Consider the following 56,823-nt stretch of genomic DNA (forward strand, 5'->3'; position numbering starts at 1 on the left):
CGCTCGGCGGCGGTGCGGGCGGCGGGCGGCAGCAGGGTTCGGGCCCGCGCACCCAGGCCAAGGACCTGACGGTCGACGACGCCCGAGCGCTGGCCGACCCGTCGAGTGCGCCGTCGGTCAAGAGCGTGTCCCCGGTCGTGACGGCCCAGTCTCAGACGGCGACGTACGAGGGGGCGAGCCACACGATCCAGCAGCTCGTCGGCACGTATCCGAGCTACTTCGAGGCGTCGAACAAGCCCGTGGTCAAGGGCACGTACTTCTACAACGACGACGTGATCGCGGCCAGGAAGGTCGTGGTCATCGGGAACACCGTGGCCCAGGAACTGTTCGGCGCCGTCGACCCCGTGGGCAAGCAGATCGTGGTGTCCGGCGTGCCGTTCACGGTCGTGGGCGTGCTGAAGGAGGCCGGCTCGTCCGGCTTCCAGGACGCCGACGACGTGGCGATCGCGCCGCTGCCCGCGGTGCAGCAGAGCCTGACCGGGTTCGGGCCGCTCGGCCAGATCCTGGTGCAGGCCAAGAGCGCCGAGGCGGTGGACTCCGCGCAGGCCGAGGTCACCGACATCCTCAACCAGCGGCACGGCATCACCGGGACGGCGACGGCCGACTTCCGCATCCTCAACCAGGCGACGCTGCAGGAGACGGTCAGCGCCGCGACCGGCACGTTCACGGTGCTGCTCGGCGCCGTGGCCGCGATCAGCCTGCTCGTGGGCGGCATCGGCATCACGAACATCATGCTGGTCACGGTCACCGAGCGGACCAGGGAGATCGGCATCCGCAAGGCGATCGGCGCGCCCCGCGGGGCGATCCTCGGTCAGTTCCTCGTCGAGGCGACCGTGCTGAGCCTCGTCGGCGGCCTACTGGGCGTGCTGATCGCGGTGATCGGCGCCCAGTTCACGATCGCCGGGGTCAAACCCGTGCTGGTGCCGCTGTCGATCGTGCTGGCGCTCGCGGTCTCGGTCGCGATCGGCCTGTTCTTCGGCAGCTACCCCGCCAACCGCGCCGCCAAGCTGCGGCCGATCGAAGCCCTGCGCTTCGAGTGACAGCCAGGAGATGAATGTGAGCAGGCACAAGGCTGCGGATGTCCTGGAGATCTCGCCCTTCGACGACGATCTCCAGGCCGAACTGGCGGCTCAGCCCGCCCGGCGCGGGCCGTCGAAGCTGACCATGTTGCTCGGCGCGGGCGTCGTGCTCGTCGCCGGGTTCCTCGTGGGCGTCCAGGCGCAGAAGCACGCCGCCACCTCCTCAGGCTCCGTACCGTTCGGGGCCCTGCTGTCCGGCCAGGGCAACGCCGGCGGGCAGCGGGGGCAGGCCGGCGGTGGGGGAGGAGGACGCGGGGGTGGCGGCGGCGGTTTCGCGGGCGGCGGCTTCGGCGGTGGCGCCGCCGCGAACGCGACCTTCGGGACGGTCAAGCTCGTCGACGGCGACAAGATCTACGTCCAGACCGCGGACGGGGGCGTCGTCACCGTGAAGACCAGCACCTCGACCAAGATCCAGGTGTCCAAGGCGGGGAAGGCGAAGGATCTCAAGACGGGCAGCGTGGTCGTCGTCGCGGGAGACAAGGACGCGCAGGGGGTCGTCGACGCCACCTCGGTCACGCAGAGCGGCGCCCTCGGCGGCAGGGGGGCGGGCTCATGACGGCCCAGGCGAGGCTGCTCGTCGTCGACGACGAGCCGAACATCCGGGAACTGCTGTCGGTGAGCCTGCGCTACGCGGGATTCGACGTCGTGACGGCCTCGGACGGCCGGGAGGCCGTCCAGGTCGCGGAGCGCACGAGACCGGATCTGATCGTGCTCGACGTGATGCTCCCCGACATGGACGGCTTCGCCGTGGCGGCCCGGCTCAAGGCCACCGGCCGGCGCATCCCGGCGGTGTTCCTCACGGCCAGGGACGCGAGCGACGACAAGCTCGCCGGGCTGGCGCTCGGGGACGACTACGTCACCAAGCCGTTCAGCCTCGACGAGGTCCTGGCGCGGATCCGGGCGGTGCTGCGCCGCACCCGCGGCGAGGCCTCCGCGCCGCCCCGCCTCCAGGTCGCCGACCTGGAGCTGGACCAGGACGCGCACCAGGTCTGGCGTGGAGGCAGGCCCGTACGGCTGTCGCCGACCGAGTTCAAGCTCCTGCACTACTTCATGATCAACCAGGGCCGGGTGTTGTCGAAGGCGCAGATCCTCGATCACGTGTGGCACTACGACTTCGGCGGCGACCGCAACGTCGTGGAGTCGTACGTGTCCTATCTGCGGCGGAAGATCGACAACGCCGACCACAAGCTCATCCACACGCTTCGCGGCGTGGGCTATGTTCTCCGTGCGCCGCGCCAGTGAGCTGAGACGGCGTCTCCATGTGAGGGTGGCACGCACCCCACTCTGGCTGCGCCTCGTCGGGGGGACGCTGCTGCTCGTCACGCTCGCCGTCGCGCTGACGGGCGGCTTCGCCGTCCAGTTGCTGCGCGGTTATCTGGTGCAGCGGGTCGACACGCAGCTTCTGACGATGGGCAGGCGCCCGCCGGAGCTTCCGATCGAAGCCTTTCCGCGTCAGGCGGGCCTGCAGGGAGGGCCGCTGCGGTTGTTCGGCTCGTTCTACATCGTCCAACTCGACGGGACCGGCGCGGTCCTGCGTACCATCCAGGAGCCGCCGAACGCCGACCTGCCTCTGCTGCCCCGGCCGGACGGAGGCGGCCACGGGCTGTTCACGGTCGAGTCCCCGTCGGGATCGAAGTGGCGGGCGATAGTGGCGCGCGACGACGCGGGCGGGTTCCGCGCGGTCGCGATGAACCTGAACGAGATCGACGGCACGGTCTCCCGGCTGGTGGCCATCGTGTCCGGGGTCGGCTTCGCCGTGCTGGTCGCCCTGGGTGTCGCCTGCTACTGGCTTGTACGGCGAAGCCTGCGGCCGTTGGGCGAGATCGAGCGGACCGCGGAGGCGATCGCCTCCGGCGACCTGTCGCGCCGCGTGCCGCTCCGGCATCCAAGGACCGAGATGGGCCGGCTCGGCCGGTCGATCAACGGCATGTTGTCCCAGATCGAGGCGGCCTTCCGGGACCGGGAGGCATCGCAGGAGCGGATGCGCCGCTTCATGGCGGACGCCTCACACGAGCTGCGCACCCCGCTCACCTCGATCCGCGGGTTCGCCGAGCTCGCCCGGCAGCAGCGGTCGGCGGACCCCCTGCGTCTGGTGCGCAAGATCGAGGATGAGGCGGCCAGGATGGGCCTGCTGGTGGACGACCTGCTGCTGCTCGCCCGCCTCGACCAGGAGCGCCCCCTGGAGCGGCAACCGGTCGACCTGCTGAGCCTGGCGGCGGGCGCCGTCCTCGACGCCCAGACGCTCGCCCCGGACCGGGAGATCGACCTGGTCCGCCTGGACGGGTCCGACCAGCCTGTCTACGTGCTCGGCGACGAGACGCGGCTGCGCCAGGTGGTCGGCAACCTCATGCGCAACGCCCTGAAGCACACGCCCCCCGGCACGGCCTTCCGGGTCGGGGTGGGCGTGACGTCCGACGTCGAGCAGGCCGCCGTGCTCGAGGTGGCCGACGACGGCCCCGGACTGTCCCGGGAGGACGCCGAACGCGTCTTCGAACGGTTCTACCGGGCCGACCCCGCACGCAGCCGGTCCGCCTCGGGTGGGACCGGACTGGGCCTGTCCATCGCCGCGGCCCTCGTGCAGGCCCACGGCGGCACCATCACCGCGGAGAGCGAGCCGGGCCATGGGGCGACCTTCCGGGTTCGCCTCCCCTCCTGTTCGCCCGTCAAGAAAGGCTAGGTAGATCCCATGCGCTACGTACATGTCGCGGTGGCTGCGGCGCTTGCGGTCGCGGTCGCCGGATGCGGCGGGAGCGACGGAGGCGGGAGTACGACGGCGGCCGCAGCGCCGAGCGGCGACCAGCGAGCCGCCTACACCGCGTGTCTCCAGAAGAACGGCGTGACGCTGCCGAGCGGGCGTCCGACGGCGAGGCCCAGCGGCCGCCCGTCGGTGCGGCCGAGTGGCCGCCCCAGCGGACGTCCGAGCGGCGGGTTCGGCGGGTTCGGCGGCGGATTCCGGTCGATGTCGCCCGAGATGCAGAAGGCCTTCCAGGCCTGTGCATCCCTCATGCCCCAGGGCGGCGGCGGGTTCCGCCGCGGCGGCGGGAACGGAAACGGGACCGGGGCCGACGCGAGCGCGCTGCAGGCCTTCCGCACGTGCATGAAGGACAACGGCGCCGACCTTCCCGAGGGTGCGGGCATGCGCAACATCGACAGGAGCGACCCCAAGGTGGCCAAGGCGCTGGAGAAGTGCCGGCCCCTGCTGCCGACGCCCGCCGCGTCGCCGAGCGCCTGAGCCCGGTTCGGCCGTGGCGGGATGGGCCGTCCCCCGAGCCCCGCCCAGTGTCTCCCCTTCGCGGAAATTGTCACTGATCGCGGCGTTGGGGGGCCCGGGCACGGGGAAAGCCGGGGGTATGGAGGGAAACGTAGGGCTACTCGCGGCCCTCCAGAGCCTGCGTCACCACCTCGAGCCGGATCTGTTCCCCCTGGCGATCGGTGACGTCGCGGCGGACCGGCGTGCCCTGAAGGAGCTGCGGGGGCAGCTCGACGACTACCTGCTGCCCCGCCTCGCCGCCATCGACGCGCCGCTGCTCGCGGTGGTCGGAGGCTCGACAGGCGCGGGAAAGTCCACGCTGGTCAACTCGCTCGTGGGCGAGAGCGTCACGGAGCCCGGCGTGCTGCGCCCGACGACGCTGGCGCCGACCCTGGTGGCCAACCCGGCCGACTCGGCCTGGTTCACCTCGACGAACATCCTCCCCGGCCTGCCGCGGGTCACCGGAGACGGCCGCGGCGAGCCGGGCACCCTCAGGATCGCGACCGCAGACCTCCTCCCCCCCGGGCTGGCGCTGCTCGACGCCCCCGACATCGACTCGGTCGTCATCGCCAATCGTGAGCTGGCCGCCCAGTTGCTCGCCGCCGCCGACCTGTGGTTGTTCGTGACCACGGCCGCGCGGTACGCCGACGAGGTCCCGTGGAGCTTCCTGCGTACGGCCAGGGAGCGCAGCACGGCCCTCGCGGTCATCCTCCAGCGGGCGCCGTCGGAGGCCCGCGCGCCCGTCACCGCCGATCTCACCCGGCTCCTCAGGGAGAACGGCCTCGGCGGAACGCCGCTGTTCGTCGTCTCGGAGCTGGAGTTGCCGTCGGAGCACGCCCGGCTGCCCGCGCAGGCCGTGCAGCCGATCGCCACGTGGCTGGCCGGGCTGTCGGCCGACGCCAGGTCCCGCTCCGCCGTGGTGCGGCGGACGTTGACGGGCGCGCTCGACAGCCTGGGCACCCGGGTGCCCGCCCTCGCCGACCGGGTCGACCGCCAGCGGGCCGGGATAGCCGAGCTCCGCGCCGTGGCGGAGCGGGCCTACGACTCGGGGATGTCGGCGTTCGACGAGGGCATGCGCGACGGCCTGCTGCTCCGCGGCGAGGTGCTGGCCCGCTGGCAGGACTTCGTCGGCACCGGGGACCTCATGCGATCTCTGGAGTCGCGCATCGGATGGTTGCGCGACCGCCTCACCGCGGTGTTCACCGGGCGGCCCGCGCCGGCGAAGGAGCTGCGAACCGCGCTCGAGAGCGGGATCGAGTCGCTCGTACGCGCGAGCGCCGACGGCGCCGCGGAACGGGCAGTGGAGTCGTGGCTGGCCATGCCCGCGGGCCGTGACCTGCTCGAGCGTTCCGGCGTCCGGATCAGCGGGCGGCTCGGCCGCGCCTCCCCTGACCTGCAGTCGCGGGCGGCCACGGCCGTGCGGGCCTGGCAGGGCTACGTCCTCGACCTCGTCAGGTCGGAGGGCGCGGATCGGCGGACGACCGCACGCGCCGCGTCGTTCGGCGTCAACAGCCTGGGCCTGCTGCTCATGCTGGCGGTGTTCACGTCCACCGGCGGGATCACCGGCATCGAGATCGGCATCGCGGGCGGCACCACCGTGCTGAGCCAGAAGTTGCTGGAGGCCATCTTCGGCGACCAGGCCGTGCGGACCCTGACGCAGAACGCGCGGGAGGACCTCCGCCACCGGGTGCGCGAGATCTTCGATCTTGAGCAGGCCAGGTTCACCTCGCTGATCGACGGTCTCGGGCCCGCGGACGACACGGCCGCCCGCCTCAGGGAGGTAGTGAAGGCCGTACAGGAGAGAGGCGCCCTGTGAAGCTCCTGCGCGGCAAGACGGAGGCGTCCCTGGACGACCGGCTGGCGGCGCTCGCCGAGGCGGCGGACCTGGCCGAGGGACGGCTGGACCAGGCCGAGGTCGACCGCGCCCGTGCCGTGGTCGACCGTGCGGGTGTACGGCGCAGCCTGTCGGTGGATCACACGGCGGTCGCCCTGGCGGGTGCGACGGGCAGCGGGAAGTCGTCGATCTTCAACGCCCTGGCAGGCACGGACCTGGCCGAGGTGGGCGCCACCCGGCCCACGACCTCGCAGGCGCAGGCCGCCCTCTGGAGCCCCGAGGGCTCGGGGCCGTTGCTCGACTGGCTCGGCGTGCCCCTGCGTCACGTGGTGGGGGAGGGCTCCGGGCTGATCCTGCTCGACCTGCCCGACCACGACTCGATCGTGCTCTCCCACCGGCTGGAGGTCGACCGGCTCGTCGGCGTGGTCGACCTGCTCGTGTGGGTGCTCGACCCGCAGAAGTACGCCGACGCGGCCGTGCACGAGCGCTACCTCAAGGCGCTGGGCCGGCATCGCGACTCCATGCTCGTGGTGCTCAACCAGATCGACCGACTGCCCGAGCGGGCGGTCAGGCGCTGTCTCGACGACCTGCGCGGACTGCTGGCGGCCGACGGTCTCGAGGGGGTCCCGGTCCTCGGCGTCTCGGCCCGTACCGGTCAGGGGCTGCCCGACCTGCGGGCCGCGCTCGACCGGAAGGTGTCCCGCCGTACGGCGTGGGCGGCGAGGCTGGCCGCCGACGTGGGCGCGGCGGCCGACGTCCTGTCGGAGACGGCGGGCGGGACCGTTTCCGCGCCCGTGCCGCAGGCCGCGCTGGTCCGCCCGTTGTCGAGGGCCCTGTCGGAGGCGGCGGCGGTGCCGCTGGTGGTGCGGTCGGTCGCCAAGTCGCACCGCCACCGCGCGGTCGCGGCGACGGGGTGGCCGGTGACCCGGTGGGTGCGCGGGCTTCGTCCGGATCCGCTCCGCCGCCTCCATCTGGCGGGCAGGGGCCGTACGTCGTTGCCCGCGCCGACGGCCGTGCAGCTCACCATGGTCGACACGGCCGTGCGCGATGTGGGCGCCGCGGCGTCGGAGGGCCTGCCCGAACCCTGGGCCGCCGCCGTACGGCATTCGGCGCGGGCGCGGTCGGACGAGCTGGGAGACGCGCTCGACCGGGCGGTGGCCAGGGCCACGCTCGGCGCCTCGAAGAGACCGCGCTGGTGGCGGGTGATCGGGACGCTTCAGTGGCTGGTGACCGGGACGATGGCCGCCGGGGCGCTGTGGCTGCTCGTTCTGGCCGCCCTCGGCTACCTGCTGCTTCCGCGGCCGCCCACGCCCACGGTGGGACAGGCGTCCTGGCCCACCGTGCTGCTGCTCGGCGGCGCCGTGGCCGGGGTGCTCGTCGCCCTGCTCTCCCGGGTCGCCGCGTGGATCGGCGGACGGCGAAGGGCCCGCAAGGTGGCCAAGACCTTGCGGGCCGCCATCGACCGCGTGGGCGAGGAGCTCGTGGTCGTCCCCGCCTGTGAGGAGCAGAGCCGCTACGTGCGCTTCGTCGACCGGGTGGCGTCGGCCGGCTGAGCGTCGGGAAGCGCCGAGTCGGCAAGCGCGGACTCGGAGAGCGCGCCGAGGTCGGCGGAGCCTGGCCCGAGCTGGCGCGGACCGGTCGTCTCGCTGTCCTCGGCCGCGGCCTTGGCCTCGGCCGCGGCCTGCTCGGCCGCCGCGACGGCCTCGCTGCCGGCCCGGCTCGGCTCGCGCTCACGGGTGGCCGGGGACGCGGGCAACGCCTCGGTGAAGGCCTTGGAGATCCCCTGCAGGGCTCCCGTCACCTCACTCGGGATCACCCAGAACGTGTTGCCCTGCCCCTGGGCGAGCTGGGGAAGCACCTGGAGGTACTGGTAGGCGAGCAGCTTGGGGTCGGGGTCGTTGCGGTGGACGGCCTGGAACACCTCGTCGATCGCCTGGGACTGGCCCTCGGCCTTGAGGATCTGCGAGGTCCGCTCACCCTCGGCACGCAGGATCGCGCTCTGCTTCTCGCCCTCGGCGGTCAGGATGTTCGACTGCCGCTGGCCCTCGGCCGTGAGGATCGCGGCGCGCTTGTCCCGCTCGGCGCGCATCTGCTTCTCCATGGCCTCCTTGATCGACTTCGGCGGGTCGATCGCCTTGATCTCCACCCGGTTGACCCGGATGCCCCACTTCCCCGTCGCCTCGTCGAGCACGCCGCGCAGCTGGCTGTTGATGGTGTCGCGCGAGGTCAGCGTCGACTCCAGGTCCATGCCGCCGACGACGTTGCGGAGAGTGGTCACGGTGAGCTGCTCGACGCCCTGGATGAAGTTGGCGATCTCGTATTCGGCCGCTCTGGGATCGGTGACCTGGAAGTACAGGACCGTGTCGATGTCGACGACCAGGTTGTCCTCGGTGATCACTGGTTGCGGCTTGAACGACACGACCTGCTCGCGCAGGTCGATCAGCGGGCGGACCCGGTCGATGAAGGGCAGGACGAAGTTCAGCCCGGGGGCCAGCGTCCTGGAGTAGCGCCCCAGGCGCTCGACGTTGGCGGCTCTGGCCTGCGGCACGATGCGAACCGTCCGCAGCACCGTGAACACCGCGAGGACGGCGACGACGATGAAGGCGATCAGGGCTGCGTCCATGCTCACTCCCGTGGATATACGAGGGCCGTGGCGCCCTCGATCTCGATGACGTCCACCGTGGCCCCCGGTGGGATGACGAGCGTCTCGTCGTAGGCCCGCGCGGACCACTCCTCGCCGCCGATGCGGACCCGGCCGTCACGGCCGGTGACCTCCCTGGTCACGTACGCGGGCTTGCCGACCAGCGCGGACACCCCGAAGCGCTGAGCCGGCGGCTGCCGGATGTGCCGCATGGCGATCGGCCGCACGCCGATGAGGCCGGCCCCGGCGGCCAGGACGAAGACGATGATCTGGAGAGCGGGCGGGAGGCCGACGGCGGCCACCCCCGCGGTGAGGAGCGCCGCGACGGACAGGATCCCGAGCGCCGCGGTCAGCGTGAAGATCTCGGCGACGCCGAGCGCCGCGGCCAGGATGATCCAGATGATCCACGAGTCCATTGCCTCGCCTCCATAGCAATGAACGGATTCCGATCGGGCAGGGTTCCTCCCTTTTACATTAACTCTGTATGGGAAGTCAGCCGCCCTGAGCCGGTTGTTGTGGGCGAATTGCCGAAATTTTCAGCATTTGTCCGTAACCGGATTGTCGGCCAATTCGCCGTCCATGACGTGGACGTATTCAGCGCCGGGTTTCGAACCTGCCGTCGACCTGGGCGGCGACGCCGTCCTGCCCGGCGGCCACGGCGTTCACCACGTATTCGGTGCCGGGTGTGAGCGCCCGGGACGACCGCCACCTCGTGCGGGAGGCGTCGAAGGAGCCGGGGACGAGGTCACGCCCGGCGTAGGCCAGCACACTGGTCAGCCTCCCTCCGTCCGCCGTGACGGTGAGCCCGTGTTCCGTCGGGGCCGAGACCGTGTCCGGCGCCGGAGACATCGTGATCCGAGGAGCCGGAGGGACCACCCGCGCGCAGGCCGCCAGTAAGAGCAGGATCATGACCGCTGCCGTGTGCCGCATCGCCCCACAGTAGCGGCGGGTGACGACACGAACACACTAGGTGGCCGGAAGGATCCTCCCCGACACCTCGCCCAGGCTGAGACCGCCCGGCGTGACGGCGGAGATGGTGACGATGTCGCCGTCCTCGAGGAAGGTCCTCTTCTCCCCGTTCCTGAGCTTGAGCGGCTCGGCTCCGTTCCAGGTCAGCTCGATGAGGGAACCAGGCCGGCCGTCCGCGGACACGGTGCCGCTGGCGAACAGGTCGCCCGTCCGCAGCGACGCGCCGTTCACGGTCATGTGGGCGAGCATCTGGTCGGGCGTCCAGTACATGTGCCGGTACGGCGGCGCCGAGACCGGCTCCCCGTTGAGCTCGACGCCGAGCGTGAGGTCGAGGCCCCACGGGGCCGACCTCCTGAGGTAGGCGACCGGCTCCGGGTCCTGGGCCGGTCCCTCGACCCTGGCGTCCTCCAGCGCCTCGAGCGGAGTGATCCACGGCGAGATCGAGGTGGCGAACGACTTGCCGAGGAAGGGGCCGAGGGGGACGTACTCCCAGGACTGGATGTCCCGCGCGCTCCAGTCGTTGAGCGGGGTCACTCCGAAGACGTGGTCCTCGAAGGCGCCGGCCCGCTCGCCGAGCGCGGTGGGCACGCCGACGACGAACCCGAGTTCGGCCTCGATGTCGAGCTTCTCCGTCGGCCCGAACGACGGGCGCTGCCCGCACGGCCGCCTGATCGGCGTGCCGGAGACCACCACCGTGCCCGCCCGCCCGTGGTAGCCCACGGGGAGATGCCGCCAGTTCGGCTTCAGCGGCTCCTCGTCCGGCCGGAACATCCGGCCGAGATTCGAGGCGTGTTCGAGGGAGGCGTAGAAGTCGACGTAGTCGGCCACCTCGATCGGCAGGTGGAGCGTCACGTCGCCGAGGGGGACGAGGTGCCGGGGGTCCCCGGACTCCGCCACCCGCCTGATGCGGGCCCGCGCCCGCGCCCACGCCGTACGGCCCAGCGCCATGAAGGCGTTGAGGGACGGCGAGGCGAAGACCGGGTCACCCAGGGCGGGGGCGAGGTCGAGGACGTGGTCCCCGATCCGCACGCCCACCCGTGGGGCCTGTCCGGGGCGGGAGAACACGCCGTAGGGCAGGTTCTCCACGCCGAAGCTCACGTCCGCACCGCCCACGTCCAGGCGTAGCCGGGGTCCTCGCAGGCGAGGGCGGCCGGGCCGAGGTCGAGGGGGCGGAAGGTGTCGAGCATGACCGCCATCTCGCTGGTCGTGGACAGCCCCTTGCGCACGGCCTCGACGACGGCCTCGACCGCGCCGGGCTGGGGACCGTGGGTGAAGCCGGCCGGATGCAGCGACACCGAGCCGACGTCGATGCCCGAGCCCTTGCGTGCGGAGTAGTCGCCGCCCGCGTAGAACATGAACTCGTCGGAGTCGACGTTGTGGTGGTTGTAGGGGATCGGCACGGCCTCCGGGTGGAAGTCGAGCGGCCGGGGGCAGAACGAGCAGATCACGAAGCCCGGGCCTTCGAACGTCTGGTGGACCGGCGGCGGCGCGTGGGTGCGCTTCACGATGGGCTCGAAGTCACGGATGTTGAAGACGTACGGGTAGAGGCAGCCGTCCCAGCCCACCACGTCGAAGGGGTGGTTGGCGTAGGTCAGCCTGGTCAGCCCGCCGCGCGTGCGGACCAGGACGGCGACCTCCTCGCCGTCCACGAGCAGCGGCTCGGTCGGCGCGCGCAGGTCGCGCTCGGAGTAGGGGGCGTGCTCGAGGAACTGGCCGTACTGGGACAGGTAGCGCTTCGGCGGGCGGATGTGGCCCGCGGCCTCGATCACGAGCGCGGTCACCGGGCCGTCGGGCACCCAGCGGTGGATCGCCCCGGTCGGCACGACGATGTAGTCGCCTTCGCCGACCTCCATGGCACCGTAGGCGGACTCGAAGCGCGCCCGTCCGCTCGCGATGTACACGCACTCGTCCCCCATCGAGTCGCGGTACAGCTCGCTGGGCGCGCTGGTCGCGGCGTACGAGATGCGGACGTCGGAGTTGCCCGCGAGCAGCAGGCGACCGGACACAAGGTCGCCGTCAGGACGCAGGTCCTGCGTGCGGAAGTGGCGCGGAGACAGCGGGAGGTTCGGGTTGAGCCCCTGGGCGCCCTGGTCGACGGCCTCCGCCTTGACGATCGCCGTGGGCGCGTAGCGGTGGTAGAGCAGCGAGGAGTCGGACGAGAAGCCCTCCTCGCCCATCAGTTCCTCCTGATAGAGCCCTCCGTCGGGCCTGCGGAACTGCACATGACGCTTGTCCGGTACCTCGCCGACGACGCGGTAGTACGGCATGGCGACCCTCCATGTCCGAATATCGGACGCATGCGTCCTCTATACGTACGACGATCCGCCAATGTGCACCAGATGTCAAACCGCTGCCTATGGTGAAAAATCGGTCCGTTTCGGATGGGCGAGTGCGGCCGCGACGTCATCGGCGGCGGCGAGCACGAGAGGGCCGACCGCGTCCACGTCCAGGTCGCTGAAGGTCACCACGCCCACCGAGGCCTCCAGCCCGGCGAGCCCCCGGACGGGCGCGGCGAGGCCACGGGCGCCCTCCTGGAGCTGGTCTCTCGTCAGATGCAGCGGCGGCTCCAGGCTGCCCGACCGGAGCGCCAGGAGGGCCAGCCCGGCCGCGCCGCGCGTCAGCGGGTGCCGCGAGCCCTCGCGGTAGGCCACGTGGAAGTCCGTCCAGGACGGCTCCACCACGGCGACGGCCAGGCCGTCGTCGCCCTCTGCCACGGTCAGATGGGCCGTCGCGCCCGCCCGCTCGGCCAGTGTCCGCAACGCGGGCAGCGCGGCGGCGCGCAGCAGCGGCTGCACGGCCTGGGCGAGGGTGAGGACGCCGAACCCCAGATGCACCCGCCCCTCCGCGTCGCGGCGGGCGAAACCCTCCTCCTGGAGGGTGGTGAGCAGCCGGTACACGGCAGGCCGGCTGAGGCCGAGCTCGTGGGCGAGTTCGGTGGGCGTGTGGCCCCCGTGGCCGTCCGCGAGCAGCCGGAGCAGCCGTAACCCCCGTTCCAGCGTCTGTGCCGACTCGGCCGTCATCATGTTCCCGATCGTCGAGCGGGTGGATGGACCCAGGATTCAATGCTACCTACGCCCTACGTAGCCTACATGCGATGTAGGTTTACTCCGTGGGCTTCGTCAATCGTGTCCAGGAGCTCGCCGCTCTCGAAGAGTGGTGGGCTCAGCCGTATCCGCGCCCGGCCCTGATCTCGGGACGGAGGCGCGTGGGGAAGACGGCGCTGATCCGCCGGTTCGCCGAGGGCCGCAGGCTCGTCTTCTACACCGGAGCAGGCAGCGCGCCGACGTTCGAGCTGGCGCAGCTCTCCCGAGAGGTGGCGGCGGCGCTGCCGGGCGGGCTGCGGCAGCTCGAGGTGTCGCCGTACCGGGACTGGTATGACGCGTTCGAGCATCTCGCCTCCCAGGCGGAGCGGGATCCCCTGCTGCTGGTCCTGGACGAGTTCCCCGAGCTGACCGCGATGTCTCCGGATCTGCCGGGCATCATGCGCGCGGTCCTGGACCGGATCCAGGGACGGACGAAGCTGCGCATCCTGTTGAGCGGATCCTCGGTCCGGGCGATGTGGGAGATGCAGGAGTACCGGGCTCCGCTTTACGGCCGTTTCGACCTGGCGATGCAGCTCCACCCGTTCCGCCCGCATGAGGCGGCGCTGATGTTGCCGAAGCTGTCCCCGGAAGATCGGGCCATGGTCTACGGGATCGTCGGAGGGGTGCCGCTCTACCTCTCGCTCTGGGACCAGGACGGCTCGATCGAGGACAATCTGCGCCGTCTGGCGGTGCGCCCGTCGGCGCCTCTCTACAACGAAGGCCGGCTGATTCTGGCCACCGAGTTGGGGGCCGGTCATCAGCCGGCGGCGGTTCTGGACGCGATCGCGGCAGGCAGGACCCGTTTCCAGGAGATCGCCGATGCCGTGGGGACCGATCCAACGCGCACGCTGGAGCGGCTCATCGAGCTGCGGCTGGTCGAGCGTCTGATCCCCGTGACCGAGGATGAGAGGAAATCGAGGCGGAGGATCTACCGCATCGCCGACAACTTCCTCGGCTTCTATCTCGGCCCCCTGATGCGCAACAGATCGAAGATCGAGATCGGCCTGGGCGACACGGTGCTGCCCGTCATCGCCGAAGGGCTCGACGACCACATGGGAGCCGTCTATGAGGACGCGTTCCGAGACCATCTGCGCCGTCGCGCGCCGGAGATCGATCCGCAGGTCGTCGCAGTCGGCCCCTGGTGGGAGGCGGACGGTCAGAACCAGATCGACGCGGTCGTCCTGCGCGGCCGCGCCCGCGAACCGGTTCTGGCCGGCGAGTCGAAATGGGCCAGGTCGGTGTCCGCCCCGCGGATCATGGCGAAGCTGTCCGCCAAGGCCGCTCGTCTCGTGCCGGATCCCGAAGGAATTCGGTACGCGATCTGCGCGCGGACCGAGGTGACACACGCGGATCCGAGGCTCATGGCGGTGACGGCCGCGGACATTTTCGCTCCCGAAGGAGGCTGAGATGAAGTCGGTGATCGTGGTCGGGGCGGGCGTCTGGGGCCTGTCGTTGTCGTTACGGCTGGCCGAGACCGGTTGGCGGGTGACCCTGGTCGAGCAGTACGCGCCCGGCCACGTCCGTCAGGCGAGCGCGGGCCACACGCGACTGCTGCGCAGCTCGCACGGGTCGGACGAGTGGTACGCGCGGATGGCCTGGCGGGCCAGGGAGGCCTGGCTGCGGCTCGGTGAGCGGGCGGGTGAGGAACTGCTCGTCGAGTCGGGACTGATGTGGTTCGCCTATCAGGAGGACGGCTGGGAGAGCAGAAGCGCCCAGGTCCTGAAAAATCTAGAAATCCCGCATGGGCTGCTCGAACCCGAGAAGGCCGGTCGCCGGTTCCCCTCCTTCCGGGGAGACGATCTGGCCTTCGTCCTGTGGGAGCCGAAGGCGGGCGTCCTCAGAGCCCGGGAGGCCACGCTGGCGGTCGCCAGGCTCGCGCGGGCCGCCGGGGTCACCTTCGTCCGCGCCAGGGCCGTGCCGTACGGCGAGCGGACGGGCGTGGTGGCCGACGGCGAGGTGCTGACCGCGGACCGGGTCGTGTGGGCGTGCGGCGCCTGGCTGCCCGGTCTGTTCGACGTGCCGATGACGATCACCAGACAGGACACGTTCCACTTCGCCGTCCCCCGCGACTGGACGTCGCCGCCGCTGCCGGCCTTCTGCGACTTCGACCTGTCGGCCTACGGGCACGGCGACATCGGCGGGGCCGGCATGAAGGTCACCAGCGACGCCGAGGGCGAGCCGTACGACCCGGAGACCGGGAGCCGGCAGGTGACGGCGGCCGGCGAGGAACTCGCGCGGGACTACCTCGGCCGCCGGTTCCCCGCGCTCGCCGGCGCACCGGTTCTGTTCAGCCAGGTCTGCCAGTACGCACTGACCGCCGACGCCGAGTGGATCATCGCGGAGGCGGCCGACGGGGTCTGGCTGCTCGGCGGCGATTCCGGGCATGGCTTCAAGCACGCCCCGGCTCTGGCCGAGTACGTCGCCGACGTGGTGGACGGCCTGGCCGAACCCGATCGGAGGTTCGGCCTGCACGAGCGGGTGCCCGCCCGGGGGCTCAGGACGAGCGGCTCTCCAGCCACACGCCGAACTCCTTCAGGTTGATCCGGCCGTCGCCGTCGGCGTCAACCTTGGCGATCGCATCCTCGGCGCCGTCGGCGGTGATCGGCTGGCCGAGCACGTCCATGAGCCGGACCAGTTCGGCGGCCGAGATCAGACCGTCGTTGTCGCCGTCGATGAAGGCAAATGTCGTGGTGTAGTCGCTCATGTCGTCCTCCTGGGGGATTGGCGCACAGCACCCTAGCCGATCAAGGCCTTCTCCTCAGGTCGTAGCCTGGAACTTGTGGGTGAACCTTCGCCGCGCGGGACGACGTCCCGCATCCTCGTCGTCGACGACGAGCCGCAGATTCTCCGCGCGCTGCGGATCAACCTCGCCGCGCGCCGTTACGAGGTCGAGGTCGCGCCCGACGGGAGCGCCGCCCTCAGGCTGGCGGCCGAGTGGCATCCCGACCTCGTCGTCCTCGATCTCGGCCTGCCGGACATGGACGGCGTCGACGTCATCCACGGGCTGCGCGGCTGGACCAGCGTCCCGATCATCGTGCTGTCCGGGCGGCCGGGGAGCTCCGACAAGGTCGACGCCCTCGACGCCGGCGCCGACGACTACGTCACCAAGCCGTTCGGGGTCGACGAACTGCTGGCGCGGATCCGGGCGGTGACCCGGCGCACCGAACCCAAGGAGACCGGGGAGTCGAAGGTGCTGCTCGGCGATCTGGAGATCGACCTGGCCAACAAGACGATCTCCAGTGGCGTACGGCTGACGCCGACGGAATGGCACCTGCTGGAGATCCTCCTGCGCAACCCGGGCAAGCTCATCAGCCAGCGCCATCTGCTGACCCAGGTGTGGGGTCCCGCGTACCTGAAGGAGACCAACTACCTGCGGCAGTACATGGCGCAGTTGCGCCGCAAGCTGGAGCCCAATCCCGGCCGCCCGGAGCATCTGCTGACCGAGCCGGGGATGGGCTACCGCTTCCAGCCGTAGGCGCCTTTCTGAGGCGTCACTCTCACCCCAGAAGGCGCTCCAGCTCCTCCACGCCCAGGGTGCCGGGCGCCAGCCGTTCGCGGGCGAACCGGTCGGACTCCCGCTGGAGCACGAGGTTGACCGGGGTCGGCACGCCATGCAGACGGCCGAGCAGCACGATCTCCCCGTTGAGGTAACCGGTCTCGATCGAGCCCGTGCTCCTGGCCAGGCTCTGCCATGAGGACCCTCCGCCGCGGGAGACGCCGTCCAGGGGAGCGACCTCGACCGAGTCCCCCCGCGTCGCCCGCTCCTCCTCCCGGGAGGCGTACGGGATGCCGGCGGCGTCGAGGACGGCGCGGCCCTCCTCGTAGGCCCGCTGGATGATCTTCTGCCGGCCGTCCGCGTGGCCGCAGAGCGCGTCGACGGCGTTTCCGAGGTTGGTCAGCAGCTTGGCGTACTTCCAGCGCATGACGTCGGCGACGGCGAAACCGGCGAAGTTGCTCGCGCTGAGGTCGGCCGCGATCCGCTCGGCGGTTCCGTCCACACCCTGGGGATAACGCCCGACCGGAAGCATCCCGGACAGCGGCCTGCCGTACGACGCGACGATCCCGGGTTCGAGATGCAGCGCTGGCATCCACACGCACATGCCGTAGACCTGGGCGAACCGGCGCAGGGCGATCCGCTCGTTCTCCACGGCGTTCTGCGCGCAGACGAGCGGCAGCCGTTCCGCGGCCCGGCCGCCCCCGTCGACCGGCGCGTCCGCCCACGCGTCGAGGGCGGCCGCCGTGTCCTGGGTCTTGGTCGCCAGGACGAGCACGTCGTCGCCGCCGAGCCGTACGGGCCCGTCCGCGACCGGCACCGGCAGACGGTCCTCACCCTCGGGGGTGATCAGGCGCAGCCCGCCGTCACGTAAGGCCTCGTGGTGTGCGCCGCGCGCGACCAGGAGGACGTCGTGGCCGCTCTGGAAGAGCCGGCCGCCGATGGTCCCCCCGATGGCGCCGGCGCCGATGATGACGTATCGCACCGCTCGATCCTGGCATGTGGCGCCGGGGCGGGGTTCCAGCAGGTCCCGGGAACGAATATGCTGCGAGCAATTCACTTTCGCGCGCGTCACACCGGAGGACACAGGCCCATGTACAAGGAGTTTCTCGGCGAGGTCGTCGTTTGGCTGATCCCGGTCGTCATCCTTGTCGGACTTGCGTACCTGATCACCCAGCCCGCCTAGCCGTTTCCCGGAAGGCCCCGGCCGCGCCTGTCAGCCGTCCGCGGAGTCCTTGGCCTCCCAGCGCAGCAGGTCTCCCGGCTGGCATTCCAGCACGTCGCAGAGTGCGGCGAGCGTCGTGAAGCGCACCGCCTTGGCGCGGCCGTTCTTGAGCACCGCCAGGTTGGCGGGCGTGATCCCGACGCGGTCCGCGAGGTCGCCCACGGACATCTTCCGTTTGGCGAGCATCACGTCGATGTCGACGACGATCGGCATCAGATCACCTCGTCAAGCTCGGCCTGCATCTGCGCGGCCTCGACGTCGCGCGCGACGGCCTGGGCGAGCAGCATCCGCAGCACGAGCACGATGAGTGCGACCCCCAGGATGGCCACGCCGATCCCGCCCATGATGACGGTGACGCCCGGGTCGTCCCGCTGGCCCGGCGCATTGAAGGCCGTGACCGCGAACCACACGAGGGCGGCCGCCACGATCGCGCCGATCACGCCGTCCACGTACCGGAAGGCGGCGTGGGAGAACACGGTTCCGCGTCGCACCATCGTCACCAGCCGCCATACGCAGACCAGGGCGACCTGCACCGACACCATGCCCAGGATCGTGATCACGCGCAGCGGGGTCAGCGGGAGCGACCCGTCCTCCGGGTCGCTCCCACTGACCAACGCCCACACCATCCCTGCCTGTACGAACACGGTGCCGGTGAGCACCACCGCGAGCACGGCGCGCAGCGCGAGCACTGTCAGTCTGCCCATCGCATCTCCTTCGATCGAGTCACGATGGAAATGTATCGAAATTCGATAGGTGCGGCAAGCTGGGGTGTCAGTTCGCCGGCAGCAGCCCGTCGATGATCGTCTGCTCCATCAGCCGATAGGTCGTGTCCAGGTCCTCGGGGAGTCCGAAGCCTCCGGCGACCTCAAGCGCGGCGAAGCCGTGCACGGCCGCCCGCAGGCAGCGTGCTGAGTGGAGGACGGCCTCGCCCTCGAGTCCGCACCCGCGCAACACGGCGAGGACGACCTCCATCAGCCGCCTGCCGGACTCTTCGAGCGCGGGATGCTGCAGCGGGGCCGGGGGCATGGCCGCGTAGCGGGCCGGGTGGTCCACGGCGTAGCGACGCCACACCCGCATCAGCGCCGTGACGGCATCGGGGCCGCTGCGGCCCATCACGGCGGCGCCCACCAGTTCCGTCATCTCCTCCATGACCCGGCGCGCGATCAGCGTGCGCAACTCCTCGAGGTTCCGCACGTGCTTGTAGAGGGACGGCGTGGCCACGCCGGTGCGGGTGGCGACCGCGGACAGCGTGAGAGCCTCCGGTCCCTGTTCGTCGACGATGGTGAGCGCGGCGTCGACGACGGCGGCCGGGGACAGACCCGCTCTAGGCACTGACGGTCTCCAGGAGGAACTGGCGGATCGCCTCGGCGGTCGCCCCGGGCATGTCCTGGTAAGGGTAGTGTCCCGATCCCTCGATCATCGCCAGCCTGGCGGCCGGGGCCATCAGGTCGACCGCCATGCGGGCCTCCTCCTCCGGATCGGGGAAGTCGGGGTCCCGGGTGCCCATCATGATCAGCACCGGGCGGTGCACGTCTCCGGCGCGCTCGGTCCAGCGGACCTCGGTCGGCTCGATGACTCCCCGGGTCGCCGCCATCCTGCCGGGCTCCGCGAGCACGGCCCTGAGGCGGCGCACGTGGTCGCCGAGGTCCGCGGGCTTCGTGTTCGGGAACAGCGTCCTGTAATAGACGCCCCACAGCCGGGGGCTGCGCAGGACCAGGCCCTGGGCCGCCCGCATGAAGAAGTTGAGCTGGGCGTCGCGGACGAACGGACTGATCAGCACCGCGCCCGCGACGTCGCCGGGGGAGTCGGCCGCGGCCCAGGTCACCGCCGCCGTGCTGGAGGAACTGCCGACCAGTACGGCCGGGCCGCCGAGGTGGCGCACCAGGGCGAGCAGGTCGCCCGCGACGTGCTCGGGGGCGTACGACGGCCAGTCGGCGCTCGACTCACCGTGTCCGCGCACGTCGACGACGGCGACCCGGTACCCCGCCTCGGTCAGGCGCGGCGTCAGGTGCCGGTAGGCGGCGCGGGTGTCGCCCATGCCGTGCGCGCACACCACGAGAAGGCCGTCCTGAGGTCCGTCGACGCTGTAGGCGAGCCGCCCTCCGGGCAGATCGAGGAACTCCGTGTCACCCTTGCTAACGTTCATAGCTGAAAAGCTAAAGTGTTTAGCCTACGAGTGTCAACCGCCAGATCAATACCGGTTCTTGACGTCTTGGGAGTCGGGCCGTATGCACGGCGCTCAGTAGCGTTTCGTGATGTGGCGGCCATGGACAGGTTGCGCTCGTGGTTCCTGGAAGGGCTCCAGCACGCGGACCTGAAGGCCGTCGGGCCGCACGGTCCCGAGGCCCCGCACGCGCGGCATCCGTGGTGGCAGGTCATGTGCCTGACCGGCGTCGACTACTTCTCCACACTGGGCTATCAGCCCGGCATCGCCGCGCTCGCGGCCGGCGCGCTGTCCCCGATCGCCACGCTCTTCCTCGTGCTCCTGACGCTGCTGGGCGCTCTGCCGGTCTATCGGCGCGTGGCTGTGGAGAGCCCGCACGGCCAGGGCTCGATCGCCATGCTGGAGCGGCTGGCCCCGAAATGGTGGGGCAAGGTGTTCGTACTGGTCCTGCTGGGGTTCGCCGCGACGGACTTCGTCATCACGATGACCCTGTCGGCGGCCGACGCCACCGCGCACATCCTGGAGAACCCGTTCGCGCCGCGAGTCGTGGAGGGGCATCAGGTCGCGGTGACGCTCGGCCTGCTGGCGTTGCTGGGCGCGGTGTTCCTGGTGGGGTTCAGGGAGGCCATCGGCATCGCTGTGGTGCTGGTCGGCGTCTATCTGGCGCTCAACGCGGTGGTCGTCGGGACTGCTCTGGTCCACATCGGCGAGAATCCGCCCGTCGTCGAAGACTGGCGGCGCCTGTTGCTGACCGAGCACAGCAGCCCGCTCGCGATGATCGGGGTCTCCTTGCTGGTGATGCCGAAACTGGCCCTCGGGCTGTCCGGGTTCGAGACGGGCGTGGCCGTGATGCCGCTGGTCAAGGGGGATCTGGACCGACGGATCCGGGGGACGAGGCGGCTCCTGACGACCGCCGCGCTGATCATGAGCGTCTTCCTGATCTTCAGCAGCTTCGCCACGAGTGTGCTGATCCCGGAGGAGGAGTTCCGCAAGGGCGGGCGCGCGAACGGCCGGGCACTGGCCTATCTCGCCCATGAGCACCTTGGCGACTACTTCGGGACGTTCTACGACGTCAGCACGATCGCGATCCTGTGGTTCGCCGGGGCCTCGGCGATGGCCGGCCTGATCAACCTCGTGCCCCGCTACCTGCCCCGGTACGGCATGGCTCCCAACTGGACGCGGGCCGTCCGGCCACTGGTCCTGGTGTTCACCGCGATCGCCTTCGCCATCACGATCATCTTCAACGCCGACGTCGACGCCCAGGGCGGCGCGTACGCCACGGGCGTGCTGGTGCTGATCCTCTCCGCGGCCGTCGCGGTCACCCTCTCGGCCCGCAGGCAGGGACACCGCAGGCTCACGGGCGTGTTCGTCGTGGTCGACATCGTGCTCGCGTACACGCTGGTGGCCAATGTGATCGAACGTCCCGACGGCGTGAAGATCGCGTCCTTCTTCATCGTGGCGATCATCGTCACCTCGCTCATCTCACGGGTGACTCGGTCGATCGAGCTCCGGGTCACCAGTGTCCGCCTCGATCCGGCCGCCGAGGACTTCGTCAACGATGCGGTCGGCGGGATCCACCTCATCGCCAACGAGCCCGGCGTCCGCGACCAGGCCGAGTACAACGAGAAGCTGCGTGAGCAGTGGCTGACCCACCGGCTCCGCAGCGAGGAGCCGATCATGTTCGTCGAGGTGACCGTGCCGGACGCCTCGGAGTTCGAGGCCGAGGTGCGGGTCTGCGGCGAGGACCGGTGGGGCCACCGCGTGCTGCGCATGGAGAGCCCGACGGTGCCGAGCGCACTGGCCGCGCTCCTGCTCTACCTGCGTGACCGCACGGGACAGGTGCCGGACATCTACTTCCACTGGGCGGAGGGCAACCCGGTCGTCGCCATGATCCGCTATGTGCTGTTCGGCGGCGGAGACGTGCCCGCGCTGACCCGTGAGGTGCTGCGCAAGGCCGAGCCCGACGTCGCCTGCCGGCCACACGTGCATGTCGGTTAGCTCAAGACCTTGACGCGGGCTTGGCCCTATGGCGTCCGCCGCCGTGTTTACCCTGGCCATAGAGGCACGGGATCTTGTCACGGGGAGGCCTCCATGGTCGGCATGACATCTGTGGCCCTGCTCGCCGTACTGGGGACGACGATCGCCGTGCCCGCCGCCGGGACGCCACCGCCGTCGCCGTCGGGCTCGAAGGTGAGCGCCGTGATCAAGGACGTGCACGGCCAGTCCGTCGGGACGCTCCAGATCGAGGACAACGGCAGCGGCAAATCCCTGGTCACCATCGCGGTCGCCGGCCTGTCCCCGGGCTTCCACGGGCTGCACATCCACAGCAGGGGCGTCTGCGACGCCAAGTCGATCGATCCCACCACGGGCAGCCCGTTCTTCAACGCGGGCCCGCACCTGGGCGAGGGCGACCATCCGAACCACACGGGCGACCTGCCGAACCTCCTGGTGGGAGAGGACGGGATCGCCGGGGCCAGCTATGTGACGAACCGTTTCGTCGTCAGGCAGCTGCTCACCCGGCAGGGCACCGCGGTCGTCATCCATTCGAAGCCGGACAACATGGCCAACATCCCCGCCCGATACCGGTCCGACGGGAAGACGGGCCCGGACGCCGAGACGCTGAAGGCGGGAGACTCCGGTGTCCGGACCGCCTGCGGCGTCATCGGGAGCCGCTAGGCGCGCTTCCCTGCCGGACGTGAGGTTTCCCGCCCCCGGCTGGTGGGAGGCCGGGGGCGGGAAACGCGGGGTGGATGGTCTGGAGGACTTCGGATGGACCGGAGGTCGTCGGCCTACTTCTTCAGGTAGCGGGACGAGGCCCAGCCAGGCTGCCCGTCGGAGGTCGTCACGGCGACCCAACCGCGCCACGCGCTGCACGCGCCGGCGAAGCGGCCGTCGGCCTGGTCGAGCGTTCCGATCCGCTCGTAGGTGAGGCCCGGCCCCTTCCTCACCTGGAGGTCGCCGCCCTTGCGCAGGTTGGCGACCCGGTAGCTGCAGGAGAGCGCCGGACGCCGGATGAGCGAGGGGTGGGGAGTGGGGATCCGGTACAGGTAGCCGGCGGAGGCCCAGCCGAGCCTGCCTGAGGAGGACGTCAGCGCCACCCAGCCGCGAGTGACGCCGCATGCTCCGAGGAAGCGGCCGTCGGCCGTCGTGAGCTCCCCGATCGGCCGGTAGCGCAGGCCCGGTCCCTGCCTGACGTTGAGGAAGCTCGACGGGCGGACCTTGACCACCTGATAGGTGCACGACATGGGCGGCCGGTACGGCTCGTGCACCGGCTTGACGACGGGCACGGCGGCCGGTTCGTCGATGGGCTTGGTGGCGCCCATGGCGGGCGCGGAAGCGATCACGAGCACCCCCGCGGTGGCGCACAGGGTCAGGGCGGGGATGATCCGCTTGACGATTGCCACGGTGGCTCCCTTCGGACGCGTTGTCACTCTCGGTTGTAACCAGTTACTCTCTGTTTACAACGCCAGGACGTCCACGCGGGATTTCTTTACCGTTAAATGGCGAGCGAGTAGCGGAATGTCCTCGATGGTCATGGTTCTCGATGGCTCTTTTCTTTGCAGGTCGTGGCGTTTCCCGGGACCGCACCCGGGGGGATCCAGACAGCGGGCGACGCCCAAGAAGCGGTCAAGAAGATCTCCACGGGGTGGCCGCCGCGTATTCGAGGAGTGGTTGCGACATGTCCTCAGCCGACTGGACCCGGGCAGTGGCGACGATGTTGCCGCCGGGGTTGCCGCCGGGGTTGCCGACGACGATGCCGCCGGTGTCGGAGCGGACCTGGACGGCTGTGCTCCTGGTCGGCGCCTCCACCGTCGCCGGCGCCTGGCTGGCCCGGCGCAACTCCCGGCGGTTGACCGCATGGCTGGCGGTCACGTCGGCGTTGATGCTGGTCACGGCCCTCGCCGATCTGCTGCCCGACGCCTGGAGCGACGCGGTCGCCTGCGGCGTCCCCCTGTGGGCCGTGGGACTCGCGGCGGCCTTCGGCTTCCTGATGATCACGCACCACAGCCGCAAGTCCTGCGCCTGCGACCTGGAAACCACACGGCCGCACGCCGCCGAGCACGCCCCCGGGCGGCATCGCCGTGTGCGCGGCATGGTCGGCGCGGCCGTCTTCGGCGGACTCGAGACCGCGGCAGCGCTCACTCTGCACCGGGCGATCGAGGGAGCCACCCTGGCGTTGAACGCCACCCTCGTCGTGGTGATCGCGCTGATGGTCCATTCGGCCAGCGAGGGGCTGGCCCTGGCCGCGCTGCTCGACGTGGGCGGGCAGCGCCTCACCCCGTGGCTGGTCGTGGCCTGCGTGAGCCCGGCCGTCGGAGTGCTCGCCGCGACCGTGAGCCCGCTTCCCGGCCAGGTGGTGCCGATCCTGCTGGGCATGGTGACGGGAGTCGCGGTGCGTACGGCCATCGCCGGCATGCACCACGCCGCCAGCAGGCACGAGCGGGTGATCGTGTCCAAACGCCATCTGGACGTCGCCGCGGCGATCGTCGTGACCGGCGGCGTCGTCCTCGTGGGCGCCTACGGCGTGCGGACCCATCGCGACAACGACGGCCACCCGCCGGCGAGCGCCCTGGGCACGCCGGCGGCCGCCGCCACCTCCACGCCCGCCGCCTCTCCCACGGCCACGTCGTCCCCGATGACCCGTGCGGACCTCGGCACGGCCGTGGCGTCCGGCCGGATGAGCCTCGCCGACGTGCTCCGCGACGACGGCGGCGTGGCCGGACGGGTCGGAGTCCTGTGGGTCCTGCGGCACCTGCCCGACTACGGGTCGGCCCGGTCCGCCGCCCTGCTCGCCGCCATCGGCGTCGACCGCAGGAGTCAGGTCGACGACCTAGACTCCCGCGAGCGCAGCGCGCTGATCAAGGCGTTCCCCCGCTCGACGGTGGTCCCGCGGCGCAGTCCCTAGCCGCCGTGGGCGCCGTGGAACGGCGTGGTGACGCCTTCGTACGCCAGGTGGAGCGCCATGCCCTGGTCGGCGTGGATGAGGTTGTGGCAGTGGTTCATCCACAGACCGGGATTGGTGGCGCGGAAGGCGACCGTCCAGACCTCGCCGGGCTGGAGGTCGAAGGTGTCCAGCCACAAGGGGCTGCCGGTCGGCGCCCGCCCGTCGCGCGAGAGCACCAGGACGCGATGCCCGTGCAGGTGCCACGGATGGATGTCGCGGCTCCGGTTGACCACGGTGAGCAGCACGAGGTCCCCCTCCGACACGATCTCGGTCGGGATCGACGGGAACGCGTGGCCGTTGACCGTGTACGCGTACAACGGCCGGCCCCCGGCCAGGGAAAGGCCGCGGTCGAGCACGAGGGTGAATCGGCGGTCGAACGTGTCCGCCGCGGTGAACGGCGTCGCGGCCGGCGTGCCGTACGTCGTGAGGTCCAGGTCGGGCCACGACTTCGTGTCCTCCGTCGCCGCCGCGGCGGAGGCCTGCCGCGTGAGCCGTACGGACGGGGTGCGGTCGTCGGTCGTCAGCACCACGTCGCGGCCGGCCGGCATGGTGAAGGCGAGGTCGTACCGGCCGCCCGCCGGAAGGCGCAGAGCCGTCCGGTCGAGCTCGCCCGGGCCGTTCAGGTCGATGCCGTCGACGGCGACCAGCCGGTACGGCGTGCCGGACAGGGTGAACCGGTGCGGGGTGTTGTCGGTGTTGACCAGGCGCAGCCGTACCGGTGTGCCCGGAGACACGCGACGGTCGATGGGCTGGTCGTGGTCGCCGACGACCGTTTCGCCGCCGAACGTGTGGACGGGGAGGGTCAGATCGACGCCTGGTGACGGCGGCCCGACGACCAGCATGCCGTACAGGCCCATCCTGACACCGAGGTCGGAGACCTCGTGGGTGTGGTACCAGAAGGTTCCCTGCCGGTCGGCGAGGAACCGGTAGACGAACTCCTGTCCGGGGAGGACCGCCTCCTGGGTGAGCCCCGGCACGCCGTCCTCACCGGCGGGGACGTCGTAGCCGTGCCAGTGCAGGGTCACCCCCGACCTGATGTCGGTGTTGCGGAGCCGTACCTCGACGAGATCCCCCACGTCCGCCGTGATCGGCGGGCCGGGGACCTGCCCGTTGAAGGTCCACGCGGCGACCTTCCGCCCGGAGGACAGCGTGATGGTGGTGGTGCCGGCGGAGAGCGTGTAGCGGCGGACGGCGCCGCCCTTCGCGGGCGTGTCCGGCCCGCGTAACGAGGTCACCGGCCGGCCCGCCGGTGTCACCGGGGAGGCGGCCGCCATCGCGAGGTGCCCCATCCCGCTGTGGCTCAGGACATGATCGCGGCCGTCGTCCATCGTGGGGGAGGGGAAGAAGGCGAGACCCGTTCCGGCCAGGCCGATCACGACAGTGATCGTCACGGCCACCTTCGGTGACCTGCCGGGACCCGCGACGATCCGCCAGGTCACCAGCATGGCGGCGGCGACCGCGGCCACGGTGACCAGGGCGGTGCTCGCAGTCGCGGGGTAGCCCAGCAGCAACGTGCCGGCCAGACCGCCCGCCGCCGCGTATCCCGCGCCCAGCAGCGACACGACGACGGCGGGCGATCCGGCGGCGCCGTCGTCCGACGGGGAACGGACCGCCCGGCCCAGCCGGGGCCCCGCCAGAGCGGTCGCGGCCGCCCCCGCGATCAGAAGCAGCGGCAGGGCGACCGTGACCTTCTCCTGTGCGAACCACCAGCCGGCGGAGGCGAGCCCGAGCACGACGCCCGTGCGAGCCAGCGAGACGAGCACCGCCGCCGCGAGGAGGGCCAGCGCCGTCCTGGGGCGGCGGGACGCGGCCGCCACGCCGGCTCCCAGCCATGTCGCAGCGGCGAGCACCGAGGCGAGCAGGTCGAGCGTCATGAGCAGGGCGGTGGTCATGACGCGTGCGCCGCCGCGCTCTTCGCGTCGTCCGCGGGCGTGCCCATGGCGAGCCGCCGGGCCTGCCGGAACACCATGGCGGAGACCATCGCGATCGCCATGCCGTTGATCGCGTGCAGCCCGAGGACCGCGAGCGAGGCGGGTGTGGTGTTGCCGGAACTGTCGTTCAGGGCATCGCCCAGCGCGATGATCAGAACCTGAACGATGATCAGTCCGAGCGGCAGGATGGTGAGGCCGATCGTGCGGCCGGGCGCCTTGGAGAGCGCGGCGGCCACGGTGGCGAGCAGCGAGACGATCGGGATGATCATCATGCCGTTCATGCTGTGCAGTGCGAACGAGCCGTCGTCCTGCGGCTTGTCGAACGCGCCGACCGCCGCGAGGTACCACTGCACCACGACGGCGGCCAGCAGCAGGCCGGCCAGCCCGAGATAGACCTTGCGCAAGGCGTGCTCCCTTCCATGTGGACCAACAGTGGCGATGGTGTCCCGGCATGGGTCGCCCCGTCGTCCGCCGCCCGGCGACTCGTCGCCTACGGCCCAAGGAGTACGCCCTCCCCCTCAGCTACTCCCCAAGGGTTCCCCGAGGGTTCCCGGTGGTTCCCCCGGGAACGCCCGGGGGAACCCCCAGGGCGTGATCATGCACAGCTACTCCCCGGGGCGTGATCATGTACAGGATCGCCCGCGCGCCGTCCGGCCTGCGGAAACACCATCCGTGATCATGCACGGATTCTGGAAAATGCCGTGGGACCTGCGAGGACGCCGTTCGTGATCAGGCAATGGGCGATGGCGTCGGGGGCATGAGGCGTTCGCCGGTCGGGTGGGGGACGCGTGTCGTGCATGATCGCGCACGACAGTCCGCCAGGTGGCGTCGACGACGGCCGAATCTGTGCATGATCACGGATGGTGTTTGCGCAGGCCGTGCCATACGGCGCCGAATCTGTGCATGGTCACGGATGGTGTTTGCGCAGGCTGTGCCGTACGGGGCCGAATCTGTGCATGATCACGGATGGTGTTTGCGCAGGCTGTGCCGTACGGGGCCGAATCTGTGCATGATCACACCCGGGGTTTGGGCAGGTGGGCGGGCATGCGGGCGAGCCTGTGCATGATCACGGCGGGGGGGTGGGGGCGGAGGCGAGGGCGTCGTCGAGGGTGGGGTAGATGGGCAGCCGCCCGGACAGGCCCAGGATGTGGAACAGGCGCTGGATGTTGGGCAGCAACCCGCAGACGATCACCCGGTCGCCGCGGCCGAGCCGGGCGTAGGCGTCGAGGATGACGCGCAGCCCCGCGCTGTCGAGGAAGCGGAGTTCGGTGAGGTCGAAGACCAGCCGGTTCACCGGACGGTCGAGGAGTTCGTCCACCTGGGCGCGGAACGCGGGCTCGGTGATGATGTCGATCTCCCCGCTGACGGAGACGACCGTGAACGGAGGGCGCGTCTCGACGGTCACGCGGAAGTCGCTCATATACATCTCCGCAGCAGGCAGGAATTCAGGCGGTGCGTCGAACGTAGTAGCTACCACACCCAGATCACAGCCGATCAACGCGGACACGGACGAGCACCGTCGCGGTTCGCTATCGATACTGGAACGGTTCTTTTACTTGAACCAATCCAGTTTGTTGTTACAATCGGTAGGTATCCGTTGACCAGTGTCCGGTATTCGAGCAGATGAACGCACCCGGCATCCAAGCCGGTCGATGCGAGGGCGGGTCGAAGCCGCCGAGGCTCCTCCGGTTTCCGGAGGGCGACGACTCCTGTTGCCCGCGACACATATGCGGTGAGGCCGTCGAGGCAGACGGCGTTCTCGGCCGCCCATCACCACCACTCCCTCCCGAGAGTGGGGCGCGTGGCAACAGCATACAGTATGCAATAATCAAGGAGGAGAGACGGTGCCCGGCAGGCCCCGAACAGCGACCACGCAAGGACTTCTGGCACGTCTGCGGCCAAGGTCGATCCGCAGTCGCATCACCGCCCTGGTCACGCTTGTCGCCCTCCTTCTGCTGATCCCGACCGCGCTCGCCGAGGGCGCGGTCGGACGGCAGGCCATCACGGACGGCATGTGGCTGGCGGTCCGGCATCAGGCCGGTCTCACCGCCGCCGCCGTACGCCTCGGGCAGGTGAGCGATCCGGTGCGGCCGAGCGTCAGCGGCGTAAGCCTCGTCCAGGTGGTGAACCCGGGCCGTCACGTCGTCGACGCGTCCAGAGCGGCGCACGGCCTGCCGGCCCTGACCTCGGTCTGGCCGACCGCGATCAATCCCGAGCGGGATGTGGAGACCTGCTCGTCCGCGGCCCACCTGGGCTGCCTCCGGCTCTCCGCGCTCCGCGTCGAGCCCGCGGCGGACTCTCCGGTGGTCTACGCGGCGCGGCCGTCGGCGAGCCTGAACTCGACCGAGGTGTTCGGGCGGTTCTTCGGCCTGCAGGACGGCATGCTGATCATCCTGGCTGCCTGGGCGACCTGGTTGATCACAGGGCGCACGCTCAAGCCGGTGGACGCCATCAGGGCCGACCTCGCCACCATCAACGGCGACGACCTGAGCGCCAGGGTGCCCGAGCCGCCAGGTCAGGACGAGATCACGCGGCTCGCGCGAACCGTGAACGGCACGCTCGGCCGGATCGAGGACGCCAAGCGGATCAGCGACCGGGCGGTCGGGCAGCAGCGGCAGTTCGTCGCCGACGCCTCACACGAGTTGCGCACCCCGCTCGCGGGACTCCGTACGGAGCTCGAGGAAGCCCAGCTCCATCCTGCCGAGACCGATCTGCCTGACCTGCTCGACCACACGCTCGAGGACGTCAACAGGCTGGAGTCGATCATCACCGACCTGCTCCTGCTGGCTCGGGTGGGAGCGGACGGCAAGGCCGAACGGACGAAGGTGGATCTGTCGGAGCTCGTCAGGAACGAGGTCGCCCGGCGCCTCGACCGCCTGCCGGTCCGCCTGCGCGTGGAGCCGGGGGTGGTCGTGAACGCGATCCGGCCCCAGCTCGCCCGGGTGCTGACCAACCTGGTCGACAACGCCCAGCGGCACGCGAGGCGCGGCGTGGAGGTCCATCTGAGGCGTGACGGCGGCTACGCCGAACTGTCCGTGACCGACGACGGGCCGGGGATCATGGAGTGCGATCGCGAGCGGATCTTCGAGCGGTTCACCCGGTTGGACACCGCCCGCAGCCGGAACCACGGCGGCACCGGCCTGGGGCTGGCCATCGCGCGCGACATCGCCCACGCGCACGACGGCACCCTGGTGGCGGCCGCGTCGCCGGTGGGCGGCGCCAGGTTCGTCTTCAGGATTCCCGCGTACCAGGACTAGCCCGCGACGCCCCGGCTGTGTCCTCCGTCGGCGTCGGGATGATCACCTTCATGCACGTCCCGCCGCCCGGCGGGCTGGAGATGTCCATGGCGCCGTTGAGCACCTCGACGCGGTCGCGCAGGCCGATGAGCCCCGAGCCCCGTGCGGGGTCGGCGCCGCCGATCCCGTCGTCGCGTACGGACAGGAGAAGGCGGGACTCCTCGATCATGAGATCGACGTGCACGGTCGAGGCCTTGGAGTGCTTGGTCACGTTCGTCAGCGCCTCGGACACGATGTAGTACACGGTCACCTCGATGCGCTCGGCCAGGCGCCGGGGGGCGCTCACGTTCAGCTCGACCGGTACGGCGGAGCGGCGCGCGAGAGTGCGCAGAGCGGGGGCGAGCCCGCCTCTGGACATGATCACGGGATGCAGGCCGCGCGACAGCTCCTGAAGATCCTCGACGACGCCGGAAAGCTCCTCGGACGCGCCGGCCAACTGCTCCTTGAGCTCCGTCATGTCCGGCGAGGCGGTGGCCTCCGCCGCGCGAAGCCGTAGCCCGAGAGAGATGAGCCGCTGCTGAGTCCCGTCGTGCAGATCACGCTCGATTCTGCGGCGGGTCTCGTCGGAGGCCGCCACCACGCGGGCGCGTGAGGCGGTGAGCTGCTGGCGCATCTGGGCGTTCGCGATGGCGGTCGCGATGAGTTCGGTGAACTCGAGCATGTGCGCCTCCACGCTGGACGGCAGGTCGGGCTCGACGGACAGGGCGACCGTCGCGCCCCACAGCCGCCCCTCGGCGACGATCGGTATGCCGATCCCCGAATTGATCCCCTGCTGCCTGACCTGGGCGCAGAGACCGCCGGAAGCGGTGGCGTAGTCCGTCATCCGAGCCAGTCGCCGGGTCCGGTAGACCATGCCGGCCACACTCGGTTCGTCGACGGGCCAGCTTGTCCCGCCAGAGATCAGGAACTCGGGCCCGCGAGCGCTCCACGTGCCCACCACGTGGATCCTCCCGTCGAGGTCGAACCGGGTTATCGCCGTGTTCTCGACCTTCAGCACCCTGCCCATCTCGTCGGCGACGGCTACGAAGAGCTCCTCCGGAGCCACCCGGTGGGCGACCAACGTCGCGACGCGGCGCAGCGCGGCCTGCTCGTCGGCGACCCGTTGGAGCTCGTCGTGACTGGTCTTCAGGGCCCTGGCCGTCGTCTCGCGGTCGAGTGCCGCACACAGCAGCGCGTCGAGCGAGCGCGGAAGGCCGTCGAGAACACGCTGGAACACCGGCTCGGGGAAGTCCGCGGGGACGGCCACTCTGCCGATCGTCCTGTCGTGATCCCTGAGCTCTGTGACGGTGCGCAGGCGATCGTCCGCGGACGGCTCCAGCTCGATCATCAAACCGGGTGCCGCCAGTTCGACGGCGAGCCGGTCGGAGGCCGTACGCAGGGCCGCGCGGCAGTCTTCCCCGTTCAGCAGGACGCGGGCGAGTTCCGCCGCCAGGGCCGCCTCCTGGCGGCGCCTTTCGGCTTCGACGGCCGCCGAGCGGGCGAGAGCCGCGAAGCATCCGGACAACAACGCGACGACGAGGAAGACGGCGAGGGCCACCCACTCGGGACCGGTGTCGATCTTCATGACGTGGAAATAGCCGAAAGCCAGTGCGCTGACCAGCGCGGTCAGCGTGCCGAGCCCCCACCCCCATACGACCGAGACCGCCAGAACACCCGGCAAGTAAACTAGCCCCAGGGAACTCGGTGGCGCGATCTTCGTCAGCGGATAAGCGACAAGGGTCTCCACCGCGACCAGCAAGGCGCCCGTCAGTATCCCCGGCATGAGGGGTGGGCGCGCTGGGCGTAGCAACGACGACAACAGTCGTGCGCGCACAGTTACTGAATATACTCGGGCTCCGCCCGGGGAGATCGGGCGGGCACCCGCTCCGGCGCCGTCCGCGATCGCCCTCGTGGCACCGCCCGATGAGGGGTGGCAGACCGGTGCGAGACGAAATGGTGGAGCCCTCCCGGACGCGGATAGCGCTTGCGGACGATGACGTCCTGCTCCGCGAGGGACTGGTGAGTCTCCTGGAGCGTTCGGGGTTCGAGGTCGTCGGTCAGGCGGGAGACGGCCCCGAGCTGATCGACATCGTCGGCAAGCACGATCCCGATGTGGTCATCGTCGACATCCGGATGCCGCCGGACCACTCGACCGAAGGGCTCGAGGCGGCGAAGACGATCAGGGAGGAGTTCCCGCGGACGGGAATCCTCCTGCTGTCGGCGCATGTCGAGGTGGAGCAGGCGATGGAGTTGCTCGCCGCGGGCCACCGGATCGGCTACCTCCTCAAGAGCCGGGTGACGGCGATCGCGGACTTCATCGAGACGATCCAGCGGATCGTCGCCGGAGGTTCGGTCGTCGATCCCCTGCTGGTGCGCGAGCTCTTCGCGGCGCGGCACAGGAACGACCCGCTGGAGCAGCTCACCGAGCGTGAGCGCGAGGTGCTCGCCCTGATGGCCGAAGGCCGGTCGAACGCCGGCATCGCCCACAGGTTGTGGATCACTGAGGGCACCGTCGAGAAGCACGTGCGCAGCATCATGGCGCGGATGCGGCTGCCGGAGACGCCGGACGACCATCGCCGGGTTCTCGCGGTGATCACCTTCCTCGACTCCCGTTAGGTCCGGGGTGGTTCTTGCCGCGGGCCTTCCAGAAGACGGACCCGTCGCGCGGGTTCCCGTCGGGTGACGCCCCGTCCGGGGGCAGTTCGGCGGCCTGGACGATCTCGTTGATCGCCCTGCCCGACAACCGCGCCTTGGGCAGGAAGGCGATCGCCGGACTCGCCGTGATGACGTCCGTCAGGTCTCCCTCGGCGTAGGTGGAGATCAGGATGACCTTCGACGTCCCGGCGGATGCTCCTTCGGCCAGGTCTCTGGCGAGGTCCAGGCCGGAGTCCTCGCCGAGGCTGATGTCGACCAGCGAAACGTCCGGGCGCAGCGCCGCCGCCTGCCTGATGGCGTCGGCCCGGGTCGACGCCACGCCGACGACCTCGATTCCCTCGCGGCCCAGCACATCGCATGCGACCTCGAGGAAGTGGTCGTTGTCATCGACGATCAGGCAGCGCAGGGCCATGAATCCAGCATCGCCGTAAGGAGCCGCCCGGGCATTGCAGCTAACGGTAATGCCGAATGTTCCGCTGGCCTGTGTGATGGATGGCGGCTGGCACCGAAGACGGCCGGCCGCGCGGACGGCATCGTGGTCCGGGTAAGCCCACATCGCAGCTGGAGGGCCCCATGGCACGGCAGATCCGCATCCGCAGGCCGAGAAGGCCGGTGGCCAGGCTCGCCCTGGATCTGCGCACCCCGAAGGGCAGGCTCCTGCCGTACTGATCGCTACCGGGCCGAGCCGGGATCGGAGACGTCCAGCGGCCGTTCGAAGAACGTCTCCAGTACGACGATGGTCTGGGTGCCGGTGACACCGTCGACGTCGAACACGCGGCGCAGCACGGCCTGCAGATGCTCCGGGGTCGAGGCGCGGATCTTGACCAGGAGCGACGCGGAACCGGCGATGACGTGGGCCTCCTGGATCTCGGGGATGGCCGCGAGGGCGTCACGGGTCGGCGGGTCGCCCATCCACACGTTGGCCTGCAGCATGACGAACGCGAGCACGCCGCGGTCGACGGCGGCCGGGTCGACGTCGACGGTGGTGCGCCGGATGACCCCGCGTTCGCGCAACTTGCGAACCCGCTCGTGAGCCGATCCCGCCGACAACCCCACCGCTTTGCCGAGATCCGCGTACGCCTGCGTGGCGTCGGCCTGCAACGCCGCCAGCAGGGCCCGGTCTGTGCCGTCCACCGCACCTCCACTGCTCGAACGTGAACTAGTCAATCTGGTAATTGACCATACTACATATGGTAATGCTAGCGTTTCGTCGAACAGTAATCGGCTCACTCTGAGGAGCTCGCGATGGCTGAGACCATCCCCGCCCAGTTCCAGGTGCTCGACGAACGCTTCCGGTACATCGACGGCGACTTCGTCCTCGAACGGCTGCACACCGGCTCGCGCAAGACCGAGGGCCCGGCGTACTTCCCGGCAGGGCGCTACCTGGTGTGGAGCGACATCCCCAACGACCGGCTCCTGCGCTGGGACGAGACCACCGGCGCCGTCGGGGTCTTCCGCCACGGCTCCGGTCATGCCAACGGCAACACCGTGGACAGGCAGGGCCGGCTCATCACCTGCGAGCAGGGCAACAGGCGCGTCACCCGCACCGAACACGACGGCACCGTCACCGTGCTGGCCGACCGGTACCAGGGCAGGCGCCTCAACAGCCCCAACGACGTGGTCGTCCGCGCTGACGGCACGATCTGGTTCACCGACCCGATCTACGGCATCGTCAGCGACTACGAGGGCAACAAGGGTGACTGTGAGTTCGGCGGCGCCTGTTACGTGTTCCGCCTCGACCCGGCCACGAACGACCTACGAGTGGTCGCCGACGACTTCTGCCGACCCAACGGACTTGCCTTCGCGCCCGACGAACAGCGGTTGTACATCGCCGACACCCGGCAGGAGCCCAGCCACATCCGCGCCTTCGACGTCTCCGACGAGGGCGACCTGACCGGCGGGAAGATCTTCGCCGAATGCGACCACGGACGCTTCGACGGTCTCCGGGTGGACGACGCCGGACGGGTCTGGGCCGCCGCCTGGGACGGGGTGCACTGCTTCGACACGGACGGCACGCTCATCAGAAAGCTCCTGCTGCCGGAACCGGTCGCGAACCTCACCTTCGGCGGCCCCAAGCGCAATCACCTCTTCATCACCGCGGGGACCAGCGTGTACACGATTCGGGTCACCGTCAACGGCGCCCGCTATCCCCAGACGGCCGGAATCGGGCGGTCATGAACGACGTCACGACCACCGAGCCGGCCCGGCAGTCCATCGCCCGCGAACAGGCAGCGGATGATCGCCCAGTACGCCGTCGCCGGAGCGTTCGGCGGGCTGGTCGTCGGCACCGATCACGCTGCCGAGGCGGTCACCGGATTCTTCACCAAACACGGAGACGGCGCCGCCGACGTCATACCGCTGGCGGGTCTGACCAAGCGGCGCGTACGCGCGATCGCCCACGCGCTGGGCATGCCGGACACGTTGATCCACAAGACGCCCACCGCGGACCTCGAATCCCTCCGCCCCGGCAGGCCCGACGAGGAGGTGTTCGGCTTCACCTACGACGACATCGACGACTTCCTCGAAGGCCGTGCCGTCGAGGAGGCCGTCTCACAGGCGATCCTCGACCGGTATCAGGCGACCGCCCACAAACGCCGGATGCCGATGCCCCCCGGTATGCGAGGTTAGGTCGTGTCCGCCTCGCTCCCGTCCGGAACCCCCCGGGCGGGCAGCGGGATGCGCAGGGACACGGTCCCGCGCAGGTCGAGCCACACGCTCTCGGGGCCGCGGACGAGGCGGAGCACGACCTCGTCACAGGCGGGGCAGCGCGCCACCAACCCCGGGGCCGGGCCGTACACCCGCAGCGAGGCGACCGGTCCGGTGAGGCCGCAGTGGACGCACTGGCCCGCGGCCGCCGTGACGTCGACGGCGAAGATCTCGCGCAGCGGGCCGGCCAGGGCGTTGCCGTCCTGGTAGGAGTCCTGAGCGGGTTCGGTCATGTCACCCTCCGGTGGGGCCGAATCGTTCGGTCTTGATCGCGCGGGCGTCGTGGCCCATGGCGAGCAGGATGTCGGAGGCCGTCTCGACGAAGCCGGTCGGCCCGCAGATGTAGCAGGCGGGCGTGAAGTCCGCCGGCCAGCCGCCGCTGTTCAGGTCGGCCACGGTGAGCCGGCCGGGCGGACGGGTCCACCCGTCGGGGACGGCGCGGGTGTAGAGGTAGGTCACGTCCAGGCCGGGGTCCGGCCGGCGCAACTCCTGCGCGTAATAGCGTTCGCCCGGCTCGCGCAGCGAGTAGACGAGGCGGAACGGGGTGCGGCTGCCCGCCTGACGGCGAGCCCGGATCATGGCCATCAGCGGGACGATCCCCGAACCGCCGGCGACCAGCAGCACGGGCGCGGTGCCGTCGGGCCGCCACACGAACCAGCCACCCACGGGCCCGCGGATCTCGACCTCGTCGCCTACGGCGAGTTCCTCGGTCAGGTACGGCGAGACCTCGCCGTCGGACACCCGCTGGACGGTCAGCTCGACCCGTTCGCCGTCGGCGGGAGCGGCGATGGAGTAGCTGCGCTGGGTGCTGTAGCCGTCTTCGGCGGTCAGCCGTACGTCCACGTGCTGGCCCGCCAGGTGCCCGGGCCAGTCGGGAATCTGGAGCACCAGAGTGCGCGCGCTCGGGGTCTCGTCACGGATCTCGACCAGCCTGGCGATGCGCCAGACCAGTCTGCGGCCGTTCAATCTCCCTGGTAGCGCTGCTCGCGCCACGGGTCGCCGTAGTTGTGGTAGCCGGCCGTCTCCCAGAATCCCGGCCAGTCCTCGTTCAGGAGCCGGATGCCCTGCACCCATTTCGCGGACTTCCACAGGTAGAGGTGGGGGACCAGGAGCCGGGCCGGGCCGCCGTGCGCGGCGGCGAGTTCCTCACCGTCGAACTGGTAGACGATCCACGCCTTGCCGTCGAGCAGGTCCTCGACGGGGAGGTTCGTCGTGTAACCGCCGTAGGAGTACACGAGGGCGTACTCGGCGCTCGACTCGACGTCGGCGAACAGGGTGTCCAGGGACACCCCCTTCCAGGCGGTGCCGAGCTTCGACCACTTGGTGACGCAGTGGAGGTCGACGGTCGGGGTCTCGCTGGGCAGGGCCATCAGCTCCTGCCACGACCAGCGGTGTGTCCTCCCGTCCTCGGTGTCGATGGCGAACTCCCAGCGATCCAGCGGGATCCTCGGAGTCGGCCCGGCCGACAGGACGGGGAAGTCGTGAACCAGGTACTGGCCGGGTGGCAGCTTGACGCCCTCGTCCCTCGGCCTGCCGCGGAAACCGCGCGAAACAAATCCCATTTGTACCTCCAGGCGCCACATTATCGAGTGGCCGGAAAAGGGAGGAGACCCGGCGTGGAGATTCACGCCGGGTCCTCCTACGGGGTGTGGCTCAGAAGACCGGAACGCCCTCGCGCACGAGCTTCCAGTTGGGTTCAGCGAAGGTGGCGGGGTCGATGGTGCCGGACGCCGTGGCGTACTCGATCAGCGCCTGACGGATCTCCACCTGGGCGTTGTAGACCACGGGAGCCGTCGTCACTCCCGGGAAGCCGCCGCCGCCCGACTGCCGGTAGTTGTTGATCGCGACCACGAACTGCTGGTCGGCGGCGACCGGCTGCCCCTGGTAGGACAGGCCGACGATGCGCTCGCCCACCGGCTTGGAGATGTCGATGTCGTACGTCACCCCGGACAACTGGTCGTAGTTGTAATCAGGGGTGCCGCCGGCGTTGGTGAGGGTACTGAGGTCGATCGGCGCACCCGGGGCGACCTGGTTGAAGTACCTGGCGGAGTACTCCAGGTAGTCCTTGACCTGGGCGCCGGTCAGCTTGATCCCCAGCAGGGTGTTGTCGTAGACGTACAGGCCGGCCATGTCGCGCACGCTCACCGGACCCGCGGGGAAGACCGCGCTGCGGCTGAACGGAGCGGCGATCGACAACACCGGCAGGGACGCGTCGGGCGTGCCCGCGACGGCCTTGCCGACCAGGTCGGTCTGGACCTTCTGGATGTAGTCGAGGATCGGGGTGTCCTTGTACGGAGACTCCGCGGCGGACAGCTGCTCCTTCGACTGGGCGATCACCTGGTTGACGTACGCCACGGTCTTGTCGTGCTGGTCCTTCATGAGCGCGACGATCTTGGGGTCCTCGGGGACCGTGTTGGTGTTCAACGTGGTGGACGACTTGCCCGAGACGGCCCATTTGCCGCGCTGCTTGGTGAGGGTGAAGTCGACCACCGACAGGCGCTGGCCCCACCGGCCCGGCTCGGTCAGCAGCACCTGCTGCCCGGTGGCCTTGTTGGTCACGAACCGCTGCGGCACGTCGTTGTGGGCGTGCCCGAACAGGACGGCGTCGATTCCCGGCACCTGCTCGGCGACCATGGCCGAGGCGTTCTCCACCGGGAGGTCGGAGCCGTAGGACGACATGCCGTTGTCGCCGGCGTGAGCGGTGACGAGCACCACGTCGGCGCCGAGGCCGCGGATGACCGGCACCCACTTCTTCGCGGTCGCGACCAGGTCGAGGAACTTCAGCTTGCCCTCGACGTTGCCCTTGTCCCAGATCGCGATGCCCGGGTTGGTGAGCCCGAGGACGCCGACCTTGATCGGCTTTTCGCCCTTGACCTTCATCGTCTTGATGATGAAGGGCTGGTACGCCGGGAGGCCCGTCCTGGCCGACACCGCGTTGGCCCCGAGTACGGGGGCCTTCATCTGGTCGATCCACTTGGCCAGCAGGGGCAGGCCGTAGTTGAACTCGTGGTTGCCCAGCGTGACCGCGTCGTATCCGATGGCGTTCATCGCCTTGGCCATCGGGTGGGTCCTGCCGGTCTCGGTGACCGGCTCGACCTTCGCGTAGTAGTAGTCGAGCGGGGTGCCCTGGATGGTGTCGCCGGAGTCGAACAACAACGTGTGGTCGGCGCCGCGGTCGGCGCGGATCTGCTTGACCAGGGTGGAGACCTTCGCCAGGCCGACGTCGTTGTGCGCGCTGTCGTCGTACTCGGCGTTCTTGAAGTAATCCCAGTTGACGGCGTTTCCGTGGATGTCGGAGCTGGCCATGACGGTGACCTTCACCGAGTGGCCGGAGGATGAGTGGCCGGAAGACGCGGTGGCGGGGGCGCTGGGGGCCAGGAGACCGATCGCCGTAACGGTGGCGGCGATGACGGCCGGGACCTTGCCGATCTTGGAGGACATTCCTGTGACGCTAACGACGGGATGTCACCGCGGCGTCACAGAATTCTTAACCGGACATGGAGCTCTCATGTCAGAGCGATCGGGCTGGGAGCTCCCGGCTTCGTACTCACTGGACCTCGCCCACTTGGCGAGGAGTTGGAGGGCGTTCCCGGACGGCGAGTCGGGATCGTCGGTGTAGATCAGCAACATCTGGTCGGCGTCCCCGGGGAGGGTGAGCGCCTGGTATCCGAGCGTGAATTCGCCGACGGCCGGGTGCCGGTAGCGCTTGGTCCCTGAGATGCGCTCGAGCACGTGGTGTTCGTCCCAGATTCGCCGGAAGTCCTCGCTGTGCAGGCAGAGTTCCCTGGTCAGATCATGGAGCCCCGGGTCGTGCGGATACCTGCCGATGGAGAAGCGCAGCATGGCGGTGGCGTCGGCCGCCACGATCTCCCAGTCGAGGTGGAGCTCCCTGGACGCCGGATCCAGGAAGACGAATCTGGCCAGGTTGCGTTCGCGCGCCGACATGGTCTCGAAGCCCACCATCAAGGCACGGAACATCAGATTGGCGGCCAGGATGTCCGTACGAAGGCCGATCACGGCCGCCGGGATGTCGGCGTGCTCCAGGGTGCCGAGCAGGATGTGGGTCTCCTGGCGCACGCGTTGAGGGGGAAGCGTCCCGCAGCGGCTCGGGACGCAGATCGGGTTGGCGAGATCGAACAGGTGTTCGCGCTCGGTCTCGCCGAGTTGGAGTGCGCGGGCGATGGCGTCGAGCACCACGGGAGAGGCGTTCTTGCTGCGGCCCTGTTCCAGCCGGGTGTAGTAGTCGACGCTGACGCCGGCGAGTTGGGCGAGTTCCTCGCGCCGCAGCCCGGGGACGCGCCTGTGTCCCCGAACGGCCAGCCCGACGCTCTTCGGATCGACGCGGGCCCGGCGTGAGCGGAGAAAGTCCCCCAGCTTCACGAGGCGGTCCATGCGTCCAGTATGTGCTTTACGTCACTTTTGGTCGTTGTGAGGGGGGTAGCCGGACATCGCCCACTTGACGAGCAGGTCCAAAGCGGAGGCGGACGGAGACCCCCTGGTGGCCGTGCAGACGCACAGGAACTGCTCGGACTCCTCGGGGAGCCGCAGGAACTGGTAGGTCACAGACATGTCCCCGACGATCGGATGGTGGAAGCCCTTCCTTCCCGACGTCCGTTCGTGGACGTGGTGCGCGGCCCAGACCCGCCTGAATTCCTCGTCGCCGAGCAGTTCCTCGATCAGCTCGTTGAGTTTCGGTTCGCCGGGATGCCTGCCGAGGGCGAAGCGGAGCACCGCGGTGAGGTCGGCCGCCACGTGTTCCCAGTCGCTGTACAACTCGCGTGCGCTCGGGTCCAGGAAGCAGAACCTCGCCAGGTTTCTGTCCCGGACCGGTCTGTCGTCCGACCACATCAGCAGGGCCCGGTACGGCCGGTTGGCGATCAGGACGTCCAGGCACCGGCTGAGCACGCACGCGGGGACCCCGGCGTGCTCCAGGGTGTCCAGTAGTTCGTAGGTGGCGGGCGGCACCTGCTGCCTGGATCCCGGATGATCACGGACGGGGTGAAGAATGGGGCTGGCCAGCGCGAACAGGTGATCGCGCTCGGTCTCGTTGAGCCGGAGCGCGCGGGCGATGGCGTCGAGCACCGTGGCAGAGGCGTTCTTGCTGCGGCCCTGTTCCAGCCGGGTGTAGTACTCGACGCTGACGCCGGCGAGCCGTGCCAGTTCCTCACGCCGCAGTCCGGGGACGCGCCGACGTCCCTGAGCCGCCGTTTCCCCCTCGACGGGCTGGAGGCGGGCTCGGCGTGAGCGGAGGAAGTCCCCCAGCTTCACGAGGCGGTCCATTTGTCCATTATGTGCCCTATATCACTGTTCGGGGCTCAGGGTGGCCCTGCTGGTCCGTGTCTGGACAGGGCCTGTTCAGCGCCACCATGTGCCGTCCGAGAGTGGTTTTCTGGAAAGTGGCGAATGGCCGACCATCCCGATCAAGGAAGGAATTACCGATGACCGGCTCGATCCCACCGTCCGACCGTGAGACCGCGGCCGTCGACACACCTCGGGAGTCGTCGCCGACCGAGTTGCAGTGCCGGTTCGCCTCCGACGCCGCACACGAGTTGTGCACGCCGGTCGCGGCGCTGCGCGTCGAACTGGAAGAGGCCCGGCTTCACCCGGATCAGACCGACCTGTGCGAACTCCTTGATCGCGCGCTGGGGAACGTCGACCGCCTGCAGACGATCGTGACCGATCTGCTGACGCTCGCGCGGGCCCAGTCCGCCGCACCCATCGACCGTCAGCGTTTCGATCTGGCCCACCTGGTCGGCCTCGAGGTCTCGAGGTACGGCAACCGCTATGGGACGCCCGTGCTCCTCGAGACGCTGGGCGACGCCGGGGTCGTCGTCGACGCCGACCGCTTCCAGGTCCGGCGAGTGGTGGCGATCCTGCTGGACAACGCCTACCGCCACGCCAGAAGCTCGATCCGCATCCAGGTGCGGTGGGACGGCCAGGCGGCCGAGCTGTCCGTCACCGACGACGGCCAGGGCGTGGACGCCGCGGACCGGGAACGGATCTTCGAACCGTTCGCCCGGCTCGACGCCGCCCGGGACCGCCGCAAGGGCGGGGCAGGGCTGGGTCTGTCGATCGCCAGGGAGATCGTCAGGGCGCACGGGGGGACCTTGGGGCTGGACGGCACCGCTCAGGACGGCGCCCGCTTCGTCGCCCGGCTCCCCGCGGCCGGGCCCGCCGCGGAGGAGCAGCGCTCCGCATGCCCGGAGGCGACCCGGCTCGCGACCCCGCCGCAGCAGTGGATCAGCGCGTTGTCTGAGAGCGAACCCGCGAACCGCCTGGAGCGCGGCATCGAGGATCTCCTCGGCGCCCGGGTCCGGAGTCGATGGGGATACAGGTGCGCGCTGCCGGTGCGTCACACACGTGAACGCATGACCGTCCGCCGGCACTTCGCGGGGGGAATCCGCCGTTCTCCCACCCGGCCCCTCCCGCGCTGACAGCGCAGGCGCCCCGCGCCGCCCGGCGAGGGCCGCGGCCTGCTACAGCGGAAGCCCGCGCCGCATGAGCGGCGCGGGCTTCGCCATGAGCTTGCGACCTCCCTTACGGGAAGTCGACCAACGGGGACTCGAGATGCGACGAGTTGGCCGCGGCACCGGTGTTGTTGATGATGCGGCTGATCGTTCCCGTGCCGCCGAGCGAGACGGTGATCAAGCTGTGGAACTTCACGTTGGGCGTGTTCGGTACCTCGAAGGAACGGGCCTCGACCACGCTGGGGTTCACGTTGAAGTAGGCGTAGCTGCCGAGCCCCCAGGCCTCGTGGCCGGTGACCGAGTTGCCCACCTTGTAGGCCGCCCAGCCCTGGGTGGAGCCGTTCATCCAGGCCGACTGGTTGGGCGGGTCGTAGGGAAGCTCGTTCTGGAAGAAGTACGTCCTGCCGCCGTTGCCGTTCCAGATCACCTGGTACTTCTGGTAGTGCTCGACGAACAGGCCGTACATCGTGACGTTGTCGCCGTTGACGACCAGCCCGGTGTCGGCGGGGTTGACCGTCCAGCCGACCGTGCCGGGGTGCGAGGTGTCCGAGTGGTCGGCCCGCCACAGCCACATGTGGTCGCCGATCACGTCGCGGCTGTTGATCACGAGGCTCTGGGTGGCCTTGCCCGCGATGGGGCCGCCGATCCGGAAGAACACGTCGTGCAGCGACGTCGGGTTGGCCGCGTGGCTCTGCGTCGAACCGGCCGGGCCGACCTGCATCAGCAGCGGCGAGTTGGTCGTGCCCGCCTCGATGAGGATGCCGGCGACCTTCACCCCGTCGACGTCCGCGACCGACATGGCCATGACGCCGTTGTCGGCCTGGAGCGTGGCCAGTCCGAGACCGAGCACCACCGTGTTCGCCCGGGTCACTCTGATCGTGTCGGTGAGGTGGTAGATGCCCGGGGTGAACAGCAGGTTCTTGCCCTGGGCGAGCGCGGCGTTGATCTCGGCGGCCGAGTTGCCGGGCTTGGCGATGAAGAACTGGTCGATTGGGATCGAGGAGCCCGCGGACGTCCCCGAGGTCCAGGTCGCGCCCTGGGCGTTGGACCGCAGCGCGGGCACGAAGACCTGGTAGGCGCCCGCCTGGTCGACGTAGAGGAACGGCTTCTCCCGCACCACCGGCGTCGTGCCGACCGTGGTGTAGGACGGGTTGGGGAAGGTGGTCGCGGGCGCGCCGGTCACGCCGGCGAACACGATGTTCCAGTTCTCGCCGGCCCAGCTGCCGATCTGGGAGTTGCGCGTCAGCCACTGCTGCTGGCTGCCGGAGTTGACCTGACCGTCGATCTTCGAGTCGGAGATCCAGCCGCCGCTCGACCAGCCTCCGTCGTCGAGCCTGAGGTTGCCCCGCACGTGCATCCGCCGGTACGGCGCCGCCTGTGAGACGGCCCACCTGTCGGTGCCGGACGGGGGGTTCACCGAGAGGTTCTCGGCGCCGCGCCAGAAGTTCTGGGTCGCGTTGCCCTGGAACCAGTCGGCCTCGACGTGCACGCCTCCGTTGATGGTCACGTTGTCGGGGGACATGCCGAGACCGAGGACCTGGGTGTAGAAGCCCACGTTCACGTCGACGTTGTACGAGCCGGGCCGGAACAGCAGCGCGTAGCGGTTGTCGCCGAACTGGTTGGACTGCTGCTGGCCGAACACGGAGTTGAGCCTGCTCTGGATGGTCGAGGCGGGCATCGAAGGGTCGAAGACGAAGACGTTCGGCCCGAGGTCGGGGGTGCCGGGGGGTGGTGGGGGAGTCGAGGGGGTGCCCATGGTGAAACTCTGCGCCGCCGTCCCGTTGCAGGTGTACTGCCCGAGCTGGACGCTGTCCGCGGTGGAGGCGGCGGGCACGTCCAGGCACTTGCCGCTGAATCGGTTGACGAAGTGGTAGGAGCCGCCGGCCTCCTCGACGGGCAGCCACTGCTGGTTGTTGCCGCCCGAGTAGCTCCACAGCTGGATGGGGGCGTTGTCGGCGGCGGAGACGTCCTTGACGTCCCACGACTGGGCGGTGTTGACGCTCACGTTGACGCGGTAGTAGCCGCCGCTCGTCGCCTGGAACTGCCACAGCTGGGCGCCGGTGCCGTTGCAGGCGTACTGCTGGACGGCCGTGCCGTTGGCGGTCGCGGCGGCCCGCGCGTCCACGCACTTGCCGCTGCCGATGTTGACAACCGTTGTGAAGCCGGACGGCGGGGCGGCCGCCTTCGCGGCGGCGGCAGCGGTCGCCGTGCCGGTCGCCGCCCCCGCGCTCGGGGCCGCCGCGAGTGTCAGGGCGGAGGCGGCCAGAGCCGCCAGGGCCGGGATGAAGAGCCGGCGCCGCCGGGGAGGGGGAGGGATGAGGCCGGTGTCGTCGCGTCCCAGAGTCAAAGGATCTCCTCTTGCCGCGGTACGCCCCGCAGTCCGGTGCGCACATGGCGGACGTCGTGCTTCGCCCGTCCGCGGGACGGCAGGAGACGCCCGGGGACGGGTGCGGTCGGTGAAGCCTTCTTGAGTCGTGAAGCCCTCTGAAAGGCAGGCGAATCACCGCCCGGGTGCGCCGTCCGGGCGGGCGGAGACGGCGGCGCCCGGCTTGTGGCCAGGCCGCCGCCGGGAAACGTATTACTGTAAAGTTTCTTTGTCAATAGGTCTGTCAAGTCCCTGTGACAAGCGGTTCCGGTGTCCGGCTGGCGATCACGACGGGGATTTCCGGTGTCAGTTGTGGTCGAGCCAGTCGAACAGCCGCCGCGTGCCGACGCAGAACGTGGCGACGTGCTCGTTGCGATGTCGCCGCTTGCGCGTGCCGTTGACCGCGCCCTTCTCGATGAGATCCATGATCCCCTCGGACAACGCCTCGGTGTGCACGCCCAGGTCGTGGTGGTCCTCGAGCGCGGACAGCAGCGCGTTGGGTATCCGCCCGACCCCGACCTGGAGGCAGGCCCCGTCGGGGATCCGCCCGGCGATGTGGCGCGCGATCACGAGATCGCGCTCGTCCGGTGTGGCGGGCGGCACCTCGAGCAGCGGCAGGTCGGAGGAGCACCACCCGGCCAACTGGCTGACGTGGAGCCGGTTCTCGCCCAGGGTGTGCGGCATGTTCGGGTTGATCTCGACGAAGAACGGGATCTCGCCGATGAACGAGGCCGTGTAGTCGGCGCTGGTGCCCAGGCTGACGTACCCGTTCCTGTCCGGCGGGCTGACCATGGCCAGTGCGATCGTGCACCTGGTCGAGCGCCGCATCAGCAGGGCCGCCTCGCTGAAGTGCGTGGGGACCAGCTCGACCTGGCCCGCCCAGTACGCCCGGCGGGAACCCGGGCCGAGGAAGTAGTCGACGTGACGCAGATGATCGCCGAACTCCCCGCGGATGTAGGCCCGCTCCCGGTAGGGGTCCATCCGGTGGATCCGCACACCGTCGAGCCGGTCGGCGTTCGCTTCCAGGGTGTCGAGCAGCGTGACCGGCTCGCCGAGCCCGATGGGCACGATCACGTCCGCGCCGGGCGGGATGTGGCCGAGCACGTCGGCGGCGGCGTTCACGGCCCCTCCTCGGCGAGCAGGCGGTGGGCGAGCTCCAGCCGCGGTGCGTCGATCATCTGGCCGTCGACGCGTACGGCCCCGCCGCCCGCGGCGGCCTCGACCACCCGGCGTGCCCAGTCGAGCTCGGCGTCGGTTATGGAGAACGCCTGGTTGACCGGTTCGACCTGGCGCGGGTGCACGCACAGCTTGCCGGCGAAGCCGAGCCGCCGGGCCCGCCGCGCGTCGGAGGCCGTCAGCGCCGGATCGGACAGGTCGGTGGTCACCCCGTCGAGGGGCGGTGCGAGCTCGTGGGCCCGGGAGACGACCACCAGGCGGGAGCGTGCGTACAGCAGGTCGTCGTCCGTGGCCCCGATGTCGAGGGAGAAGTCGACGTTGCCGAAGGCCAGCCGTACGGTGTCGGGATGCGCGGCGATGAGCGCGGCGTTCTCGAGCCCGAGAGCCGTCTCGACGAGCGCGACCGCGGGGACGCCGAGCCCGTCCAGGTCCTCCGGGCTCTCCGCCTTGGGCAGGAACACCCCCAGCAGGCCGGGACGGCCGGTGATCGCGGCCATGTCGTCGTCGTGCCACACGGTGTCCACGCCGTTGACCCGCACGTAGGCCCCGTGCCAGCCCAGCGCGTCCGCGACGGCGGCCCGGGCCGCCTCCTTGTTCTGCGGGGCGACGGCGTCCTCGAGATCGAGGATGCCGACGTCCGCGCCGCTCGCCGCGGCCTTGGCGAACCGGTCCGGCCGGTCGCCGGGCGTGAACAGCCAGGAACGCACTCTCATGATCGATCCACCGCCCGGCGCGCCCGCTCGTCCCAGACGGGGCGCACGGCCGTCACGTCGGGGCCGTGGCCGCGCCGGTAGACCATCATCGTCCGGTCGAAGACGATGACGATCTCACCGCGCTGGTTGAACCCGACGGTGCGGACGGTCACGATCCCCACGCTCGGGCGCGACCCCGACGCGCGGAGCCTGAGCACCTCCGACTGTGAATAGATCGTGTCGCCCTCGAACACCGGATGCGGCAGCCGCACCTTGTCCCAGCCGAGGTTGGCCATGACGTGCTGCGACACGTCTGTCACGCTCTGGCCGGTGACCAGTGCCAGGGTGAACGTCGAGTCCACCAGCCTCCGGCCGAACTCGGTCTGCGCGGCGTAGTGGGCGTCGAAGTGGACCGGCATCGTGTTCTGGGTCAGGAGCGTCGTCCACACGTTGTCGGTGGCGGTGATCGTGCGCCCCAGCGGGTGCCGGTAGACGTCCCCGACCGCGAAGTCCTCGAAGTACCTGCCCGACCACGAGACCTTCTCCGTGGCTTCGGTGGCCATGTCGTGTGCCCTTCCCTCGGCGGCGTTCCTCTCTTCCAGTCTCCGCGCACGTGTTTCGGGTGGTTCGCGCCGGGTTACCGCCGACTCTTCTGTCGATACATCGGATGTATTTTTTGACCAGTGTTCATAACTGCTTGCTGCCTCTGGACGAAATCCGCCCAGATAGCTGGCCGTAGCCCAACAAATGCCCGATTTCGGCTGGTCAATTGGGCGTCTGAACATCTCTTGACGCCCTCAGACATCCAATGTTAACTACGCGTAACAGTCTGCAGCTGTGATGGGTGCGACTGGTCCGGACCTCGTGTCCGTGCCGGATCGCACCGGTCTTCGCTGCGCAGGGGGGCGGTGAAACCGCCGCCACCGGTCGCCGATCACCGGTGGCGGAGGCGGAGCCGTCCCCCTGCCAGTTTCGCGTCCTCCGCACCCCTGGTGATCTTGGTGATCTCGGCGTGGGTGAGGCGTGCGATCGATCGAGGTGCGGCCAGGCGAGGCCGCTGCCCAGGTGGCGTCACAGCAGCAGCGAGTAAGGGAGATCATGTAGATGAGGTTGCTGCGTTCCCTTTCCTTATTACTTCTCGCCGGTTCCCTCGCGGCGGGTGGCCTGGCCGCGCCGGCGCAGGCCTCGACCACCGACTCGGCATTCGACCAGACGGCGGGGACGCTCAAGGTCGACTACGCGAGCTACCTGTCCAAGCACGACATCGTCTACAACCGGCCCAACACCAACCCGTTGTACGGCCTGACCGTGGGCAACGGCCGTACGGGCGCCATGGTGTGGAACCAGAACGGGCTGACGATGCAGGTGTCGGGCGTCGACCTGTCCGAGCAGTCGGCGTATGCGGCCGGGTCGGCGAACCTGTACACGATCCCGGGCATGGACACCGGCTACTCGACCTACCAGCAGCGGCTCTCGCTCTATGACGGAACCCTGACCACCAAGTACGACTCCAACCGCACGGTCACGATCATGGGATCGCCCAACTCCGAGGTCATGGGCATCCACGTGGACGACAGCCGCGGCGGCGTCTCGAGCGTGGCGTTCGACCTGAGCATGTGGGACCCGGCGACCGTCACCAACATGGCCGACGTGCCCGACCTGAACACGTGGAAGACCATCTCGACGTTCTCCGACGCCAACGTCGCCGGCTTCAGCCGCGGCCAGACCGATGCCAACGGTTTCGGGTACACGATGGCGGCCACCGTGGAGGGCGCGAACTTCACCACGCAGGTCGTGGACGGGCGGAAGGTGCGGCTGAACATCACGCCGACCTCCAGCTACACGATCTGGCTCACGGCGGCGAGCAGGATCAACGCTCCCAACCGCGACTCGGTGACGCAGGCGCGCAACCAACTCTCCTCGGTCAAGGCGACCGGCTACGCCACGACGTTCAACAACTACAAGAACTTCTGGCACTCGTTCTGGAACAAGTCGTTCGTCCAGTACTCCAACGGCTCAAAGGACGCCGACTACCTGGAGAACGTCTACTACCTGAGCACGTACATGATCGCCGCGGCGGGCTTCGGCAACTATCCGGCGCACTTCATCAACGGCGTCTTCCGTGCGACTCAGGACCAGAGCAAGTGGAGCAACGCGTACTGGTACTGGAACCAGCGCGACGTCTATCTGTCCTTCCTGGCCTCCAACCATCCGGACCTGATCGACCGGCACAACAACCTCTACAGCCGTAACTACAACGCGCTGAAGTCGTACACGCAGACGCGGTACGGCGTGGACGGGCTGTGGGTGCCGGAGACCATGGGCTGGGACGGCAACGCGCGCGGCACGACCGGCAGCGACTACACCAAGAACATCCTGTCGACCGGCTACGAGGCCGCCTACAGCATGTACATGCGGTACCGCTACACCAACGACGCCACCTATCTGCAGAACGTCGCCTACCCGTTCATGCGGGAGACCGCGAAGTTCTACTCGGCCATGTTGTCCTACGACAGCGCGACCAACACGTACTACATGGCCAACTCCAACTCGCACGAGACGTACTGGAACGTCAAGAACGCGATCACCGACCTGGCCGCCGTGCGCAGCATCTTCCCGCTGACCATCCAGGTCAGCCAGCAGCTCGGCGTCGACGCGGGGCTCCGGTCGACCTGGCAGAACGTGCTCGACCACCTCACGCCGTACGTCGTGTCGAACGGCGCCTACCAGCCGCACCAGCCGCCGATCTCGCAGACCCGCAACGGCGAGAACGTCTCGTCCGAGCTGATCTGGCCGTACGACCTGACCGGCATCGGCTATTCCGACTACCAGACCGCGGTGAACACGTGGAACCAGCGGCCGTTCCCGTACGGCAACGTGTGGGCCAACGACGCCGTCCAGGCCGCCCGGCTGGGCCTCGGCGACCAGGCGTACAACGGCATGAAGACGATGCTGCAGAAGTACCAGAACTACCCGAACGGCATGACCAACAACACCAACGGCGTCTTCGAGTACCTGGGTGTGCACCTGACGGCTCTGAACGAGACGCTGCTGCAGAGCTACAACGACAAGATCCGCGTGTTCCCCGCCGTGCCGTCCGACTCGTCGTTCGTCGGGAAGTTCACCCTCCTGGCCAAGGACGGCTTCCTCGTCAGCTCCGAGCGCGAGGCCGGCGAGATCAAGTACGTCGGGCTCAAGAGCCAGTACGGCAAGCAGGCGACGGTCGTCAACCCCTGGGGCACCCAGCAGGTCCGGGTCCGCAGGACGTCCGACAACGCGATCATCACGACCAGTTCGAGTGGCGAGGTCACCTTCCCGACCGCGGCGAACACGGTCTATGTCGTGGAGCGCACGGCCAAGCCGCTCAGCTCGTACACCTCGACCACGCTGACCGGCACGGCCAACCAGGGTGTCAAGACCCTGAGCGGCACCGCGTCCGCCCTCGGCACCGCGGCCCAGACGGCGAACTCGCTGATCAACGACACCGAGCTGACGTACGACTCGAACTGGTACCAGACCACGTCCCGGGGTTACGGCGACTACAACGACGACACCCACCACACCAACACCGTCGGCGCGACCGCCACGTACACCTTCACCGGGACCGGCATCGACTACCTGTCCGAGCGCAACGGCGACATGGGCAACGTCGACGTCTACATCGACAACGTCCTCCAGACCAACGTCAACCTCAACGTGTCCGGCGGCCGACAGGTCCAGCAGGTCGTGTTCAGCAAGACCGGGCTGTCCAACGGCCAGCACACCCTGAAGATCGTCAACAAATCGACGGCGGTCGGCATGGTCGACGCCGTGCGCGTCACCAGCGGCTCCTCGGGTGCCGGGACGGTCAGCCTGCGCTCCCGGGCCAACAACCTGTACGTCACCGCGCCCAGCGGTTCGCCGCTGATCGCGAACCAGACGGCCATCGGGACGAGCGAGCAGTTCGAACGGGTCAACCTCGGCAACGGCAACATCGCCCTGCGGGCCAGGAGCAACAACCAGTTCGTGACCGCTGAGAACGCCGGAGCCGCCGCGCTGATCGCCAACCGGCCGTCGGCGGGATCGTGGGAGACGTTCCAGCTGATCAACAACTCGGACGGGTCGGTCAGCCTCAGGGCGACGGTGAACAACAAGCTCGTCTGCGCGGAAGGTGGCGGCGCACAGCCGTTGATCGCCAACCGTGATGCCGTCGGCCCCTGGGAGTCGTTCGACCTGATCACCAACTGAATCCGCTTCAGGCCGGGTCCGGGCGGTCCGGGCCGACGCTGCGGTGGCCGGCGGGCGATTCGGGGCGCCGGTGATTCTGGGCGGCCCGGTGTTTAGCGGCGCCGGTGTTTAGCGGCGCCGGTGTTTAGCGGCGCCGGTGTTTAGCGGCGCCGGTGTTTAGGGGCGGCCAGTGTTTAGGGGCGGCCGGTGATTCGGGCCTTCGGGCCGGGATCACCGGCCGTCCGGTTTTCGGGGGACCACATCTCGAAGGCGCGAGACCTGCCGTACCCGAGCCGGGGCTTCATGGGAGTCGGACGTCCAGGACAACGCGCCATGCCTTGGGACGTGGTGGGTCGGGCGTGGTGGGTCGGGTGGACATGGTGGGTCGGGTGGACGTGGTGGGTCGGGCGTTTGGACGCGGCGCGTCTAGGCGTCCGGGTGCAGCAGCGCGTCCGAACAGTCGGCATAAATGGTGATCTCTTCAGAAAGACCGAGGGCGTCGAAGACCTTCTTGATCCGTGGAGACAGGCCGCAGACCGCCACACGGTGTCCCCGGCCAAGACGGACATAGGTGTCAAAGATGATTTGAAGCCCCGTACTGTCGAGGAACTCCACGTCGCTGAGGTCGAAGAGCAGCCGCGCCGTCGGATGGTCGAGGATCGTTTCGACCCGTCTGCGCAGCTCCGGTTCTGTTGCTATGTCGAGCTCGCCGCTCACATTGATGATGGTGAAGGGCGGGTGAAGCTCGGTCGAGACGCGGAAGTCGTTCACTCGGCTCACCTCCGTCGCGTCGCGAAGATGGTGTCCCTTGTCCCCGGGTTGGTGTCCCTCGGGCGATGTCCCTCAAATGGTGACCCTATGAAACAGCAGCCTAGGTCTGGCATACCTGGGATTCGATTCGAGGTCCCCAAACGGGGGACGTGGTGCTGATCGACTCGCTGCGGACGCGTGGCTACAGGGGGGTTGGGCGGCTGTGATTGCGCAGTGTGACCACTTGCATCGATCGTGTGTTCGATATATGGTTGAGCCAGTCGTTACAGATGAGCTTTGTTGGCGGGCCGCTGTGCCGTACGCCGCGTGATGAAGTCGTCGATGCCTGCAGAGAAGGTCCCGGTCCGGGCGGCCGGGAAGTCGCAGTCCGTCGTTTCATCTCCGGCGAGGGAGGCTCCCCGTGTACGGCTGGTCCCAAGGGTGTGCGCAGCCTTCTGCCTCGCTTGCCGCGGTGCCCATCTCCTCTCCGCCCTCGTCGGAGCCCTTGCCCTTGCCCTCGTCCTCGCCAGAGGCTTTGGTTTCGGCTGCTTCGCACCCGCCGACTTCGCACCCGTCTGCTTTGCCCCCGTCTGCTTCGCGCCCGTCTGCTTCGCACCCGTCTGCTTTGCCCCCGTCTGCTTCGCGCCCGTCTGCTTCGCACCCGCCGACTTCGCACCCGTCTACTTCTGCGCCCTCGTCATCCGGCGCCCCATCTTCACCATGTACTTCTGACGCATCTGCCGGATCAGGTTGGCTGTCGTCGGCGTGTCCGGGGCTGGGCGGCGGTGACGGCACGCGTCCCATTCCGCTCCCGGAAGGCCTGGCCGAGACGCCGGCCGGTGCCGAGTTGAGCGCGATGTTGACGAAGATCGACGTCGCCCAGGTGTCGGGGTTCGATGCCGTCGAGGTGGTGAAAGCGGCGTATCGGCAGTTGTGTCACGAGCGGGCGCGTTTCCTTCAGGCGGTGCTGGAGGTGGGCCTGAGGGAGCCGTTGTCTGGTGGTGCGGTGCGCCGGTTGCAGGTGCCGGACGAGTTCGGTCCCGATGAGGTTCGGGCGGCCCTGGTCTGGTCGCGGCGGCGGTCGGACGCGACGTTCGAGCGGGCGTGGGACGTGCATCGCCGGTTGCCCCTGCTGGGGGAGGAGATGCTGGCCGGGCGGCTTGATGAGCCGCGGGCAGAGGCGTTCGTCCGCTGGACGGCCGGTCTGACCGGCGAACAGGCGGCTCGAGTCTGCGAACTCCTGCTGCCCCAGGCGCCTGGATGGACGGTCGGAGAGCTGGTCGAGCAGATTCAGCGACTCGTGCTGGCGATCGATCCGCAGTGGGCCGAGAAGCGATATCGGGAGGCGGTGCGGCGTCGCCGAGTGATCGGCGTTCGGCAGGAGGACGGAACCGCGACGGTGTCGGGGCTGGACCTCCCCATGGACAGGGCGGCGGCCGGGTGCGAGCGAATCGACGAGTTGGCACGCGCCTGCAAGCGTGCGGGCGACGATCGGCCCATTGATCACATTCGGGTCGACCTGTTCCTGGGATCGCTGGACGGGTCGTTCGAAGGGTTGACCGACGAGCAGGTGGTCGCTCATGTGCTGGCCCATCCGTTCGTCGACCCGCCCCCTCCCGTCGCCCCGGACCCGGATATTCCACGCTCGGCTGGAAACGCGAATCATGCGCGCACCGCCGGAGCACGACGCGGAGCAAGGCGCGCCAAGCGAGGCGGAGCCGAACCGGCCAGTCCCACCACCGGGCACGACGCCGGGCACGACGCCGGGCACGACGCCGGAGACGACATCGGTCCCGAGAGGCGGAGCGAGAGTCGGCCCTCGAACCATGCAGAGGTGGCACCTCAGAGGCGCGCGGAGCGGGATTCGGAGGAAGACGTCGTCGGCGTAGCCGGATCCGACCCTGCCGATGAGGATGGTTCCGATGAAATAGGTCCACGATTCGACGGCGCCGATAGTGACGACAACGACAACGACAACGACGACAACGACGGCGGCGTCGGGACCTGCGGAGGCGGCATCGCGCCGAGCAGCCCGCCGGGCTGCGGGCCGTACCCAGCATCGGCGAGCCGATCCGATCCGGAGTCGGTGGAGCGGAACGAGCGACCACATCCCCACCAACAAGCGGATCCAGCTCTTGATGCGATTCACGGCGCGGACCGTGACGACGGCCACCCACCCGGCGGCAGGACCACGGCGAAGGGGTGGGCGGTCGGTGAGGTGCGGGTTGAACTGACGACTCTTCTCGGGCTGGACGAGCATCCGGCCGAATTGCCTGGATGGGGGCTTGTCCATGCGGGCCTGGCGCGCCGCATCGTGGCCGGAATGGCAGCAGGGGAGTGGCGGTTCGCGATCTGCTCCGACGACGGACGACTCTCACTCGCTGGGCTGACTCGTCACCGACCAGTCGCCATGCGCGCACGTCCGACGCGCGACAGTCGGCGTGGCGGAATCGTGGAACTGCAGATCACTCAGCAGACACTGGACGACCTGGTTCGGCGTGCAACGGAGTTCGGCGCATGGGCCGGCGTCCTCGTCGATCTCGCCCGGCAGAGCGCCGAGTCGAACGCGATAGACGACGACACTCGATCACGTGGGCGAGGCAGAGGACAGGAACGAGGGCTCGTGCGGGGAGACCCGCCGTCTGGCAGGGATCGGAGGCAGGCGGACGCGACCTTGCGGCGATACCTCCAAATTCGCGGACGGGTCTGTTCCCGGCCGGGCTGCCGCGTGCCCGCGACCAAGACCGACCAGGATCACGTCATCGAGTGGGCGGCTGGGGGAGCCAGTGACGAAGACAATCTGCACCTGGCCTGCCGGCACGACCATCGGGCCAAGCACCAGGGCCGCTGGCTCGTCACCATGCCCGAACCTGGACTCGTCGTCTGGACCAGCCCCCTCGGCCATGACTACCCCTCACGGCTACCGCCGATCATGTCCGCGTTGCCCCGGCCCGAGCCTCGCGACTGGCCTGACACACCGATGGAGGTCATGGGCGATGACGAAGCCCCGATCATGGCAGCCGAACGGAAGCCGGAAGCGTGCCCGAGTCGTCCCGAGGCCGATCCCGTCTCCGAGGGGCAAGACGATAAGCGAGTCGGTGAGCGAAGCATCAGCTGGAACGAGGCGCCTGAGGGCGGGGCGGCCTCCTTGTTGTGGGACGCGCCGCCGTTCTGAGCGTGCGTTGTTCCGATTTCGCGCCGACCTGGAGGTGGTGCTGGTTGTGCCGACGGTTCGTGCACGGTGGTGGCCGAGCGCCGCCACCGGAACCAGATGCGATGTCCGGCCGCCGATGTGGCACACCGTGTGCGGCACACCGTGTGAGGAGATCCTCACATGGTTGACGCGATCGGGAGGAAACGGTACGTTCCGGTAGGTTTTGCGGTTGTCCAGGGGAAATCCGGTGAGATGCCGGTGCGGACGCGCCACTGTATCCGGGACATCGATCCCGGGAGCCAGGTCGCTTGGCTGCCGCGGCCTCATGTCGTGGGACGCGTCATCCCTGAGGAGGATTTGCCGTGAGTCACCGTGCCGTTCTCCCGAGCTGACGAGTCTCCCGAGCTGACAAGGTCCGCTCCCTCGCGGATCGCCAGGTCAACCGGAGGGCAACTCCTTGATCGTCACCTACCCGTTCAGCGCGGTCGTCGGCCTCGACGACTTGAAACTGGCGCTGGTGCTCAACGCCGTATCCCCCCGGGTGGGCGGTGTGCTCGTTCGCGGAGAGAAGGGCACCGCCAAGTCGACCATCGTCCGTGCACTGGCCGCGCAACTGCCGGGAGTCGCGGTGGTCGGCGGATGCCGTTTCTCCTGCGATCCGGCCGCGCCTGATCCGCAGTGCCCGGACGGCCCGCACGAGCCGGGAAGCGCGTCGGCGCACCGCCCCGCGGCGCTGGTGGAGCTTCCGGTCGGCGCCTCAGAAGATCGGCTCGTCGGCTCGCTCGACCTGGAACGAGCGCTGACCGAAGGAGTGAAGGCCTTCGAGCCCGGCCTGCTCGCCGCCGCCCACAGGGGCGTGCTCTACGTGGACGAGGTCAACCTCCTTCACGACCATCTGGTCGACCTGCTGCTCGACGCCGCGGCGCTGGGGACCTGCTACGTCGAGCGTGAGTCCGTTTCGGTACGGCATGCGGCCAGGTTCCTGCTGGTGGGCACCATGAATCCGGAGGAGGGGGAGCTGCGGCCGCAACTTCTCGACCGGTTCGGGCTGACCGTCGAGGTGAAGGCCTCGCGCGATCCTCGGGAACGGGCAGAGGTGGTACGGCGACGCCTCTCCTACGACGCCGACCCCGAAGGATTCGCCGCGCGCTGGACCGCCGAGGAGGCGGCGCTGGCGAGCAGGATCGCCGAGGCGAGGATGCGGCTGGGAAGGGTGCGACTGCCCGACGCCCGGCTGCGGCAGATCGCCACCGTTTGCGCGGGATTCGAGGTCGACGGCCTCCGGGCCGACCTCGTCACGGCCAACGCCGCCATCGCGCACGCCGCCTGGCAGGGTCGTGACGTGGTCACGACGGAGGACGTCCGCGCCGCCGCCCGGCTGTCGCTGCCGCATCGCCGTCGCCGCGACCCCTTCGACGCGCCGGGGCTGGACGAGTCGCTCCTGGAAGAACTGCTGGCCCAGTCGGCGGAGGACGACGATCCCGACGACCCCGATGGGGGTGGGCGCTCTCCCGGCGACGACGACGGCCCCGATGGCGCTCCGGATGCGGGCGACCAGACCACGCCCGACGATCGCTCGGCGACGGCCGACCAGGCGGGCGAGACGAAGAACCCGCAGGACGGCGGGGACACTGGCGACAGGCCACGCGACGAATCGCGCGCCGACGGGGCCGAGGATGACGCGACCCGAGAGGACCAGGCGCGCAAAGCCCGAGAGGACCAGGCGTCCAACGCTCGGGACGGCGAAGCCGGCGACGACAAGGAGTCCCGGGACGCCTCACCTTCCGATCAGGACGGTGGCGTGGGGCAGATCGCCGTGGCGGGCAGGCCGTACAAGGTGCCGATCATGAAGGTGCCGGGCATCGGAGACGGTGCGTCGGGGAGACGGTCGCGGGCGCGCACACCGCACGGCCGCACCACGGGCTCCCGCGCACCCGGGGGCCGGCTGAGTTCGGTTCATCTGACGGGCACGTTGCTCGCCGCCGCGCCGTACCAGCGAGAGCGCGGCAGGACCGGGCCCGGGCTCGTGATTCGCGACGGCGACCTGCGCGAAGCCGTACGTGAGGGCAGAGAGGGCAACCTCGTGCTGTTCGTCGTCGATGCCAGTGGATCCATGGCGGCGCGCAAGCGGATGACGGCGGTCAAGACGGCGGTGCTGAGCCTGCTGCTCGACGCCTACCAGCGGCGCGACAAGGTCGGGCTCGTGACGTTCCGCGGGTCCGCCGCCCACCTGGCCCTGCCGCCGACCTCGTCGGTGGAGGCGGGCGCGGCGCGGCTCCGCTCGCTTCCTACCGGCGGGCGTACGCCGCTGGCCGAGGGACTGACACGGGCGGCCGAGGTCCTGCGGGTCGAGCGGCTGCGCGACGCCTCGCGCAGGCCGCTGCTGATTGTGGTGACCGACGGGCGCGCCACGTCCGGTGGCGACGTCGAACGGGCCGCCGGGCTGCTCAAGGGGGTGGCGAGCGTGGTCGTCGACTGCGAGACCGGTCCCGTACGGCTCGGCCTGGCGAGGCGGCTCGCGTTCCAGATGCGAGCCCAGACCGTCCCTCTCGACTCGATGGCGGACCTCGGCGCCCTGGTGCGCGAGTACCGGGGTGACAAGCGAGACAACCGCGACATCCGGCCCGGCGGCCGCGACCACCGGCCCGATAACCGCGACAACAAGCCCGGCGGCCGGCCCGACACAGGAGCCGGCGCGAGGACCGGAGGCAGGACCGCCACCGGAGCCGCCGCCAGGACCGGCGGCAGGACCGGCGGCAGGGT

General features: G+C 69.7%; 50 protein-coding genes and 1 pseudogene (2 of these 51 cut by a window edge). 21 read left to right on the forward strand and 30 right to left on the reverse strand.

The genetic code is table 11. The annotated features are described in order from the left end of the window. From Pka01_RS21710 to Pka01_RS21740, 7 genes are all read left to right on the forward strand, one after another. Positions 1–1,040: the 3' portion of an ABC transporter permease gene (locus tag Pka01_RS21710; RefSeq protein ID WP_203884664.1), read on the forward strand. 247 nt of this gene lie to the left of the window's left edge; 1,040 of the gene's 1,287 nt are visible here — the last part of the coding sequence; its start codon lies beyond the left edge, outside the window; it ends in the stop codon at positions 1,038–1,040. Between the two features lie 16 nt (positions 1,041–1,056). Then, complete coding sequence (locus tag Pka01_RS21715; protein ID WP_203884665.1) at positions 1,057–1,635, forward strand: hypothetical protein; 579 nt, start codon at positions 1,057–1,059, stop codon at positions 1,633–1,635. After that, positions 1,632–2,321 carry a response regulator transcription factor gene (locus Pka01_RS21720; RefSeq protein WP_203884666.1) on the forward strand — a complete coding sequence of 230 codons (690 nt, stop codon included), beginning with the start codon at positions 1,632–1,634 and terminating at the stop codon, positions 2,319–2,321. The genes Pka01_RS21715 and Pka01_RS21720 overlap by 4 nt, the downstream gene beginning before the upstream one ends. Before the next feature lie 25 nt (positions 2,322–2,346). Then, positions 2,347–3,756 carry a sensor histidine kinase gene (locus Pka01_RS21725; protein WP_239115185.1) on the forward strand — a complete coding sequence of 470 codons (1,410 nt, stop codon included), beginning with the start codon at positions 2,347–2,349 and terminating at the stop codon, positions 3,754–3,756. Positions 3,757–3,765: 9 nt separating this feature from the next. Then, positions 3,766–4,311 (forward strand): hypothetical protein, encoded by a 546-nt coding sequence (locus Pka01_RS21730; protein WP_203884668.1) that lies wholly within the window; start codon positions 3,766–3,768, stop codon positions 4,309–4,311. Between the two features lie 118 nt (positions 4,312–4,429). After that, on the forward strand, positions 4,430–6,145 hold the full coding sequence (locus tag Pka01_RS21735; RefSeq protein ID WP_203884669.1) for a GTPase family protein: 1,716 nt from the start codon (positions 4,430–4,432) through the stop codon (positions 6,143–6,145). Further along, positions 6,142–7,716, forward strand: a complete 1,575-nt coding sequence (locus Pka01_RS21740; protein WP_203884670.1) for a GTPase — start codon at positions 6,142–6,144, stop codon at positions 7,714–7,716. Before Pka01_RS21735 ends, Pka01_RS21740 begins: the two co-directional genes overlap by 4 nt. On the opposite strand, the gene Pka01_RS21745 is transcribed toward Pka01_RS21740, so the two are convergent. The 6 genes from Pka01_RS21745 to Pka01_RS21770 form a co-directional block, all read right to left on the reverse strand. Continuing rightward, the gene (locus Pka01_RS21745) at positions 7,677–8,786 is read right to left on the reverse strand and encodes an SPFH domain-containing protein (RefSeq protein WP_203884671.1); all 1,110 of its coding nucleotides are present in this window, start codon (positions 8,784–8,786) and stop codon (positions 7,677–7,679) included. The two genes, Pka01_RS21740 and Pka01_RS21745, sit on opposite strands and share 40 nt — an antisense overlap. Before the next feature lie 2 nt (positions 8,787–8,788). Then, positions 8,789–9,220 (reverse strand): NfeD family protein, encoded by a 432-nt coding sequence (locus tag Pka01_RS21750; RefSeq protein WP_203884672.1) that lies wholly within the window; start codon positions 9,218–9,220, stop codon positions 8,789–8,791. 178 nt (positions 9,221–9,398) lie between these two features. After that, the gene (locus Pka01_RS21755; protein WP_203884673.1) at positions 9,399–9,734 is read right to left on the reverse strand and encodes an Ig-like domain-containing protein; all 336 of its coding nucleotides are present in this window, start codon (positions 9,732–9,734) and stop codon (positions 9,399–9,401) included. Positions 9,735–9,770: 36 nt separating this feature from the next. Further along, positions 9,771–10,871 (reverse strand): fumarylacetoacetase, encoded by a 1,101-nt coding sequence (gene fahA, locus Pka01_RS21760; protein ID WP_203884674.1) that lies wholly within the window; start codon positions 10,869–10,871, stop codon positions 9,771–9,773. After that, positions 10,868–12,040 carry a homogentisate 1,2-dioxygenase gene (locus tag Pka01_RS21765; RefSeq protein ID WP_203884675.1) on the reverse strand — a complete coding sequence of 391 codons (1,173 nt, stop codon included), beginning with the start codon at positions 12,038–12,040 and terminating at the stop codon, positions 10,868–10,870. Before Pka01_RS21765 ends, fahA begins: the two co-directional genes overlap by 4 nt. Before the next feature lie 87 nt (positions 12,041–12,127). Further along, on the reverse strand, positions 12,128–12,796 hold the full coding sequence (locus tag Pka01_RS21770) for a helix-turn-helix domain-containing protein (protein WP_239115186.1): 669 nt from the start codon (positions 12,794–12,796) through the stop codon (positions 12,128–12,130). An 86-nt stretch (positions 12,797–12,882) separates the two neighbouring features. On the opposite strand from Pka01_RS21770, the gene Pka01_RS21775 reads away from it, so the two are divergent. Further along, a complete protein-coding gene (locus Pka01_RS21775; RefSeq protein WP_203884676.1) occupies positions 12,883–14,262 on the forward strand; it encodes an ATP-binding protein in 1,380 nt (459 codons plus the stop codon). A 1-nt stretch (position 14,263) separates the two neighbouring features. Then, positions 14,264–15,397, forward strand: a complete 1,134-nt coding sequence (locus Pka01_RS21780; protein ID WP_203884677.1) for an NAD(P)/FAD-dependent oxidoreductase — start codon at positions 14,264–14,266, stop codon at positions 15,395–15,397. Here Pka01_RS21780 and Pka01_RS21785 read toward each other — a convergent pair. Then, positions 15,351–15,560 (reverse strand): EF-hand domain-containing protein, encoded by a 210-nt coding sequence (locus Pka01_RS21785; RefSeq protein WP_203884678.1) that lies wholly within the window; start codon positions 15,558–15,560, stop codon positions 15,351–15,353. The two genes, Pka01_RS21780 and Pka01_RS21785, sit on opposite strands and share 47 nt — an antisense overlap. A gap of 75 nt (positions 15,561–15,635) precedes the next feature. On the opposite strand from Pka01_RS21785, the gene Pka01_RS21790 reads away from it, so the two are divergent. Beyond that, the gene (locus tag Pka01_RS21790; RefSeq protein ID WP_203884679.1) at positions 15,636–16,331 is read left to right on the forward strand and encodes a response regulator; all 696 of its coding nucleotides are present in this window, start codon (positions 15,636–15,638) and stop codon (positions 16,329–16,331) included. 22 nt (positions 16,332–16,353) lie between these two features. On the opposite strand, the gene Pka01_RS21795 is transcribed toward Pka01_RS21790, so the two are convergent. The 5 genes from Pka01_RS21795 to Pka01_RS21815 form a co-directional block, all read right to left on the reverse strand. After that, complete coding sequence (locus Pka01_RS21795) at positions 16,354–17,334, reverse strand: ketopantoate reductase family protein (protein WP_203884680.1); 981 nt, start codon at positions 17,332–17,334, stop codon at positions 16,354–16,356. A 231-nt stretch (positions 17,335–17,565) separates the two neighbouring features. Continuing rightward, entirely contained in the window at positions 17,566–17,787 is a 222-nt protein-coding gene (locus Pka01_RS21800) for a helix-turn-helix domain-containing protein (RefSeq protein ID WP_203884681.1), read from the reverse strand. After that, entirely contained in the window at positions 17,787–18,278 is a 492-nt protein-coding gene (locus Pka01_RS21805) for a DUF2975 domain-containing protein (RefSeq protein WP_203884682.1), read from the reverse strand. The genes Pka01_RS21800 and Pka01_RS21805 overlap by 1 nt, the downstream gene beginning before the upstream one ends. A 67-nt stretch (positions 18,279–18,345) precedes the next feature. Beyond that, on the reverse strand, positions 18,346–18,906 hold the full coding sequence (locus tag Pka01_RS21810) for a TetR/AcrR family transcriptional regulator (protein ID WP_203884683.1): 561 nt from the start codon (positions 18,904–18,906) through the stop codon (positions 18,346–18,348). Then, positions 18,899–19,720, reverse strand: a complete 822-nt coding sequence (locus Pka01_RS21815; protein ID WP_203884684.1) for an alpha/beta fold hydrolase — start codon at positions 19,718–19,720, stop codon at positions 18,899–18,901. Before Pka01_RS21815 ends, Pka01_RS21810 begins: the two co-directional genes overlap by 8 nt. Positions 19,721–19,840: 120 nt before the next feature. Between Pka01_RS21815 and Pka01_RS21820 the strand changes: the two genes are divergently transcribed. Together Pka01_RS21820 and Pka01_RS21825 are read left to right on the forward strand one after the other, a co-directional pair. After that, positions 19,841–21,736 carry an APC family permease gene (locus tag Pka01_RS21820; protein ID WP_239115187.1) on the forward strand — a complete coding sequence of 632 codons (1,896 nt, stop codon included), beginning with the start codon at positions 19,841–19,843 and terminating at the stop codon, positions 21,734–21,736. A gap of 93 nt (positions 21,737–21,829) precedes the next feature. Then, on the forward strand, positions 21,830–22,414 hold the full coding sequence (locus Pka01_RS21825; RefSeq protein ID WP_203884685.1) for a superoxide dismutase family protein: 585 nt from the start codon (positions 21,830–21,832) through the stop codon (positions 22,412–22,414). 113 nt (positions 22,415–22,527) lie between these two features. On the opposite strand, the gene Pka01_RS21830 is transcribed toward Pka01_RS21825, so the two are convergent. After that, entirely contained in the window at positions 22,528–23,142 is a 615-nt protein-coding gene (locus tag Pka01_RS21830) for an SH3 domain-containing protein (protein ID WP_203884686.1), read from the reverse strand. Positions 23,143–23,417: 275 nt separating this feature from the next. On the opposite strand from Pka01_RS21830, the gene Pka01_RS21835 reads away from it, so the two are divergent. Continuing rightward, positions 23,418–24,644: a ZIP family metal transporter gene (locus tag Pka01_RS21835; RefSeq protein ID WP_203884687.1), complete on the forward strand. Its 1,227-nt coding sequence runs from the start codon at positions 23,418–23,420 to the stop codon at positions 24,642–24,644. On the opposite strand, the gene Pka01_RS21840 is transcribed toward Pka01_RS21835, so the two are convergent. The 3 genes from Pka01_RS21840 to Pka01_RS21850 all read right to left on the reverse strand — a co-directional run bounded on the left by Pka01_RS21840 (position 24,641) and on the right by Pka01_RS21850 (position 28,034). Further along, entirely contained in the window at positions 24,641–26,575 is a 1,935-nt protein-coding gene (locus tag Pka01_RS21840) for a multicopper oxidase family protein (protein WP_203884688.1), read from the reverse strand. The genes Pka01_RS21835 and Pka01_RS21840 overlap by 4 nt on opposite strands. Next, entirely contained in the window at positions 26,572–27,018 is a 447-nt protein-coding gene (locus tag Pka01_RS21845; protein WP_203884689.1) for a DUF6220 domain-containing protein, read from the reverse strand. The genes Pka01_RS21840 and Pka01_RS21845 overlap by 4 nt, the downstream gene beginning before the upstream one ends. A 662-nt stretch (positions 27,019–27,680) precedes the next feature. Further along, positions 27,681–28,034, reverse strand: coding sequence for an STAS domain-containing protein (locus tag Pka01_RS21850; protein ID WP_203884690.1), 354 nt, complete (start codon positions 28,032–28,034; stop codon positions 27,681–27,683). 424 nt (positions 28,035–28,458) lie between these two features. Here Pka01_RS21850 and Pka01_RS21855 point away from each other — a divergent pair, with 424 nt between their 5' ends. Further along, complete coding sequence (locus tag Pka01_RS21855) at positions 28,459–29,871, forward strand: sensor histidine kinase (RefSeq protein ID WP_239115188.1); 1,413 nt, start codon at positions 28,459–28,461, stop codon at positions 29,869–29,871. Here the strand turns inward: Pka01_RS21855 and Pka01_RS21860 are convergent. Continuing rightward, positions 29,846–31,672, reverse strand: a complete 1,827-nt coding sequence (locus tag Pka01_RS21860) for a GAF domain-containing sensor histidine kinase (RefSeq protein ID WP_239115199.1) — start codon at positions 31,670–31,672, stop codon at positions 29,846–29,848. The two genes, Pka01_RS21855 and Pka01_RS21860, sit on opposite strands and share 26 nt — an antisense overlap. Before the next feature lie 158 nt (positions 31,673–31,830). Here Pka01_RS21860 and Pka01_RS21865 point away from each other — a divergent pair, with 158 nt between their 5' ends. Beyond that, the gene (locus tag Pka01_RS21865; protein WP_308442263.1) at positions 31,831–32,505 is read left to right on the forward strand and encodes a response regulator transcription factor; all 675 of its coding nucleotides are present in this window, start codon (positions 31,831–31,833) and stop codon (positions 32,503–32,505) included. Here the strand turns inward: Pka01_RS21865 and Pka01_RS21870 are convergent. Beyond that, positions 32,483–32,956 carry a response regulator gene (locus Pka01_RS21870; protein ID WP_203884692.1) on the reverse strand — a complete coding sequence of 158 codons (474 nt, stop codon included), beginning with the start codon at positions 32,954–32,956 and terminating at the stop codon, positions 32,483–32,485. The two genes, Pka01_RS21865 and Pka01_RS21870, sit on opposite strands and share 23 nt — an antisense overlap. 260 nt (positions 32,957–33,216) lie before the next feature. Beyond that, positions 33,217–33,678 (reverse strand): Lrp/AsnC family transcriptional regulator, encoded by a 462-nt coding sequence (locus tag Pka01_RS21875; RefSeq protein ID WP_203884693.1) that lies wholly within the window; start codon positions 33,676–33,678, stop codon positions 33,217–33,219. A 111-nt stretch (positions 33,679–33,789) separates the two neighbouring features. On the opposite strand from Pka01_RS21875, the gene Pka01_RS21880 reads away from it, so the two are divergent. Both Pka01_RS21880 and nadE read left to right on the forward strand, forming a co-directional pair. Continuing rightward, positions 33,790–34,722: an SMP-30/gluconolactonase/LRE family protein gene (locus Pka01_RS21880; RefSeq protein ID WP_203884694.1), complete on the forward strand. Its 933-nt coding sequence runs from the start codon at positions 33,790–33,792 to the stop codon at positions 34,720–34,722. Positions 34,723–34,770: 48 nt separating this feature from the next. Continuing rightward, positions 34,771–35,172 (forward strand): annotated as a pseudogene (nadE, locus tag Pka01_RS21885) (NAD(+) synthase); the annotation flags it as partial. Here nadE and Pka01_RS21890 read toward each other — a convergent pair. The 6 genes from Pka01_RS21890 to Pka01_RS21915 form a co-directional block, all read right to left on the reverse strand. Beyond that, positions 35,169–35,483: a DUF6510 family protein gene (locus tag Pka01_RS21890; protein WP_203884696.1), complete on the reverse strand. Its 315-nt coding sequence runs from the start codon at positions 35,481–35,483 to the stop codon at positions 35,169–35,171. The pseudogene nadE and the gene Pka01_RS21890 overlap by 4 nt on opposite strands. 1 nt (position 35,484) lies before the next feature. Then, complete coding sequence (locus Pka01_RS21895) at positions 35,485–36,216, reverse strand: ferredoxin reductase (protein WP_239115189.1); 732 nt, start codon at positions 36,214–36,216, stop codon at positions 35,485–35,487. Beyond that, entirely contained in the window at positions 36,213–36,812 is a 600-nt protein-coding gene (locus Pka01_RS21900; RefSeq protein WP_203884698.1) for a molybdopterin-dependent oxidoreductase, read from the reverse strand. The genes Pka01_RS21895 and Pka01_RS21900 overlap by 4 nt, the downstream gene beginning before the upstream one ends. 91 nt (positions 36,813–36,903) lie before the next feature. Next, entirely contained in the window at positions 36,904–38,691 is a 1,788-nt protein-coding gene (locus Pka01_RS21905) for a bifunctional metallophosphatase/5'-nucleotidase (RefSeq protein ID WP_203884699.1), read from the reverse strand. Between the two features lie 24 nt (positions 38,692–38,715). Next, a complete protein-coding gene (locus Pka01_RS21910) occupies positions 38,716–39,642 on the reverse strand; it encodes a helix-turn-helix transcriptional regulator (protein WP_203884700.1) in 927 nt (308 codons plus the stop codon). 21 nt (positions 39,643–39,663) lie between these two features. Continuing rightward, a complete protein-coding gene (locus tag Pka01_RS21915; RefSeq protein WP_203884701.1) occupies positions 39,664–40,530 on the reverse strand; it encodes a helix-turn-helix transcriptional regulator in 867 nt (288 codons plus the stop codon). 158 nt (positions 40,531–40,688) lie between these two features. Between Pka01_RS21915 and Pka01_RS21920 the strand changes: the two genes are divergently transcribed. Beyond that, entirely contained in the window at positions 40,689–41,684 is a 996-nt protein-coding gene (locus Pka01_RS21920; protein ID WP_203884702.1) for a sensor histidine kinase, read from the forward strand. Between the two features lie 103 nt (positions 41,685–41,787). Here the strand turns inward: Pka01_RS21920 and Pka01_RS21925 are convergent, their stop codons facing one another. The 4 genes from Pka01_RS21925 to Pka01_RS21940 form a co-directional block, all read right to left on the reverse strand. Next, complete coding sequence (locus Pka01_RS21925) at positions 41,788–44,064, reverse strand: RICIN domain-containing protein (protein WP_203884703.1); 2,277 nt, start codon at positions 44,062–44,064, stop codon at positions 41,788–41,790. Positions 44,065–44,388: 324 nt separating this feature from the next. Continuing rightward, on the reverse strand, positions 44,389–45,204 hold the full coding sequence (locus Pka01_RS21930) for an acetyl-CoA hydrolase/transferase family protein (RefSeq protein WP_203884704.1): 816 nt from the start codon (positions 45,202–45,204) through the stop codon (positions 44,389–44,391). Continuing rightward, positions 45,201–45,971 (reverse strand): HpcH/HpaI aldolase/citrate lyase family protein, encoded by a 771-nt coding sequence (locus Pka01_RS21935; protein WP_203884705.1) that lies wholly within the window; start codon positions 45,969–45,971, stop codon positions 45,201–45,203. Before Pka01_RS21935 ends, Pka01_RS21930 begins: the two co-directional genes overlap by 4 nt. Further along, positions 45,968–46,513 (reverse strand): MaoC family dehydratase, encoded by a 546-nt coding sequence (locus Pka01_RS21940; protein ID WP_203884706.1) that lies wholly within the window; start codon positions 46,511–46,513, stop codon positions 45,968–45,970. Before Pka01_RS21940 ends, Pka01_RS21935 begins: the two co-directional genes overlap by 4 nt. A 541-nt stretch (positions 46,514–47,054) precedes the next feature. On the opposite strand from Pka01_RS21940, the gene Pka01_RS21945 reads away from it, so the two are divergent. Further along, positions 47,055–50,177: a fascin domain-containing protein gene (locus Pka01_RS21945; protein WP_203884707.1), complete on the forward strand. Its 3,123-nt coding sequence runs from the start codon at positions 47,055–47,057 to the stop codon at positions 50,175–50,177. A 405-nt stretch (positions 50,178–50,582) separates the two neighbouring features. Here the strand turns inward: Pka01_RS21945 and Pka01_RS21950 are convergent, their stop codons facing one another. Continuing rightward, positions 50,583–50,927, reverse strand: a complete 345-nt coding sequence (locus Pka01_RS21950) for an STAS domain-containing protein (protein WP_203884708.1) — start codon at positions 50,925–50,927, stop codon at positions 50,583–50,585. A gap of 835 nt (positions 50,928–51,762) precedes the next feature. Here Pka01_RS21950 and Pka01_RS21955 point away from each other — a divergent pair. Together Pka01_RS21955 and Pka01_RS21960 are read left to right on the forward strand one after the other, a co-directional pair. Then, the gene (locus Pka01_RS21955) at positions 51,763–54,081 is read left to right on the forward strand and encodes an HNH endonuclease signature motif containing protein (RefSeq protein ID WP_203884709.1); all 2,319 of its coding nucleotides are present in this window, start codon (positions 51,763–51,765) and stop codon (positions 54,079–54,081) included. A 436-nt stretch (positions 54,082–54,517) separates the two neighbouring features. Beyond that, positions 54,518–56,823: the 5' portion of a VWA domain-containing protein gene (locus Pka01_RS21960; protein WP_203884710.1), read on the forward strand. The gene runs 46 nt beyond the window's last position; the window shows 2,306 of its 2,352 coding nt (coding positions 1–2,306); its start codon is at positions 54,518–54,520; the stop codon falls past the right edge of the window.

It is taken from the genome of Planotetraspora kaengkrachanensis (assembly GCF_016862895.1).
Classification (GTDB): domain Bacteria; phylum Actinomycetota; class Actinomycetes; order Streptosporangiales; family Streptosporangiaceae; genus Planotetraspora; species Planotetraspora kaengkrachanensis.

What these genes read in the sequence shown, in the direction of transcription:
- Pka01_RS21720 (WP_203884666.1), top strand. Translation starts at nt 1,632, where the DNA reads ATGACGGCCCAGGCGAGGCTGCTCGTCGTCGACGACGAGCCGAACATC.
- Pka01_RS21730 (WP_203884668.1), top strand. Translation starts at nt 3,766, where the DNA reads ATGCGCTACGTACATGTCGCGGTGGCTGCGGCGCTTGCGGTCGCGGTC.
- Pka01_RS21735 (WP_203884669.1), top strand. Translation starts at nt 4,430, where the DNA reads ATGGAGGGAAACGTAGGGCTACTCGCGGCCCTCCAGAGCCTGCGTCAC.
- Pka01_RS21745 (WP_203884671.1), bottom strand. Translation starts at nt 8,786, where the DNA reads ATGGACGCAGCCCTGATCGCCTTCATCGTCGTCGCCGTCCTCGCGGTG.
- Pka01_RS21750 (WP_203884672.1), bottom strand. Translation starts at nt 9,220, where the DNA reads ATGGACTCGTGGATCATCTGGATCATCCTGGCCGCGGCGCTCGGCGTC.
- Pka01_RS21755 (WP_203884673.1), bottom strand. Translation starts at nt 9,734, where the DNA reads ATGCGGCACACGGCAGCGGTCATGATCCTGCTCTTACTGGCGGCCTGC.
- Pka01_RS21765 (WP_203884675.1), bottom strand. Translation starts at nt 12,040, where the DNA reads ATGCCGTACTACCGCGTCGTCGGCGAGGTACCGGACAAGCGTCATGTG.
- Pka01_RS21770 (WP_239115186.1), bottom strand. Translation starts at nt 12,796, where the DNA reads ATGATGACGGCCGAGTCGGCACAGACGCTGGAACGGGGGTTACGGCTG.
- Pka01_RS21780 (WP_203884677.1), top strand. Translation starts at nt 14,264, where the DNA reads ATGAAGTCGGTGATCGTGGTCGGGGCGGGCGTCTGGGGCCTGTCGTTG.
- Pka01_RS21785 (WP_203884678.1), bottom strand. Translation starts at nt 15,560, where the DNA reads ATGAGCGACTACACCACGACATTTGCCTTCATCGACGGCGACAACGAC.
- Pka01_RS21800 (WP_203884681.1), bottom strand. Translation starts at nt 17,787, where the DNA reads ATGCCGATCGTCGTCGACATCGACGTGATGCTCGCCAAACGGAAGATG.
- Pka01_RS21805 (WP_203884682.1), bottom strand. Translation starts at nt 18,278, where the DNA reads ATGGGCAGACTGACAGTGCTCGCGCTGCGCGCCGTGCTCGCGGTGGTG.
- Pka01_RS21815 (WP_203884684.1), bottom strand. Translation starts at nt 19,720, where the DNA reads ATGAACGTTAGCAAGGGTGACACGGAGTTCCTCGATCTGCCCGGAGGG.
- Pka01_RS21820 (WP_239115187.1), top strand. Translation starts at nt 19,841, where the DNA reads ATGGACAGGTTGCGCTCGTGGTTCCTGGAAGGGCTCCAGCACGCGGAC.
- Pka01_RS21825 (WP_203884685.1), top strand. Translation starts at nt 21,830, where the DNA reads ATGGTCGGCATGACATCTGTGGCCCTGCTCGCCGTACTGGGGACGACG.
- Pka01_RS21835 (WP_203884687.1), top strand. Translation starts at nt 23,418, where the DNA reads ATGTCCTCAGCCGACTGGACCCGGGCAGTGGCGACGATGTTGCCGCCG.
- Pka01_RS21840 (WP_203884688.1), bottom strand. Translation starts at nt 26,575, where the DNA reads ATGACCACCGCCCTGCTCATGACGCTCGACCTGCTCGCCTCGGTGCTC.
- Pka01_RS21850 (WP_203884690.1), bottom strand. Translation starts at nt 28,034, where the DNA reads ATGAGCGACTTCCGCGTGACCGTCGAGACGCGCCCTCCGTTCACGGTC.
- Pka01_RS21860 (WP_239115199.1), bottom strand. Translation starts at nt 31,672, where the DNA reads ATGCCGGGGATACTGACGGGCGCCTTGCTGGTCGCGGTGGAGACCCTT.
- Pka01_RS21870 (WP_203884692.1), bottom strand. Translation starts at nt 32,956, where the DNA reads ATGGCCCTGCGCTGCCTGATCGTCGATGACAACGACCACTTCCTCGAG.
- Pka01_RS21880 (WP_203884694.1), top strand. Translation starts at nt 33,790, where the DNA reads ATGGCTGAGACCATCCCCGCCCAGTTCCAGGTGCTCGACGAACGCTTC.
- Pka01_RS21890 (WP_203884696.1), bottom strand. Translation starts at nt 35,483, where the DNA reads ATGACCGAACCCGCTCAGGACTCCTACCAGGACGGCAACGCCCTGGCC.
- Pka01_RS21900 (WP_203884698.1), bottom strand. Translation starts at nt 36,812, where the DNA reads ATGGGATTTGTTTCGCGCGGTTTCCGCGGCAGGCCGAGGGACGAGGGC.
- Pka01_RS21905 (WP_203884699.1), bottom strand. Translation starts at nt 38,691, where the DNA reads ATGTCCTCCAAGATCGGCAAGGTCCCGGCCGTCATCGCCGCCACCGTT.
- Pka01_RS21910 (WP_203884700.1), bottom strand. Translation starts at nt 39,642, where the DNA reads ATGGACCGCCTCGTGAAGCTGGGGGACTTTCTCCGCTCACGCCGGGCC.
- Pka01_RS21915 (WP_203884701.1), bottom strand. Translation starts at nt 40,530, where the DNA reads ATGGACCGCCTCGTGAAGCTGGGGGACTTCCTCCGCTCACGCCGAGCC.
- Pka01_RS21920 (WP_203884702.1), top strand. Translation starts at nt 40,689, where the DNA reads ATGACCGGCTCGATCCCACCGTCCGACCGTGAGACCGCGGCCGTCGAC.
- Pka01_RS21935 (WP_203884705.1), bottom strand. Translation starts at nt 45,971, where the DNA reads ATGAGAGTGCGTTCCTGGCTGTTCACGCCCGGCGACCGGCCGGACCGG.
- Pka01_RS21940 (WP_203884706.1), bottom strand. Translation starts at nt 46,513, where the DNA reads ATGGCCACCGAAGCCACGGAGAAGGTCTCGTGGTCGGGCAGGTACTTC.
- Pka01_RS21945 (WP_203884707.1), top strand. Translation starts at nt 47,055, where the DNA reads ATGAGGTTGCTGCGTTCCCTTTCCTTATTACTTCTCGCCGGTTCCCTC.
- Pka01_RS21955 (WP_203884709.1), top strand. Translation starts at nt 51,763, where the DNA reads ATGTTGACGAAGATCGACGTCGCCCAGGTGTCGGGGTTCGATGCCGTC.